The sequence below is a fragment of the Aliidongia sp. genome, from assembly GCF_035943795.1.
Classification (GTDB): Bacteria; Pseudomonadota; Alphaproteobacteria; order ATCC43930; family CGMCC-115725; genus Aliidongia.
The window spans coordinates 1-46,774 of sequence record NZ_DASZBY010000146.1 but is presented as its reverse complement, the minus strand read 5'-3'; the positions used below and the strand labels follow the sequence as shown (position 1 = coordinate 46,774).

Sequence of the window (46,774 nt, the reverse complement as noted above, 5' to 3'; positions counted from 1 at the left end):
TTGATCCCGCTGGCGATCCTGAACCGCGATCTGCAGTACGAGCGCATCGCCATGGTCAACGTGTGCGCGACCTTCGCCGCCGCCGCGACGCGGCTGGGGCTCGCCGTGTCGGGGGCCGGCGCCTGGGCGCTCATCGCCGGCTATTCGACCAGCGGCCTCTACATCCTGATCGGCGCCATGATCGCGCGGCCGTTCTGGCCGAGGCTGCAGTTCCGGTTGGCGACGATCCGGCCGCTGGTGCAATTCGGCATCCGGGCAGCGTCGGCGAACATCTTCGAGCAGATCTTCAAGAACGTCGATTACCTGCTGATCGGCTGGTTCTACGGCGCGTCCGAGCTGGCGGTCTATCGGGTCGCGTTCGACGTCACGATGGAGCCGGCGATGGCGGTCGGCACCCTGGTCAACCGCACCGCCCTGCCGGTGTTCGCGCGCGTCGCCGCGGTCAAACAGCATCTGGCCGACGCGCTCACCTGGTCCCTGCGCCGGTTGGTCGTGCTGGTCGCCCCGCTGATGGTCGGCCTGATACTGGTCGCCGATCCGCTGACCGCCCTGCTTCACGACGAACAGGGCAACAGCTACGCGGCTGCCGCCCTGCCGCTGAAGCTACTGGCCGCTGCAGGGTTGTTGCGGGTGACGTCGCAGCTGTTGTCGCCCGTGCTGATGGGATCGGGGCGCCCCGGTGCGGCGGCGCGCCTGTCGGCGATGACCCTGCTGATGCTGACCCTGGGCATCCTGATCGCCGGCTTCAGTTTTCCCGCACAGACCGGCATCGTCGCCGTTTCGGCGGTCTGGCTGGGCGTCTACCCGATCCTGCTCGCCTGGGGAGCCCGCTACCTGCGGCAGCACTGGGGCGTCCAGGCGGGCGATCTGGCGCAGGCCTTCGTCGTGCCGTTCGTCGGCGTGGGCGCCATGGTCGCGATCGTCGAAGCGGTGCGTCTGTCGGTCGGCGGCAGTGACCCGCGCATCCAGGTCGCCATCGTCGTAGCGGCGATGGCACTCACCTATGCCGGCCTGGCGCTCCATGCACGACGCCGGCCCGAGCGGCCCGCCTGACCGGTCACTCGGCTGCGGCCGCCGGCGTCGGATCCGGTGTCTTCTGCGCGCCGCGGTAGCGATCGAACATGCTCATCTGGTGCACGCAGCTCAAGGTGCAGGTCGGGCTGCAGGACTTCTCGGTATGGAATTCGCGCCGGATGTCGTCGCGGGTGTAGTCGAGCAGCGGGATGCCCGGATAGCCGCGCTGCTGAGAGCACCAATGCACCTTGCCGTCCTCGGCGACATAGAGGTACCGCGCACCGGCGCGGCACTTCCAGTCGTTGGGCTGGCCGTGCATCAGGTTCTTCTGGAACAGCCAATAGTTCAGGCCGTGCACCATGGATGGCGAGATCTTGGTGACCTGGGTATAGGCGCCCATCTGTTCCGGGCTGAGCGGCTTCAGCGTGCCGGTATGATCGTGCAGCACGCCGACCGAATGCTGCAGGCCGTATTTCGCTGCCGTTTCGGCCACGGTGATGACGTCCTGCGTCCGCTCGCCGGTGACGCCCAGCACGGAATTGACGTTCACCTTGAACTTCGCATGCTTCGACAGCAACGCGAGCTTGCCCTCGACCGAGGCCAGGCTCTTCATCGAGATGGCGTCCGGCTCCAGATTGTCGATGCTGATCTGCATGCCCTGCAGGCCGGCGGCATTGAGCCGGTCGATCCATTTGCGGCTGAGTTTGAAGCCGTTGGTGATCATGGTCACGATCATGCCATGGCCGCGGGCGGCGCGGATGACCTGGTCGAGATCGGGATGCAGCAGCGGCTCGCCGCCGGTGAACGTGATCGATGCCGTGTTGAGCACCGCCAGATGATCGACCCGGGCAAGCAGATCCGACACCGGCACCGGCGGCGAGAAATCATCGTACTCGTTGCAATAGCCGCACGACAGGTTGCAGCGGCGCGTGACCACGACCTGGGCCAGTAGCGGATTGTACCGGGACCCGAGAGCCCGGCTGAGGAATCGCACGCCGGAGCCGAGGTTCTTGACGCGGTCGAATAGGGATTGATCGCTCATCGATGTCATATGGTGACCTAAAGGCGGGACCGCAGCCCCCAACGAGTAGCACCGGGCGCGTCTGCGGGAAAGTTCGGTACGCTCAATCCAGGCGCCTGCGGGCTGCACGCCAGGGCGGCGGCCACCAGCGCAAGCCCGCGACGTCCAGCAGCCATTCGCCGGCCATCGGATACCGGGGCTCGGAATTTTCGGCGGGCGGCTGCGCATAGAGCGTCTCCTGCGCCGGCCAGCGATGAAATCGCGTCCAGGTCCACGCGCCATGACGCCGGTAGACGCCCATGAGCGTGCGGGCCGTTTTCTGGTCGGGCACGACCGTGCGGCGGCGCGTCCAACAGGGTTGCGCCCCGACCCGCCGGGCGAACGGCCAGCTCGTACCATCGACGTAGTTCGAGAACCAGACGGTATAGCCAAGTTCGGCCTGCAGCGCCGTCACGGCCCGGTAGACCTGGACGTGCTCGGCATGGCCGTACTCGCCCCAGGGATTATGCGTATAGACGTCGCTGTACCCGGCGAGCGCCGGCCGCAATGCCTCGACCAGAGCCGTGTAGTTGTTTTCGTATCGGGCACGCGCCGCGGCGTCGGCAATCTCGATACCCGCGGGCGTCGAGTGGGCACGAGCCCGGTCAACGAAAAACCCGGCACCGCTTTCCGGCAGCTTGAGATCGACCAGCCCCCTCAACGGCAATGCGGCGACCGCGCGCCGCCGGGCGGCAGAACTCTTCGGCCGCTCGAACTGGTCGCCGAAACAGAAGATGATTCGATCTGCTGACGAAACGACCCCGCTGAGCCAAAGGATTTCATCGTCCGGATGGGCGACCACCACGGCATGGCTCATGGCGTATCCCCCCGGTCCGCCAGCACGGCATCGTAAAGGTCCTCGAGTGTTCCGGTCTGGCGCCGGATATCGAACTGGCGCTCGACCAACGCCCGTGCCGCCGCGCCCATGCGCCGCCGCAGCGCAGGATCGTCGAGCAGATCGTTCAGACGACTGGCCAGGGCCGCCGGGTCGCGCTCGGACACCAGGAAGCCGGTCTCGCCGTCGATGATGCCTTCCGGGATGCCGCCGATGCGAGAACCGACCGCCGGCACGCCGCTGGCCGCGGCCTCCAGCAGCACCATGCCCAAACCCTCGACCCGCCCGGTCGACGTGCGGACGCTGGGCAGCACCAGAACGGCGGCCTGGCGCATCCAGGTCACCACTTGTCGGTGCGGCAACGCGCCCAGGAATTTCACCCGCCCTTCCAGTCCCAGCGATTTCGCCAGATCCTGCAGCGAGCGGTGCAGCGGGCCATCGCCGACAATGACCAGTTGGACGTTCCCGTGCCGCGCCGCCAGGGCGCCGACCGCGCGGATCAGGTATTGGGTGCCCTTGACCTCGACCAGGCGTGCCACATGCAGGATCGTCGGCGTTTCCTCGGCAGGATCGCGCGGCCGGATCGCCTGGCAATCCACGCCGATATAGTGCACCCGCGTCCGCGCCTCCGGAAAGCCCATGGCCAGCACCCGCTCGCGAATGAACGACGAGGCGCACAGGAACAGGTCGCCCTGGCGCGCCAGCCGGCGGCGGAACAGCGGGTAATTCGCCCAGGCGGGCGAACAGAGCAGGGCAGCGGTCGACAGGGTGGCGTCGAAGCCGTGGAAGGTCGTGACCAGGGGGATGTTCAGTCGCGCCGCCAAGGGCAGGGCATAGACCCCCTCCACGCCGAAATGCGCATGGATCAGCGCCGGACGCCGGCCGGCGAGCAGGCGCTGATAGGGCCTTGGGCTGCGCGTCGCGATCTGCCAGCCTATGCGCGGCAAGGGCCAGCGGGGATCGAGATCCTGCACGGCCAGCGAACCCGCACCCGCTGGAGCGTCGCCGAAGCGCAACCGTCCCAGATAGAGCGGCTTGTACCGCAGCAACTGCTGTGCCTGCTGGGTGATGAACGGTTCCGATATCCTGAACAGGTTATGGCGGAATACAGCGATCTCGCGCACGTGTACCTTCTGACTGCTGCCCGCACCCGGCGTCCCGTTTTGCTGCACCGTAGAAGCCGGCCCTATCCAGGGCAAGCCGCCACTTGCGCCCGGCGCGGGCCGGACGTACATAGCGCGCTCACCAGCGACATTGCCGGTCTGATCCCGACGGGTGCATCGGTGGCGGGAGCGGACATGGGACGGATCACTCACGGCGCCACATTTGGTCTGATGGCGTGCGGCCTGCTGGCGCTATCGCCAACGCAGGCCGCAGCGCCGGGCGACTGCAATGCCGCCGATCCGAATCAGGTTCGGCTGCAGGTCGGCGTCAGCGGGATGCATTCGACGGACGGCGCGGTCTCGATCACGATCTACCCGGACGATACGGCACATTTCCTGGACGGGGCCTACAAGCTGGCCCGACAGGAGGTTCCCGTGACCTTGCCGGTCACCCGCGCCTGCTTCACCGTCGCGGCACCGGGCCATTACGCCGTCGCCCTGTTCCACGACGAGAACGGCAACCACCATTTCGATACCACGATGCTGGGCCTGCCGGCCGAGGGCTACGGCTTCTCGAACAACCCGACCCTGTATCTGGGCCCGCCCAGCCTGAGCCAGGTGCGCTTCGCCGCCCATGCCGGCGACAATCCGGTCGATGTCCTGGTGAAATACTAGGGCATCAGACCGCTTTGCGCACCGGTGCCGGCAGAATGATGTCGAGCGCGCGACCCACTTCCGCGAACAGGCCTAGTGCATGGTCGATCTGGTCGAACGTATGCGCCGCACTCACGCTTGAGCGCAGCAGCGCCAGCCCCTTCGGCGTGGCAGGTGGCAGGCTCACGTTGGTGTAGAGTCCTGCCTGCAGGAGCTGCGTCCAGAAGGCGAAGGCGGTTTCGGGATCGGGCATGACCGCCGAGACGACCGGGCTGGGTTCGGGCCCCACGGTGAAGCCCAGGGCCGAAAGCCCGTCATAGAAGCGCCGGGCATTCTCGATCAGCCGATGGCGCAGGCCGGGGCGCGTGCGCAGTTGATGCAGCGCTTCGCTCGCCGCCGCGATCACGCCGGGCGGCAGGGATGCCGTGAACATGTAGGGCCGGCTGACGACGCGCAGGATATCGAAGCCGTCCATGTCGCTGACGCAAAAGCCCCCGACGCCGCCCAGGCTCTTGGAAAAGGTCCCGACGATGAAATCGACGTCCGCCTCGACATCGTCCGCTTCGGCGAGGCCGCGCCCGGTCTCGCCCAGGACGCCCAGGGAATGCGCCTCGTCGACGATCAGATAGGCGCCCCATTCGCGCTTGACTTGAGCGAATTCCCGCAGCGGTGCGGCATCGCCCAGCATGGAATAGATGCCTTCGACGACGATGATCTTGTCGCCGGGCGTATCGGCCAGGCGACGCAGGCGATTGGCCAGATCGTCCGGATCGTTGTGGCGGAAGCGCGTGACCTGCGCCTGTCCCAGCCGCGATCCGTCATAGATGCTGGCGTGGCAATCCGCATCGAGCAGCAGATGGTCGTTCTTGCCCGCCAGCGTCGAGATGATGCCGGCGTTGGCCTGATAGCCGGTCGAAAACACCATCGCATGCTTGCGGCCATAGAAATCGGCCAGCTCGCGCTCGAGCCGGCCATGGCCGTCGTAGCTCCCGTTCGCGATGCGCGATCCCGTGGTCCCGGTACCGAACGTCTCGATCGCCTCGACCGCTTTCGCGATCACGGCCGGATCGTAGGTCAGACCCAGGTAGTTGTTGGTGCCGAGCAGCAGGATGTGGCGATTGCCGATCTGCGCTTCCGTCGGCGACAGCACCCGGTCGAAGGCGACGTTGAACGGATTGGATTTGATGCTTTCGAGCCGGTCATACGCAGCGGCCATCGACGCGAACTTGTCAAAAAGAGGCATCGATCACGCACTACCCTTCAAGTCGCGGACGGTTGATACGAGATCGCCCAGCGTTTCGATTTCGGCGATCCGATCGAGCGGGACGGAGATATCCAGGCGATCCTCGATCTCCATGACGAAGTCCATCACCGCGACGGAATCGAGGCCGAGATCGTTCACGATATTCGTCTGATCGGAGAGTTCGACAGGCTTTTGCAGCGACGAGCGCAAGGTATCGAATATCACCCCTCTAATGTCCTCGACTAGATTCTCCATGACCGTTTCCGTCGGCTCCTCAGCCTGCGCTACGCTTCAGCCCGGAAACTTCCGACCTGTATATGTGACAATTTATAAGGTGACGACAAAGCGTTGTCACAAGCTTTATCATAGCCTTCGGCGAACCGTCGGCGCGGTTCGTTTCACCCGTGTTTCAGATAGGGACTCCCGCCCCTCAATCCAGAGGGCGGGATGGCCAATGTCAGAAAGTTTCTCGAAACGGGCGCTTTCCCGCCTTTTTCCGAGCGTTTCCTGCCCGTGTGAAATTTTACGCTGTCGTGGCCGGGCTATGTGTGGCACCAAAACCGCGCTCCATTTTCAGGTCAGTTCCGCAATCTTCCGAATGAGCAGCCACCGGCCCCGTATGCGCGCTCCCTCCTCTCCGGGCCTTCGGGCATCGGCGACCACGGCGCCTTTCCGCGCCCGATCGCATGGCGGCCGGTCCGACGGGGCAGCCGCTTGATCATCAACCGCTATCTCATCCGGGAAATCGGCAAGCCGCTGGCGGCTATCCTCGGCATCCTGGTGGCGCTGTTCGCCAGCTACAGCGCCGCGGGCTTCCTGTCCGAAGCGGTCAACGGCCTGCTGCCGATCGATACCGTCGCGGAGATGATCGGCCTCAAGGTCTTGATCTCGCTGGAGGTCCTGATCCCCATCTCCCTGTATATCTCCGTAGTGCTGGCCTTCGGCCGGCTGTACGGCGATTCCGAATTCACCGCGATGTTCGCGCTGCGCATCACGCCGGCCAGGGTCATGGGGGCGGTGGTCAGCTTGTCGGGGTGCCTGGCGATCGTCGTCGCCTGCCTGTCGCTGGGCGCGCGCCCCTGGGCCTACGACAAGCTGCATGAGCTGTCGCGCCATGCCGAGTTGACGCTCGACGTCAATGCCATGGAAGCCGGCACCTTCTACGTCGGACAGCACGGGCGGCGGGTGATCTTCGTGACCCATCGCGACGGGCCGGCATCGCCGGCGCAGGATGTGTTCGTGCAGGTCTGGCATGAGGACCATACCGAGATCGTGCATGCCCAGTTGGCCTATCCGCTGTCGCAGACCACGCCCAACGGCGGCCGGGAGATCTACCTGACGGATGCCCATATCTATGAGCTGGGCCATGACGACGATCATCCCGACCGGGCCTTGAGTGCCCAGGGCATCGTCATCAACCCGGACAGCCGCGATCCGGCGCCGCCGGAATATAGTTCCGTGGCCGCGAGCAGCGCCGAGCTCGCCCGGTCCGACTCGGCGCGCGACATCGCCGAGCTGCAATGGCGGCTGTCGACCCCGCTGTCGACCCTCCTGCTCGGCATGCTGGGCATCCCGTTGAGCCGGGCCCGGCCGCGCCAGGGCAAGTACGAGAAATTCGGCACGGCGATCCTGGTCTATTCGGGATATTACCTGCTGTGCACCTCGGCGCGCACCTGGGTGCAGCATGGCGTGGTCGCCGCTTTCCCTGGCATCTGGTGGGCCCCCGCGCTGCTCGCGGCCTTCCTGGCATTTTCCCTGGCCGGACCGGCGCTCGGCATGAAATATCGGCGCAGCCGGGCATGACCGCGACTTTCGCGAGCACGGCCGCGCGACTGCGATCGGTGGGATCGCGGATCCTGCCGCCGCTCGAACGCTACATCGCGACCGCCGCCCTGCGGGCCTTCGCCCTGGTGGCCGCCGCCTTGACCGCCTTGTTCAGCCTGCTCGAATTCGTCGAACAGCTGGCCTCGGTCGGCGAAGGCCATTACCGCCTGACCGACGCACTGACCTATGTGCTGCTGACCGCTCCCGCCCGGCTGCTGCAGGTGACACCGGTTTCAATCCTGCTGGGCTGCCTGCTGGCGCTGGGCGCGCTCGGCCGGAACTCCGAGCTGACGGCGCTGAAGAGTCTCGGCATTTCGGAACGCCGGATCGTCGGATCGATCCTCAAGCTGCTCGTCCCGATCGTCATCGCCTTGTTCCTGCTGGCGGAATTCGTGATTCCCCCCGCCCAGCACCTGGCACAGACCGAACGGACCGCGGCACTCTCCGCCTCGTCTCCCGTGCGCGGCGACAACAGTTTCTGGGCCCAGGGCGCCAACCAGTATCTGAACGTGCAGCGGTTCGCTTCGATCGACGAGGCCGAGGATATCGACATCTACGCCTTCGGCACCGACGGCAGCCTGGAAAATTTCATCCATGCCGACCGCGCCGCGATCCGGCGGGACGGCACCTGGCTGCTGACCGGCGTCATGCGGAAATGGCTCGAGTCGTCGGAATTCCAGACCGAGCGCCTGGACTCCCTGTCCTGGCACTCGTTCATCGCACCCCAGCAGGTCGAGTTGCTGAAGCTGCCGCCCGAGACGATGCCGCCGGTCGCGCTGTTCCGGTACGTCTACGACCTGCAGCAGCGCCATCAGCAGGCGATCCGCTACGAGCAGGAACTGTGGCGGCGGGTCAGCATCCCACTGTCGATGGTCGCCATGATCCTGATCGCGGCGCCCTTCGTCTTCGGCCCGCCGCGCGGGCAGAGCACGGGGCAGCAGATGACGATCGGCGCGATCGTCGGCATCGTATTTTCTCTGACCCAGCAGATCGCGGGCCATCTGGACGTGCTGCTCGACCTCGATCCGGCCGCGACCGCGCTGGCGCCGTCGCTGCTGCTCATGGGCCTGGCGATCTATCTGTTCCGCCGGGTGCACCGGTAGCGCCGGCTATGGGGCAGTGGCTTCCAGGCCCTGGAAGAACAGCGCGTAGCGGGCCCGGCGCTGGTACAGCAGGATCGCCATGATCCCGCTCAGCCCGACGATCTCGTACCAGAAGTAGATCCGCGGCGCCCCCAGCACGGCGCAGAGGAAAATCCCGAATGTCCGATAGTTCGACGACATGACGGACCAGCGACGGACCGAGGGCGCGAAAATCTCGCGATAGTGCTGCCGGATGGCAGCGGCGCGCTCCGGCTGCGCCTGCAGGGCCCGGCCCAGCCGCTCGTGGAATTCCGGCGTGATGCCGGCCGCCACGAACTGCAGCCGCGTATAAGCCCGATAGAGCAGGTCGGACACCCGCAGCCCCGGGGAACCCCCGGCATGCCGCGGCCGCGCGGCCAGCTCCAGGAACGCCGCGGACTTCCGCTCAAGCCCCCAGAAATTATACTCCTGCCGCTGCAGCTCGTAGGCCGCGGCCTGCACGGCATGGCAGATCCCGGCACCGCCGACGAGCAGCCAGACCTCATTGCCATATTGCCCGGCCAGCGCGATCGCCAGGCCGACATAGACGGCGATGAACGTCACATAGTCGCAGATGCCGTCGAGGATCTTGCCGGTCTCGGACTGCGAGTTCGTGAGCCGGGCCAATTGGCCGTCGGCGCCATCCAGTATATGCCACGCGATCATCAGGACGAAGCCCGCGATCGCCCATCGCGGGTCCAGGTAGTGGTTGTAGGCGAGACCGGCCAGCACGCCGAACACCATGCCGGCCACGGAGACGATGTTGGCCGAGATCCCCAGCGCCGCGAACAGCGGCACGAGGCGTGCCGCCAGCGGATGAATGAAATGGAGGTTGGTGACCTCTTCGATCTCGGTCGTGCGCCGGACCGGCTCGGCAGTCCCGGTCACGCGCCGCCCTTAGCGCCGATCACGAATGGACACGTCAGAATGTCCCCGAGTCGAGCAGGCCTTCGGCTTTGCCGAACGCGACCGGATCGTCGACGTCGACCCACAGACGGCCCTGGATGTCGAAGGCGCGCGCCTTGTTCCATCGCGCCAGGACGTTCATGGCACCGGAGATGCTGTCGTCGCCCTGGGCCTGGCTTTCCTCGAGCGCCTCGAACATGACCGGGCCACACAGGAAAACGCCGGTATCGAAGGCGTTGAAGTCGCGGATCACCTTGCCGATATGCTCGATCCGGCCGTCCGCGCACTTCACCCGCGTAACGTCCTCCGGATCGTTCAAGGGGCTGTCGATATTGAAATCGACCGCCAGGGTCACGGTGCCTGGCTCCGAGGGCGCCGCGATCAGGGCGCGGAAGATCTCCGGGTCGACCAGGTGATCGCACATGGTCAGCAGGAACGGCTCGTCGAGCTCCGGCTTCGCCTTCAGCAGCGAGACGCCATTGGCCCGGGTCCATTCGTCGTTGACGACATGGGTGATGCGCACCTGCTCGCGCGCGGAAACCGCGTCGAGCGCACTGCGCAGTTCGTCGCCGCGATAGCCGCTGACGACGACGAACTCGTCGATGCCGCCCTTGCGCGCGCGACCGATCACCCGCTCGATCAGTGGGATGCCCTTGATCGGGATGAGCGGCTTCAGCTCGCCCTTTTCCCGCAGCCGGGCGCCCTGCCCGGCTGCCACGATCAGGCATTTCATCGGACGGCGGTCATCTTCACGGTGTTGGCGCGGATGAAGGCCTCGACCATCTGATAGGCATCGTCGTCGGTGTATTGCGCGGGCGGATGCTTGCAGAAATAGGCGCTCGGCCCTTCCAGCACGCCGCCGACGCCGTTCTGCAGCGCCAGCTTGCAGCAGCGGATCATGTCGATGACGACGCCGGCGGAATTCGGCGAATCCTCGACCGACAGCCGCAGCTCCAGGTCCATCGGGATGTCGCCGAACAGGTGCCCTTCCATCCGGATGAAGCAGATCTTGTTGTCGTTCTGCCACGGCACGTAGTCGCTGGGGCCAACATGGATGTTGTCGTCTTCCATGCGCTTGTGGGCGACCGCCTGCACGGCTTCGGTCTTGGACTTCTTCTTCGAGACCAGCCGCTGCTGGTTCTTCATGTTGAGAAAGTCGGTGTTGCCGCCGGTGTTCAGCTGATAGGTCCGTAGCAGCTTCACGCCGCGCTTGGCGAACAGGTCGGTCAGCACCCGATGGGTGATCGTGGCGCCGAACTGGGACTTGATGTCGTCGCCGATGATCGGCAGGTTGCGGGCCTTGAACCGGTCCGCGAAGCTCTTGTCGCTGGCGATGAACACCGGCATGTTGTTGACGAAGGCGACGCCGGCCTCCAGCGCGCATTCCGCGTAGAAGCGCGCGGCCTGCTCCGAGCCGACCGGCACGTAGTTCAGCAGGATTTCCGCGCCGCTGCGCTTCAGCTCGCCGACCACCTCTTCCTTCGTCGGCTCCGGTGCGTCGGAGCGAATGAACGTCCGGTCGTCGGCGTAATTCGCCATATGCTCGGAGATGCCGTCGAGCACCGCGCCCATGCGCACGATCACGCCGCCGTCGGGAATGTCGCTCTGGAAGATCTTCGTGCAGTTCGGCTTGGCGAAGATGGCCCGGTTGACGTCCGTGCCGACCTTGCGGGCATCGACGTCGAAAGCGGCAACGACCTCGATATCGCAGGGCAGGTAGCCACCGATCTCCCGATGCATCAGCCCCACCACGCCCTCGCGGCAGCGCTCGGGGGTGTAGTAGTGGATGCCCTGGATCAGAGCGCTCGCGCAGTTGCCGACGCCTGCAATCGCGATGCGAATGTTGCCTCTATTCAACATGATGTACCCTGTTTGCAGCTAACTTGTTTGAAAGCGATGATGGCGCATCCGACCCTGGACGCGAAGGCAGCCCCGAGGCTTGATCGCCTCATATAGGGATGGTCCATGGGATGCGAGAGGGAAATCGGCGGGCCGCATCGGCCGGGTGCAGTCATGTGTCCCGGCTTGCCGACGCGGTATCCGTTGCCGCTTTCCCTGATGAAGACCGCGGATCGGGCGCAATCATCCGTGGACGGACCCTTCGGTGCAAGCGGGAAATCGGCGATGCCGCCGCGGGACGACGGGTGGCGCGCGCGCGTCACGCCGCCTCGGGGAGGCTGGAAATGCAGGAGCATACCAGCGCGCTGTACAGTTGATGGCTCCGGTGTTCCCGCACGTATTGCGGATTGATCAGCGCTACCCGTGACTTGGTGCGGACCGAGGCGTACCAGTGCACGACGAGCGTCTCGGCCGACAGGACGGCGTTCAGCCGGGCACCAGGATCGATTCGGAACCATAGTTCGGAGATTCTGGGCGGCAGCGGATAGAAGACCTGCGGATCCTGAATGACCAGATCGTCCGCCTCATACCGATCGACCACCGCCTGGAGCAGGTCCGGCCCCAGGGCATAGGCTTCCGTGTAACGGGCAGGCGGCACCTTCAGCATCGCCTGGAGATATGCCCGGAACAGCGGTGATCCGGCCTCGGCACCCATCACGGCATTGTTGACGCCGCGGAAATAGAATTTCTCGACCCGCCGAAACGCTTTCCAGCCATGCGGCAGCCGCCGCAGCACCTTGCGCATCACGTCGAGGGCCAGGTGGCGGGCCCACACGAGCGGCGAGCGCGACGCCCGTACAGACTGGGGCCAGACGATGAACTCGGATCCGACGAACTGCGGCGTATCGAGCAGCGGTCGGAGCGACGAGGTCGTGACCGTATCCAGATCGAGATAGATGCCGCCCTGCAGATAGAGGATCGCCGCGCGCAACACGTCGGTGCGCATGACAGGACTGGCCAGCGCCTGGAACAGTGCCGCCAACCCGTTTCCGACGCCGAGCGCGCCGCCGGCCTCCGCCAGACAGGCGAGCGAATCGATGCGCGACAGTCGGACGCCGGACGCATCCTGCAACGCACGCAATTCCGCACCGTCGTCCAGGACATCGGTGTGATGCAGGATGATTTCCGGCAATCCGCTGCGTTCGGCAGCCGACAGGATGGCGAAGACATAGGCCCAGGGCAGGCTGGTACCGATCCAGCAGAAATGCACACGGGCGGGGATCGTCATGAGTTTCTTGCCTGTCTCGGGTCTGGCGCTTTGATGGGGCGCACGCTATTTCAGGGACAATTCGAAGTCCATCGGACCCGGTTCGCACGGCATCCTGCCGATCCCGTCGTCTTAAGGGCGAACGTTGCCTTCGCTGTCTTATTCTGGTAGCTGAAGGCATGAAGGGCTATAGCAATTTCCTGATATGACAGAACCGACCCCTTCCCATCATCCTGGGCTGACCAAGCGCCTGGCGGACTTCGATTGCATCGCAGAAGCGCTGGACTATGCCGCTCAGGGTCCGACCGGTCTCAATTTCTACTCCGGCAAAGGCATCCTCATCGAGGCGCTGTCCTACCGTCTCCTGCGCGAACAGGCGATCGATCTGGCGCGTCGGATGCTGGGCGCGGGGCTGGAACCGGGCGACCGGGTCGGCCTGATCGCGGAGAGCGACGGCGACTTCGTGCGCGCGTTCTTCGCCTGCCAGTATGCCGGGCTGGTGCCGGCGCCGATGCCGCTGCCGGCGGCCTTCGGCGGCCGGGACGGCTACATCGCCCATCTGCGGCGCATGATCGAGAGCGCGCAAGTGGCCGCGGCGTTCGCGCCGGCCGTGCTGGAAGCCTGGCTCGGCGAAGCGGTCTCGGGCATCGACCTGAAGATCACGGGTACGCTGGCCGTGCTCGACGACGTGGTGCCCCTGGCGGGCGACCTGCCGGCGCAGGACACCGACGGGCTCAGCTACCTTCAATTCTCATCGGGCAGCACGCGCTTTCCCCTGGGCATTGCGGTCACGCAGCGGGCCTTCATGGCGAACGCGCGCGGCATGGGGCGTGACGGCCTCGCCATCGTCGACGGCGACCGCGGCGTATCATGGTTGCCGTTCTATCATGACATGGGCCTCGTCGGGTTTCTGCTGACGCCGATGACCTGCCAGATGACGGTCGACTTCATCCCGACCCGGGATTTCGCCCGCCGGCCGCTGCTGTGGCTCCACCTGATCAGCCGCAACCGCGGCACGGTCTCGTTCAGCCCGTCGTTCGGCTATGAACTGTGCGTCCGGCGCAGCGAAAGCGGCTCGACCGAGGGCATCGACCTGTCGAGCTGGCGCAGCGCCGGCATCGGCGGCGACATGATTCGCCCCAACGTGCTCGCGCGCTTTGCCGAACGCTTCGGCCCGCGCGGCTTCAGCGCCGGCGCCTTCATGCCGAGCTATGGCATGGCGGAAGCGACCCTGGCACTGAGCTTCACCCCGCCGGGGCGCGGTGCCGGCCACGACATCGTCGACGTCGCGGTCCTGGAGGCCAAGCACCAAGCGGTTCCGGCCCCCGGCTCGGACATGCGGACGCGCACCTTCGTCGTCTGCGGCTACATTCTGCCCAACCACGACATCGAGGTGCGCGACGAGACCGGCGGACTGCTGCCCGAGCGTTGGGTCGGGCGGATCTTCGTGCGCGGCCCCAGCCTGATGGTGGGATATTTCGGTGCGCCGGAGGAAACCGCGCGCGCCAAGACGCCCGACGGCTGGCTCGATACCGGCGATCTCGGCTACCTCGTCGACGGCCAGATCGTCATCACGGGGCGTGCGAAGGACCTGATCATCGTCAACGGCCGCAACCTGTGGCCACAGGATCTGGAATGGGCGGCGGAGGCGGAAATCTCCATCCTGCGCAGTGGCGACGTCGCCGTGTTCTCGGTCGACGGCGAGGCGGACGAAGAGGTCGTGGTGCTGGTCCAGTGCCGCACGCCCGACCCGATCAGCCGCAACGCGCTCGCGACCGAAATCGCAAACGTGTTTCGTGGCCGCCACGGCCTCGAATCGAAGATCGTCCTGGTGCCGCCGCACAGCCTGCCCCAGACCTCGTCGGGCAAGCTGAGCCGCAGCCGCGCACGCACGATGTACCTGGCCGGCGCCTTCCCGCGCATCGCCGGCGCCGTGTCGGCGAGCGCCGGAGCCGAATGAACGACGGACCCCTCGTCGCCGTCACCGGCGCCACGGGGTTCGTCGGCCTGCATCTGGTAGCGGCCCTGGCGCGGCAGGGCGCGCGGATTCGCATCCTCTCTCGTCGCCAGGCAGAGCCCGAACTCTGGCGCGGCATCGCCCTCGACGTCGTGCCCGGCAGCCTTGAGGACACCCCCGCCCTGGAGCGGCTCACCGCCGGGGCCGATGCCATCGTGCATGTCGCCGGCCTGATCAAGGCCCGCGATCGCGCGGCTTTCCTCCGCGCCAATCGCGACGGGACCCGTGCCATGGCCGAGGCCGCGCGGCGATGCGCGCCCGGCGCCCGTTTCATCGCCGTCTCGTCGCTGGCGGCGCGCGAGCCGCAGCTGTCCGACTATGCCGCCAGCAAGCATGCCGGCGAACAGGCGGCGCGCGCCGTCTATGGCAACGCGCCCGACCGCCTGGTCATCGTGCGCCCGCCCGCGATCTATGGCCCGTGGGACCGCGAAACGCTCGCGATCTTCAAGGCGGCATCCCATGCAATGGTCCCGGTCTTCGGGTCGGGACGCGTGGCCTTCGTCCATGTCGCCGATGCCGCCGACGCCTTGACGCGGTTAGCGCTCGGCGCCGGCGCGGCCGGGCGCTACGCGCTGGCGGATCCGAATCCGGCCGGGTACCGCATGACGGAACTGTTGGGTGCGGCCGCGCGGGCGGTCGGCGGCAGCCCCCGGTTCCTGCGCGTTCCCGACGGCCTTCTGCTCGCCGCCGGCCAGGCTTCGACGGCATGGGGACGCCTGTCGGGCCGGGCGCCGATCTTCACCGCCGGCAAGGCACGCGAGATGCTGCATCCGGACTGGTCGGTGGCGCCGGACGAGGCGCTGCCGTCCACGGTCTACCGATCGACGATCGGCATCGCCGAGGGGTTCGCCGAGACGGTGGCCTGGTACCGGGCGGCCGGCTGGCTATAGCGCCTTGTCGTAGACCCGGTACGTCTTGTACGGAACGCCGCCCAAGCTTTCGTTGATGTGGCGCATCGCCAGGTTGTCTTCGAGGATCCACGACAGCTCGACATGGGTAAAGCCCATGTCGGCGGCCTCCTTGCGGACCGAGTCGATCAGCAGGAACGGCAGCAGCTTGCCGATCACGCCCTGGGCGGCCGACCGCTTGATACCCATCAGGGGCACGCGCGCCGTCTTCAGGCCCGACACCTTCAGACGCCACAGCAGCTTCGCCCAGCCGAACGGCAGCAGCTTGCCGCCCAGATCGCGGATCGCCTCGTTGAGATTGGGCAGGCAGACAAGGAACCCGACCGGTTCTCCGTTCTGCTCGACGATCCGCACGAGCCGCGGGTCGAGCAGCGGCTTCAGGGATTTCGCCAGGTGATCGGTCTCGATCTCGGTCAGCGGCACGAAACCCCAATTGTTGAGCCACGCGTCGTTGAACACCTCGGTGATGATCCGGATTTCATCATTGTAGTGCTTGAAGTCGATACGCCGGACCGTGAGCCCCTTCGGCAGCGGCCGATCGACGAGGCGGCGCGCACCGGCGGGCAGGTCGACCGTGATGTCGTAGAGGTAGGCGTAGAGGTCCTTTTCCTTGACGAGCCCCTGCTCCTCGAGCCGCGTGCCGACATAGGGCCTGTCGTGGCCCATCAGCAGCATCGGCGGCGTGTCGAATCCCTCGACCAGCAGCCCGATCTCCTCGTTGATGTTGAGGTTGATCGGCCCCTGCATCCGCTGCATGCCGCGGGCGCGCAGCCAATCCTCGGCCGTCGTGAGCAGCGCCCGGAAAATCGCCGGATCGTCTTCGGCGGCAATGAGCCCGAACTGACCTGGTGCATCGGGCCGCACGGCCAACGCCTGGTGGTCGACCTGCGCGCTGATGCGCCCCACGTCGCGCCCGTCCTTCCGCGCGATCCAGAACTGCACGTCGGCATGGCCGAAGAACGGGTTCTTGGGCGTCAGCGCGTCCAGCCGCTCCAGATGCAGGGGTGCGATATAGTGAGGATCGTCGCGATGGAATTGCTGGGGCAGTCGAATGAAACGGTCGAGCAGGGCACGGCCTTGCACTGGGACGATGTCGATTATTGTCACGGAGACTGCCCTGAGATGGGAATGGCGAAGGATGGCGGCAGCCGCGATTGAACGTCTATCGGGCTGCCAACGATCGGAAACCGAACAACTTCCTAGCCCAAAACATGGGCGGCGGCAAAGGCGGCATCGCTTGACCGTGGCCCGCGGCGTTCCCTACAAGGGACATGACGGTTCCTTCACGGGATCAAAAGGGAACGCGGGTACGGGGTCGAACCCAGAGCCGCGGCTGCCCCCGCAACTGTAAGCGGCGAGCCATGCATCGATTCCGGCGCGAGAGTGCCGGATAAGCCACTGGGCAACCGGGAAGGCGATGCGCTGGCAGCGACCCGCGAGCCAGGAGACCTGCCGTCATCGTGGTCACGCACGGACACATTGGGCGGGGTGCCTCAGTGGGGAATGGTGCCCGCCCGTAAACCCCGGCGGTCGTCGGACTTTGGTTCGTGGTGACGTCCACGTTGCCACGAGGCCGACAGAACATGTCCCGTCTTCCTGCTTTAGCGGCATTGCCGCTGCTCGCCTTTTCCCCCTTCGCCCGCGCCGACGACACGCCACCCGTCTCGAACCCGACGCCGGAGACCATCGAGGTCACCGGCCTGCGCCGGGACGGGCTCAATCTCGACAAAGCTTCGACGGCCGGCAGCCGCCTGGGCCTGACGCCGCTCGAAACGCCGGCCAGCGTCGACGTCATCTCCGGCGACGAAGTGCGCGAGCGCGGCGACACCCGCGTCATGGACGCGGTCAGCCGCGCCCCCGGCTTCACCTCCGTCGCGACACCGGGCGACGGCAACAGCGCGCTCAGCGCCCGCGGCTTCACCGGCGTCGATTCCGTGAAGCAGCTCTACGACGGCACGCAGCTCAGCATCGGCGCCGGCACCTCGACCTTTCCGTTCGACACCTGGAACGTCGATCGGATCGAGGTGCTGAGCGGCCCCGCCTCCGTGCTCTACGGGTCGGGCGCCATCGGCGGTGCGGTCAACATCGTGCCGCGCAAGCCCGACGGGTCGGCCCTGCAGAACAATGTGCAATTCACCTTCGGCTCCGACAACACGTTCCGCGAGCAGGCCGACAGCACCGGCCCGCTCGGCTCGACCGCCGCCTATCGCCTGGACGTCAGCCACAACAGCTCGGACGGCTATGTCGACCGCGGCCAGTCGAAAAGCACGGCGATCTCGGCCATCGTCCAATGGGACCCGCGGCCGGACCTGCATTTCACGTTTTCCGAGGATTACGGCCAGCAGAACCCGATGGGCTATTTCGGCACGCCGCTGATCGACGGGCAGCTCGACACCCGGCTCGACGGCCGGAACTTCAACGTCGGCGATGCGACGATCAACTGGACCGACAATTGGGCGCGCATCAAGACCGAATGGAACGCGACCACCGGGCTGACCCTGCATAACGAGGCCTATTGGCTGTACAGCAACCGCCATTGGCGCGAGGCGGAGGGCTATACGTTCCAGCCCGACACCGACCTGGTTCAGCGCGACACCTTCATCGAGATCTACCATAACGAGTCGCAGATCGGCGACCGGGCCGACGCGACCTACGACAGCACGATCCTCGGGCGCAACAACCGGGCGGTCGTCGGGTTCGAATTCAGCAGCGTGCGCTTCGAGCATTCCAACGATTCGCCCTATGGCGGCCGCGAGCAGCTCGACCCGTTCGATTTCAGCCCCGGCAGCTTCATCGACCTGGCCGGCACGACGCCCAAGTTCCGGACCCACACCCAGCAATATTCCGGCTTCGCCGAGGATCGGCTGGAGATCCTGGACAACCTGTCCCTGGTCGGCGGGGTGCGGACCGACGCCTACGACCTGCGGCGCGACAGTCTGGTGGCGGGCGGCCGGACCAAGAAGGATTTCCTGTCGACCAGCTATCACGTCGGCGCGGTCTACAACCCGATCCCGCACCTGGCGCTCTACGCCCAATATGCCACCGCGACCGATCCGGTCGGGTCGATCATCACCCTGTCGCCCCATTCACAGCAATTCGACCTGTCGACCGGACGCGAGGTCGAGGTCGGCGCCAAGCAGACCTTCTGGGACGAGCGCGGCGAATGGACCCTCGCGGCCTATCGCATCGTCAAGAACAAGCTGCTGATCACCGACCCCACCGACCCGGACATTACCGAGCAGGTCGGCCAGCAATCCTCGCGCGGCATCGAGGCCTCGTTCGCGCTGGCGCTGGGCGGCGGCTGGCGGGTCGAGGCGAACGGCACGATCCTGGGCGCCCGGTTCGACGATTTCACCGAATCGGACGGCGCGACCACGGTCTCGCGAAAGGGCAAGATACCGCCCAGCGTGCCGGAACAAGCGGCCAACGCCTATGTCACCTGGAACTTCCTGCCCGATTGGCAGGCCCGCGCCGGCGTCCGCTACGTCGGCAAGAGCTACGCCGACAATGCGAACACGCTGACCCTGCCGGCCTACGAAGTGGTCGACACCGGCCTGACCTGGGCGCCGACGCCGCGCTTCGGGGTCGATCTGCGCCTGTTCAACGCGCTCGACCAGACCTATGTCGCCGCCCCGTACAACGGCGGCACCCAATGGATCCTGGGTCGCCCCCGCGCGGTCGAAGTCACGTTGCGCTCGTCGTTCTGAGGTAACGGACGCGGCTGATCCGTCAGCCGCGTCCGCGCCGCATCTGCCACAGGAAGAAGCTGCCGCCCAGCGCCGCGGTCAGGATGCCGACCGGCAGGTCCTCCGGCGCCAGCACCGTGCGCGCGCCGGCATCGACCGCAACCAGGAAGATGGCACCTCCGAGGGTCGCGGCCGGCAGCAGCGCTCGATGATCGGGCCCGACCAGGCGTCGGAAGATATGCGGGATCATCAACCCGACGAAGCCGATCGAGCCGGAAAGCGCCACCATGATCGCCGTGACCAGCGCCGAGACGATGAACAGGCCGAGCCGCAGCCGCTCCACGTCGACGCCGAGTGTGATCGCGGTCTCGTCGCCGGCCAGCAGGGCGTTCATCGCGCGGGCGCGGCCGAACAGATAGGCGAAGCCCGCCGCCAGCACGATCGCCGGCATCCCGAGCAGCGCCCAGCGCGCCCGGCCGAGGCCGCCCAGCATCCAGAACAGCACCGAGGCGGCACCGCGCTGGTCGCCGGCGAAGATCAGCAGGTCGGTCGCGGCCATCAGCACGAACGACACGCCGACGCCGCCCAGGATCAGTCGATCCGGCGCCAGCACGCCCTGCCGTCGCGCGATCCCGGCGACCACGCCCATCGACAGCAGCGCGCCGGCGAAGGCGGCGAGCGACAAGGTGAGCGGACCCAAGGCCGCCCCGGTATGGAGCATGACCAGGACGGCGCCGAACGCCGCCCCCGACGAGATGCCGAACAGGAACGGATCGGCCAGCGGGTTGCGCGTCGCCGCCTGCAGGCTGGTGCCGACCAGGCCCAGCCCTCCGCCGACCAGGGCACCCAACAGGACGCGCGGCAAACGCAGTTCCCAGACGATGGCGGCGGCGCCGGTCGCCGACGCCGGATCAGGCCGGCCGAACAGATGGTCGGCCAGGATCCGCGCCACCGTCGCGGGGGGGATCCAGACCGGTCCGATGCCCGTCGACACCAGGATGACCGCGACCAGCAGGCCGATCAGCGCAAGCGGAAGCCCCCTCACGGGAAACGATCCGGATGGAATGCCCGTGCCAGGCTCTCGACCGCGCCGATGTTGCGCACGCCGGGCGTGGCCGCATCGTAGGGGATCACCACGAACCGGTCGTGCCGGACGGCGTCGATCCCGGTGAGCGCCGGATTGCCCTTCAGGAACGCGATCTTCTGTTCCGGCGTCGTGACGTCATAGTCGACGATCAGGATGAACGCGGGATCGCGCGCCACCACCGCCTCCCACGACACGCGGGTCCAGCTGTTCGGCACGTCGTCCATCACGTTGCGTCCGCCGGCCGCGGCGATCAGCGCGGTCGGCATGGCGTTGCCGCCCGCCGTCTCCGGCGCGTCCTCGCCGGAATCATAGACGAAGACCCGTGCCGGCGCCGCGTCCTTCAGGCGGGCGGCGACCGCGCCGATGCGCTCGGCAAAGCCGGCGGCAAGCGCGTGGGCGCGTTCTTCGACGCCGAAGATCCGGCCGATGGCGATCAGGTCCTGGTACATGTCGTCGAGCCTGGCCGCCGGTCGCGGCCCCAGATGAACGCAGGATTCGCGGATCGCATAGCTCTTGATGCCGTGGTCCGCCAGCGTGTCCGGCGTCACGTCGCCGCCGACCCGCATGCCGTAGCTCCAGCCGGCAAAATAGAAGTCCGTCCGAGCGCCGAGCAGGACCTCGAGCGATGGGTATTTCTGGCTGAGTTCCGGCACGCCCCCGAGCCTGCCCTGCAGGTCCGGCGCGATCTTGTTCCAGCCGCTGACGCCGCTGAACCCGGCCATATGGTCCTGCAGATCCAGTGCCAGCAGGGTGTCGGTGATGTTCACGTCGTTGCTGACCGCACGCACCGGCGCCCGGTCGAACGTCTCGGGCACGCCGCAATTGTCGATCGTGACCGGGAAGCCGCTGGCCGAAGCCTGGACCACCCAGAGACCGGAGAGGAGAAGGATCGAAAACAGGCGCATCGGTTCAGGCCTCGTAGCGGAGCGAGACGCGGCCGTCGGGCCTTGTGTCGACCGTGGCCTCGAGGCCGAAGGTCCGGGCGATCGACGCGGGCGTGAAGATCTCGGCCGGCGTGCCGGCGGCGACGATGCGCCCGGCATCCAGCACATGGATCCGATCGCAATAGGCGGCGGCCTGGTTCAGGTCGTGGAGCGAGGCCAGCACGCTGACGCCCAGCCCGCGCACGAGCCGCAGCAGGTCGCGCTGGTGGCGGATGTCGAGATGGTTGGTCGGCTCGTCGAGGATCAGCAGGCGCGGCTGCTGGACGAGCGCGCGGGCGAAGAGGACGCGCTGCTTTTCCCCGCCGGACAGGAGGTCGAACGACCGGTCGGCGGCATCGGCCAGGTCGACGAGCGCCAGGGCATCCGCCACGATCCGCTGGTCCTGGGCACTCTCGTCGGCCATGCCGGCCAGATGCGGCGTGCGGCCGAGCGCCGCCATCTGGCGCACGGTCAGCCCGAAGCCACTCGGCGTCTCCTGCAGCACCGCGGCGATCCGGCGGGCCGCCGTCCGCGGGGCGATCTTCCAAAGGTCGATGCCGTCCAGCAGGACCGAGCCGGATTGGGGCCGATGGACCCGGTAGGCACAGCGCAGCAGCGAGGATTTACCGCCGCCGTTGGGTCCGACCAGGCCGACGAACGCGCCCGGTGCCACCCGCAGCGAAACGCCGTCGAGAATGCGTCGGCCCGGCACCGTCCAGACAATATCGTGCAGCACGAGGTCGGCCGCGGTGGCGGCAGGGTGGGCCGGCGATTGGATCGGTTCGGTCAAGCGGCGGCTCCGAGAGAGCGGGCTCGGGCCGAGGGGACGCATGGCGGGAGACGCGGCGGACGCCGCACCGGCAAGCGACCGACCAGGACACCCCGCCCGCGGACGTTACATCGATCACGGCAGGTCTCCTGGCTCGCGGGTCGCGGCGACTGCCTGGCCTTCCCGGTGCCTTGCGGCACCAGTGACGCTGTCGACAGCCGCTCACCGCTTACAGTTGCGGGGGCAGCACCGGCCTTGCCGATCGGATCGGCGCACCGGCTTCCCTCTTAGCCCCGGATCTTGCGAACCGGGGAACCGTGACGGCGGAATATGGCGCAGCGGCGCCCGGTGGCGTCAAGCGGAATGGCTGCCGCCGGGCGTGGTCACCTGGTCCGTCAGCCAGGCGATGAAGGCGCGGATTTTAGGTTCCCCAGTCCGGGCAGGGGCATGGACCAGATAGAACCAGTCCGGTCCCTCCAAGGTCACCGGAAACGGCTGGACGAGGGCGCCGCTCGCCAGTTCATCGGCGAAGAACCGGGGCGACAGCAGAGCGACGGCCTCGCCGGCGACGACGGTCTGGGCCGCCATCTCCTGGCTTTCCAGGCGCAGCCCGCCGGACGGCGGCTCGGCCGGCGTACCGGCGAGCGCAAACCAGCGCCGCCAATCCGCCGCGTCCTGCCACAGGCCGGGCAGGCCCAGCAGATCGCGGGGCTGCGCCAGCGGCGCGTGGGCCGACGCGAGCGCCGCACTGAGCAGGGGCGAGCGTAGGACCGGCATCAACGGCTGGGCGACCAGGGTCGGCCAGTCGCCCGATCCGCTGCGGATCGCCAGGTCCGCCTCGCCCTGGTCCAGGTCGGCGAAGCGGGTCGAAGACGCCATGTCCACGTCGTAGCCGGGATGCCTGGCCTGGAAATCGCCGAGCCGGCGCGCGAGGAAACGGCTGGCGAAAGTCGGCGCGGCGCTGATCTTGAGCGCCCGCCCGCCCGCATCCAGCGCGCCAAAGCCCCTGGCCAGGATGTCGAACCCCTGCTGGACCGACGGTGCCAGGGCGGCACCCGCCTCGCTCAGCGCCAGCCGCCCCGGCCGGCGGGTGAACAGGCTGACGCCGAGCCGCGCCTCGAGCTGCCGGATCTGCCAGCTGACCGCGGCCTGGGTCATGCCGAGTTCCTCGGCAGCCCGGGTGAAGTTCAGATGGCGCGAGGCAGCTTCGAACACGCGGATGGCGGCAAGTGGCGGCAGTCTCACGCGACGGCTCCCCATAAGGCAGCCTTGTGCATAGCAGATGGGGAACTCGTTTGTCCCAGGACGACCGCTGCACGAGGCTCAGCGCCTCCGATCCCGTGTCCAGGCGCCGCCATGTCCTTCTTGAAACCACCGTCACGCCGTACCGTCCTGGCCGGCTCCGTCGCGAGCTTCGGCCTGATGGCCCTGTCCGACGCCGCCGCGGCCATTGCCCCGCCCGGGATCAGCCTGATCGAGGCGCCCAGCAATCTAGGCCTGAGCCCGACCGGCCCGGGGCCGGAACCGGGCTGCTGGCAAGCGCCGGCAGCGTTCCGCCAGGCCGGATTTCAGGGGTCGCTGAGGCCGGCCGAAACGATCGTGCTCGATCGACCGGCCTATCGCGCCGAGGCACAGGCGGGCACGCGTCTGCGCAACGGTCTCACCATCCGCACCTATTCGGAGCGACTGGCGGCATCGGTGGCGAACGCGCTGGGCGCCGGCCGATTCCCCGTCGTGCTGGGCGGCGATTGCAGCATCCTGCTGGGATGCCTCCTGGGTGCCCGCCGCGCGGGTCGGCTGGGTCTCGTCCATATCGATGGCCACAGCGACTATGCCAACCCATCCAACTACGACACCACCCAGCGGCTGGGCGCGGCCGCGGGCATGGATCTGGCGCTCGCCACCGGCAAGGGCGAGGCGACTCTGACCCGATGGGACGGGGTGGCGGGCCCGTTGGTAGAGCCGCTCGATGCCGTGCAGTTGGGCGAACGCAACGTCGACGGGACGGGACATCCCTATCCCGACTTCCCGGCGGCCGGCATCGCCCAATGGACCGTCCAGGACATCGCCCGCATCGGCGTCGTACCGAGCGCCGGGGCTGCCCTGCAGCATCTGGCCGGTCGCGGGATCGATCGCTTCTGGATCCATCTCGATCTCGACGTCCTGGCCGAAAGCGTGCTGCCGGCCGTCGACAGCCCGGGCGAACCCGGCCTGGCGCTCGATGCGCTCGAAGAAATGCTGGTGCCGATCCTGGGCGATCCCGGGGCGCTCGGCATCGACGTCACGATCTACGATCCTGCGCGGGATCCGGACTGGCGCCATGCGCCGGCTTTGTCGCGCATGCTGCTTTCCTCGCTTCGGCACGCCGGTCGCGTCATGGAGCCGGAATCGCCTCCGGCCTGAGCGTCGCGCGGGCGCAAGTGCCAACCCATTCGGAGTGACCCTCATGCGCTGGCTGGCGTTCTCGACGATCTCGCTGCTTTGCTGCGCCGGAGCGCCCGCCGACGGGCGCACGCCGGCCCCCGCGGCGTCGGTGGCTGCCCCGACCGCGGCATCCGGGAGCCCGCTGTTCGACCGCCTGCTGGGCAGCTGGGACGTGACGTACGAAATCCACGACAAGGATGGCAAGCTGCGGACCTATCATGGCCAGGTGACCTACAGCTGGATCCTGGACGGCGCGGCGATGCAGGAGATCTGGACGTCGGATTCCCTGGACGGGACACCGAACCCCTATGGCACGGCGATCGGCTTCCATGACGCCAAGCACCAGCGCTGGACCCTGGTCTGGATCTATCCCGCCCAGGGCTCGACCCTCGTCGTCAACGGCGACGATGCAGAGGGCGGCTACACGCTGACCGGGCGTGACGCGGACGGCGCCATCCAACGATGGGCGATCGACGACGTCCAGACCGATACGTTCACCTCGCGCTTCGAGAGTTCCGCCGATGACGGCAGGACATGGCGGCTGCTGGGCGTGAACCACATGCAACGGCATCGCGCATAACGCCGCCACGCGGGATCCGCCTCAGACCTGCAGCACGCCACGCAGGACCACGACGCCCGATCCCGACAATTCCGGATCGGGCGCGAGGCGGACGTGGAGCAGGCTGCGCCGCCCCATCCGGACACCCTGCTCGATCGTCAGTTCGTTGTCGGCGGCCAACCGGCCCTGGGCGCCCAGATAGGCCGTGAGCGGACCCGCGGCGGTGCCGGTCGCCGAATCTTCCCACAGCCCCATTGCGGGATTGAAGAAGCGGGCATAGGCGTCGGCCGGCGCGCTCTGGTCGAAGGCATAGAGATAGCACCCCTCCGCCGCGGCGGACCGCAGGACCGTCACCAATTTCTCCGCCGACGGCTCCGCGCGGTCCACCGCCGCACGATCGAGCGCCCGCACCATCAGGTGGGCCGCACCCGTATCCGCCGCCCGCGGCGCCGGATCGGTCCGCAGGTCGTCCAGGCGCAGACCGAGCGCCTCGGCGAGCGGCTCCAACGTGTCGAGCGGCGTTCCCAGCCGCAAAGCCGCCTGCCGCATCCGGCCGTGAAGACGGCCATCCCGGGCCTGCAAGGTGATCGGCAAGACGTCATCGCCGATTTCCTGATGGAACGTCTTCGCCGTCTCCAGGGCACCGAGGTGGCCGTGGTAGCCGAGCCACAGCCATGCGCCCAAGGCATTGTGGCCGGCACCGAACACTTCGGCGCCGCTGGCGGTGAACGACCGCAGCTTCCAGTCGGCCCGCTCGCTCTTCAACAGGAAGGTGGTCTCCGCCTGATTGAATTCCCGCGCGATGCGGCGCATGGCATCCGTATCGAGCGCGTCCGCATCTTCCACCACGGCCAGCGGGTTGCCGCTCAGCGGCGTCTCGGCGAACACATCGATCAGGCCGGCAACGAATTCGGTCATTCCAGGGGCTTCCTCGTCCATCAATGATGAATTGACATCATCGGATCATTGACAGCACTGAAAATAAGCCCTTACCAATTGGGATTCAAAATCGAATTCCTCACTCAAAAGATGATTTCAATTCATCATGGCCATTCACGATCTACCGCCGCTGACCGCCTTGCGCGCCTTCGAGGCCGCCGCGCGCCGCTCCAGTTTCAAGGCCGCTGCCGCGGAGCTGTTCGTGACGCCGACCGCCATCAGCCACCAGATCCGGCAACTGGAGGAGCATCTGGGCGTGCGCGTGCTTCATCGCACTCCGCGCGCCGTCACCCTGACGCCGGAAGGCAGGGGCCTCTACGACGCCACGGCCGCCGGCTTCGCCGAAATCGGCCAGGCGGTGGTACGCCTTCGCGTCCGCCGCGCGCCGGCGATCCTGACCTTGTCGGCGACCACGGCGTTGCTCAGCCAATGGCTGATCCCGCGGTTGGCCCAGGTGCGCAGCGTCCTGCCGGAGCTCGACCTGCGCCTGCATGCCTCCGATGCCGTGGCGGACCTGTCGCCCGGCGGCATCGATCTGGCCATCCGCTATGGCCAGGGTCCGTTTCCGGGTGTCGATGCGACGCTTCTGATCGGCGACGCTTTCGCACCACTCTGCAGTCCGGGGCTGAATATCCGGGAGATCGCCGATCTGCGGCACGCCGCCTTGATCCATGTCGATGGCCGGACCCGACCGCAACCGCCGCCGGACTGGTCGCGCTGGCGCGCGAGCGCCGGGGTCCCGGACCTGGATGTCGGCCCGGGCCTGCGTCTCACCGACGGCATGCTGGCCATGCAGGCGGCCATCGCAGGCCAGGGCGTGGTGATCGTCAGCCTCGTCTTGGCGGCCGACGCCCTCGCATCGGGACTGCTGGTCCAGCCGTTTCCCCAGGTGCTGCCGGGCGACAGCTATTTCTTCGCCAGCGCCCCCGGGCTCTGCATCCGCCCGGAAGTGGCTGCGTTGCGCGACTGGTTCAAGCGGGAACTGGGCCGTGACCGAAGCTGAGGCCGCCACGCGTGATCCGCATCAACGCTCGGCTTTTCACCCGAAGCCGATGGAACGAGCCGAAAAGGCGACGGGGCCGGCAAATTCGTGTAAGAAACGGCGCGCCGGTGCCGCGGACAATCAGCGAAAGCTGCGAAAATTGCCAAATGGCAAAACCTTGGCATCGATGCGTTCGTTTGTTAGAAGAGGCTTTGCGCCTCGCATTTTTTCAGAAAAGCCGCCTTCAATGAATTGGCCCGAAAGTTCGTTCTATTGATCGGTGTTATTCTGAAAATTTCTTGCAGGACGCCTGGATTTCTGCAGATGCCTCGATTAGCAGCCGCTTTCATGCAGAACGTTTGCTGTAATCGGCAAGGCTGCGGAAAACTCAGGTTCTCATGTCACGGATAGAAAGCGATGCACGGGTTCGGATGTCGCCGGTAGCCATCGTCGGCGCAGCGTGCCGCCTGCCCGGCGCGGTCGACGAGGGCGCCTTCTGGCGCCTGCTCGACGAGGGTCGCTGTTCGGTCGGCACCCTGCCCGAAGGCCGCTGGCGGCCGGAGCGCTATCTTCACCCCCGCGTGGCGGAGCCCGGTTTCAGCTATTCCTTTGCCGGCGGCTACATCGACGATCCGCTGGGGTTCGATCCCATCGTCTTCGGCATCTCGCCGCGCGAAGCCGCCGAGATGGACCCGCAGCAGCGTCTGCTGCTGGAGGTGGTGTGGGGCGCGCTCGAGAACAGCGGCCTGCCGCCCAGCGCGCTCGCCGGCAAGAACGTCGGCGTCTATGTCGGCGCGTCCAGCCTCGACTACGGCAACCTGCACACGACCGATCCGGCGGCGATCGAAAGCCATTTCATGACGGGGAATACCCTGTCGATCCTGTCCAACCGCATCTCCTACATCTTCGACCTGCGCGGCCCCAGCTTCACGATCGATACCGCCTGCTCGTCGTCCCTGGTCGCCTTCGCCGAGGCCCAGACGGCGATTTCGAGCGGAAGGATCGACATGGCGATCGTGGCCGGCGTCAACCTGCTGATGTCGCCGATGTCCTTCATCGGGTTCTCTCGCGCCTCGATGCTGTCGCCGACCGGGCTGTGCCGCCCATTTTCCGCCGACGCCGACGGCTATGTCCGCGCCGAGGGCGCGGTGGCGATGGTGCTGGCCAAACTCGACACCGCGCTAGCGCGCCACTATCCCGTCCGGGCCGTCGCCCTCGCGTCGGGCATCAATTCCGACGGCAAGACCAATGGCATCTCCCTGCCGTCGGCCGAGGGGCAGCGGGAGTTGCTGGACCGGCTCTACGGCCAGGGCGCGATCGACACCCGACGCCTCGCCTTCGTCGAAGCGCACGGCACCGGCACCCGTGTCGGCGACCCGGCGGAAGCGACCGCGATCGGCGAGGCTCTGGGCCGGGGCCGCGACACGCCCCTGCCGATAGGTTCGGTCAAATCGAACATCGGCCATCTCGAGCCGGCGTCGGGCCTTGCCGGGCTGCTGAAGGCGATCCTGGCGCTCGAGCATCGCAAGCTGCCGGCCTCGCTGCATCTGGATGCGATCAACCCGGGGATCGACTTCGCCGCGCTCAATCTGTCAGTGGCGACCGAGGCCGTGACCTTGCCCCAGACCGGGACGTGGCTGGCGGGCATCTCTTCGTTCGGCTTCGGCGGCACCAATGCTCATGTCGTCATCCGCCAGCCGGAGGCAGCAGAGTCTTCTTTCGCGCGCGCGAGTGGTGCTGCAGGCCGATCGCCTGAACTCCTGGTTTTATCCGCCCATTCCCGCCCGGCGCTGAGCGAGACCGCCGCGACCTATGCCGCCATCCTGGCCGCCGGGGGCGACCCGGCCCCCCTCGCCGCGGCTACGGCGTGGCAGCGCGACCTCGCCGGTCATCGCCTGGCTCTGCCACTGGCCGATCCGGCGGAAATGGCCGCGTCACTGCGCAATTTCGCGGAGACCGGCAATCTCGCCGGCGGTGTCGTCGGCCTGGCGCCGTCCGGGACGCCCAAGATCTGCTTCGTCTTTTCCGGCAACGGCTGCCAATGGGCCGGGATGGGCCGGGTCGCTTTCGCGCAGAGCGAGGCGTTCCGCCGACATTTCCGCGCGATCGACGAGATCTTCCGCCGCCTGGGCGACTGGTCGCTGGTCGAGGCCCTGCACGACGAGGGGCTGGCCGAGCGGCTGAAGAAGACGCGGATCGCCCAGCCGTTGCTGTTCGCCGTGCAATCGGCGCTCACGGCCAGCCTCGCGGAATGGGGCCTGAAGCCGGACATGGTGCTGGGCCACAGCGTGGGCGAAGTCGCGGCGGCCGAGGCCGCGGGCGCGCTCAGCCTCGCCGACGCCGTCCACGTCATCTTCCATCGCAGCGAGCAGCAGGAGACGGTGCACGGCCTGGGCGGCATGGCGGCGGCGAACCTGCCCCGGCTGGAAGCGCTCGAACTGATCGCCGGCAGCGGTCTCGACGGCCTGGAAATCGCCGCGATCAACAGCCCGACCTCCGTGACCATTTCCGGTCCGGAAACAGCCATCCGCGAATTCTCGCGCACGGCCCGCAAGCGCCGGATCGCGGTGCGCGTGCTCGACATCGCCTATCCGTTCCATTCGACCCTGCTGGAGCCGCTGCACCTGCCGCTGCTGGCGTCGCTCGGCGGGTTCAGCGCGGGCGCGGGCAGCGTCCCGTTCATTTCGACCGTCACCGGCGACGTGTTGGATGGGCATGCCCTCGACCGCGAATATTGGTGGCGCAACGTGCGCGAACCGGTGCGTTTCCACGAGGCGGTCGAGGCGGCCGGGCGCCAGGGCGCCACCCTGTTCGTCGAGATCGGGCCGCGGCCGATCCTGACCGGCAACATGACCGATACGCTGGGCGAAGCCGGTCTCGACGGTTCGGTCATCGCGAGCCTGGTCGAGAAGGACGACAAGGGCGATCCGCTGGCGATGATCGCGGCGCGGGCGCTGGTGCAGGGTTGCCGGCTCGATATCGAGCGGCTGTTCGGCCCCCGTCCGAACGGCACGGTTTCGTTGCCGGCCTATGCCTGGCAGCGGAAGGTGTTCCAGCAGCCGCAGACCAGCGAAGCGCTCGATCTCTACGGCACCGCGCCGCGCCACCCGCTGATCGGGGCACGGCTGGCGGCGGGCACGCCGGAATGGCGCAACCTGATCGACGCGACCGTGGTGCCGTATCTGGCGGATCACCGCATCGACGACGAGATCGTCGTGCCGGGCACTGCCTTCGCCGAGATGGCATTGGCGGTGGCGCGCGAGATCCATCCGGACGGCCCGATCGGGCTGGAGGATTTCGACCTGCTGCAATGGCTGCCGCTGCAGCCGGACGCCATGCGCGAACTGTCGGTCCGGCTGCACGGCGACACCCAGATCGTCGAAATCTGGAGCCGGCCACGCCTCGGCGCCGACGAATGGACGCTGCATGCCCGCGGACGCATCACGCAGATCGCCTCGCCGGCCCCCGTCCCCGTGCCGAAGCAGCACCTGCCGCACCACATCACGGCCGACCAGGTCTATGCCGGTGCGCGCGCCGCCGGCGTGAATTACGGTCCGGCCTTTCGCCGCGTGACCCATGCCGAGCGCAGCGATACGGTCATCGAGATCGAATTGTCGCCGTTCGAGGAGGCGGCCGGTTCGGCCAGCCGCAAGCAGATCCTGCATCCGGTTTCGCTCGATTCCGCGTTCCACGCGATGTTCGAGAACATCAAGCAGCGCGTGGACGAGCGCTACGCCTATCTGCCGGTCCGGTTCGCCGCCCTTCGGGTCGACCGCGACCATGCCGTCCCGGCACGCGCCCGCCTCGTGGTCGATCGCGAGACCGACCAATCGCTATCGATTTCGGTCGAGCTGTACGGCCAGGACGGCGCGTTCGTCGCCGGGATGACCGGCGGTCTGTTCCGTGCGGTGGTGCTGGACCGCAACATCCGCACCAATCCGTTCTTCCAGCAGAAGCTGGTCCGCCTGGTTCGCCGGGCTGGCGACGATGATCCAAGGGCGATCGCCGCTGCGGCGATCCAAAGCGCATCGCTCGGAACGGCGCCGGATTCCTGGCTGTTCCTGGGCGCCTTCGCCCGCTCGCTCTCCTATCGATGCCTGCGGTCCATGTTCGGCGACGCGCCGATCCAGGCCGACCAGACGATCGACGAGGCGTTCCTGCCGCTGGCCTTCGCGCTGCTCGAAAACCTGCGCGGGGCCGGCCTGGCGTCCGACACGCCCGAGGGATGGGTGCTGGCGGCGGAGACCGAGCTGCCGGCGCCGGGCGAGATCCTGCAGACGTTCGCCGCCGATTATTCCGACGCGACGCCGGAAATCGTGCTCGCCGCGCAGGCCTTGTCGGGACTCGAGCCGGCGCTCCGGTCCGGCCAGCCGATCCAGGTCCGCACCGCGATCCAGGAACAGTTCGAGCAGGGCTCGATCCTGTTTGCCCCGGTGCTGGCATCCGCCCTGGCGGTTTGCGACGCGCTGCAGGGCCGGCTGGCCCCGGAACCCCTGCGGGTGCTGGTGGCCGAGCCGTTCTGTCCCGGCATCCTGCAGAGCCTCGCACCCTTGCTGCGCGAAGCGCGCGTGGCGGTCACGGTGATCGGGGTCGATGCCAAGCGCCTGCATCACACCGCGGCGCGCCATGGCGCAACCGACGGCGTCACGTTCATCGAAATCGACGGCGAAGCCGACGATGCGGCCGAGGCCGTGTTCGATGTGGCACTGGGGTTCGCCTATGGCCCGGTATTCGACGGCGATCCGTCGCTGGGCCGTGCCATCGCGCGGCGCCTGGCGCCGGACGGCGTGCTGTGCGTCCTGCAGCCGCCCGACAATGCGGTGTTCGACCTGCTGCTGGGCACCGCCGAAGGCTGGTTCGCGAACTCGCTCAACCCGCAATTCCCGGTCGGCCGCCTAGCGGCGGCGCAGGAATCAAGCCGGCTGCTGGTCGCCTCCGGGTTCGGTGCCATCGACACCTGCTCGCTGGGCGGTGGCGTGGGCAGCGTGCTCGTGGCACGTCCGGACGTCCGTGAAGCGGCGCGACCCGCCGCCCCGACGCCAATGCTGCTGATCGAAGACGAGTCGCCACTGCTGGCACAGCTCGCGCACACCGCGCGTGTCGAGGGCCGGTCGGTGCGGATGCTCGCCATGGACCAGCCGGGCGATTTCGCACCGGCGTGGCGGGACGCCTGCGCCACGCTCTCGCCGAACGACACCGTCGACCTGGTGTTCCCGGGCTTTACCGCCGCCGATGGCGGGCTCGATCGTTCCATCGCGCATCTGGCCGCGATTCTGAATGAGGTGCAGACCGGAAAATGCCGGTTGTGGATCCTGGTGCGCGGCCTCGACTCCGCGTCGGCCGACGCCATCGATCCGATCGCCGAGGCCGTCTGGTGCTTCGCCCGGGTCGCGATGAACGAATATCCGTCGGTCGAGCTCAAGCTGGTCGACGTGGCGCTGGACATGGACGCGGCGGCGGCGGCGGCGCAGTTGGCCGGCCTGATCGCGGCCCCCGGTGCCGATGCGGAACTGCTGATCAATGGCAGCGGCGTCTCCGCGATCCGGACAATTCCCGGCCTGCCGGATGCCGGTACCGCAGTGCCGGCCGCGCGGTTGAGCCTGCGTGCGCGTGGTCTGCAAGCGAAGTTCGATTGGATCGAAGCCGAGCGGCGGGCCCCCGGACCAACCGAGGTCGAGATCGAGATCGCGGCGGCGGGCCTCAATTTCCGCGACGTCATGCTGGCGACCGGCCTGCTGGACGACGACGTGCTCGACGACGGCCTTGCCGGCGCGGTATTCGGCTTCGAATGCGCCGGTCGGGTCCTGCGGGTCGGGTCGGACGTGACCCACCTGGCAGCCGGCGATGCGGTCATGGGCTTCGGGCGCGAGAGTTTCGCCACCCATAGCACCGCCGATGCGCGGGTCTTCACCGCCGTGCCGGACGGCCTGTCGGTCGAGGCCGCGGCGACGATCCCGGTCGCGTTCCTGACCGCCTGGTATTCGCTGGTGCATCTGGCGCAGATCCAGCCGGGCGAATGGGTGCTGATCCATGGTGCCGCCGGCGGCGTGGGCCTGGCGGCGATCCAGATCGCCAAGCTGCGTGGCGCGCGGGTCGCGGCCACCGTCAGCTCGCCCGACAAGCGCGCGCTGGTCGAATTGTTCGGCGCGGAGAAGGTCTACAACTCGCGCAGCACCGCGTTCCTGGACGCGATCCGCCTGGAGATCGGCGGCGTCGACATCGTGCTGAACTCGCTGGCCGGCGAGGCGATGCAGGCCAGCATCAAGTGCCTGAAGCCGTTCGGCCGCTTCGTCGAGATGGGCAAGCGCGACTACGTGCTGAACACGGCGATGGGCCTGCGCCCGTTCCGCCGCAACCTGACCTATTTCGGCGTCGATCTGGACCAGTTGCTCGCGGCAAACCTGCCGCTGGCCAACCGGCTGATGGGCGACCTGGTCCGGCATTTCGAAAGCGGCGACTTCCTGCCCCTGCCCCATCGCGCCTTCGACTGGTCCGACGTGGGCAAGGCGTTCCAGCTGATGCAGGCGGCCGGCCACGTGGGCAAGCTGATCGTGCGCCCCGCGGCGCAGCCGGTCGCGACCAGCGTGACCGCGGCACCGTTCAGGCCGGGCGCCGGTGTGCATCTGGTGGTCGGCGGTGCCGGCGGGTTCGGCTTCGAGGCCGCGGCTTGGCTGGCCGAACGCGGTGCCGAGACCATCGTCGTCGCCTCGCGGCGCGGCCGGGTCGAGCCTCATCTGCAGGCCCGTGCGGCGGCGATCCGGGCCACCGGGACCGCGCTGCTGGTCGAAGCGCTGGATGTGACCGATCCCCAGGCCGTCGGCGCGCTCGTCGCCAAGCTGACGCGCGCCTATGGACGCCTGGCCGGCGTCATCCATACGGCGATGGTGCTGGACGACGGGCTGATCGCCGGGCTGGAGCCCGCCCGGACCCGCGCGGTGCTGGCACCGAAGGTCGACGGCGCCACCAATCTCGATCGGGCGACCCGCGGCACGGCACTCGATTATTTCGTCGCCTTCTCGTCCGCGACCACCATGGTCGGCAATCCGGGCCAGGGCGCCTATGTCGCCGCGAACGGCTATCTGCAGGGCCTGATGCGCCGACGCCGCGCGGAAGGCTTGCCGGGCCTCGCCGTCGGCTGGGGTGCCATCGCCGACGTCGGCGTCCTGTCGCGCGACGTGGACGTGGCGGCGAAGCTGGAGCGGATCAGCGGCATCGTCGCCATGCAGTCGCGGGAGGCGCTCGCCCATCTCGACGCGCTGCTGGCGCGGGGACCCGCCTGCCCGTCCACGGTCTATTGCGCCACCTTCCGTCCCGGCGCGGCGCTGCAGAGCCTGAAGCTGCTGCGCACACCGGCGTTCGCCCAGCTGTTCGCGAGTGCCGAGGCCGGCGACCTCGAAGCCGACATCGATCTGGCGACCCAGATCGCCGGCAAGACCGAGGGCGAGGCCCGCACGATCGTGGCCCGCCTGGTCGCGTCGGAAGTGGCGCGCATCTTCCGCCTGTCGGCCGAAGAGATCGAGGTCGGTCGGCCGCTCGACGAATTGGGAATGGATTCGATGATGAGCCTGGATCTGCGCATGGGCCTGGAAAAGCGATTCGGCGTCGAGTTGCCGATCGTGGCACTCAGCGCGGGCGTCAGCGTCAACGACCTGGCATCCCGCATGATCGCCGGACTGCGCTCCGACACCGGCGGTAAATCCGCAGGCGACGTCGAGCAGCAGTTGATCCAGCAGCATGGCGCCGGCGACGTCGACGTCGACGACCTGGTGGCGTTCACCGATGCGCTCAAGGTCCGCAAGACCGAAGCGAGCCTGCTGTGAGCGAAGAAAGCGTGCGTGGCCGGCTGACCCGCGGCGTCAAGGCGGCCCTGCTCGATACGATGCGCCGGGCGCCGGTCGGCGAGAAGCCGAGCCAGGCCACGCCGGCGAGCCGGGCCGGCCGGCACGACATGTCGTTCGCCAGCCTGCCCGCCTATCAGCAGCTGAGTACCCAACGCGGCCTGGCCGATGCCCTGGGCCTGAGCTTCCCGTTCTATCGGACCCACGATGCCCGTGCCGGCGCGCTGAGCATCATCAACGGCAACGACGTCGTCAATTTCGCCTCGTACGATTACCTGGGCCTGAACGGCCATCCGGAAATCACCCGGGCCGTGGCGGCGGCCACCGAGCAATGGGGCACCAGCGTGTCGGCCAGCCGGATCACGGCCGGGGAGCGCGGCTTCCACCACGACCTGGAACGGGCGCTTGCCGACGTTTATGAGGCCGAGGCGTCGCTGGTCTTCGTCAGTGGCCATGCCACCGCGGTCTCGACCATCGCGGCCCTGCTGGGTCCCAAGGACCTGATCCTGCATGATTCGCTGATCCATAATTGCGTCGTGGTTGGCGCGCAGCTGTGCGGCGCCACGCGCCGGTCGTTCGCGCACAACGACATGGATGCGCTGGCCGACATCCTGGCCGCGACGCGCGACCGGTTCGAGCGCGTGCTGATCGTGTCCGAGGGCCTCTATTCCATGGATGGCGATGGGCCGGACCTGGGCCGGCTGGTCGATATCAAGGAACGGTTCGACTGCTGGCTGATGGTCGACGATGCCCATGCCCTGGGCATCCTCGGCAAGACCGGCCGGGGCATCTTCGAAATGGCCGGCGTCGATCCGAAGCGGGTCGATATCTGGCTGGGCACCCTGTCCAAGACCCTGGTCAGCTGCGGTGGCTATGTCGCGGGCAGCCGGGTGCTGATCGACTACCTGAAGCTGACCGCGCCCGGCATGGTCTACAGCGTCGGCATCCCGGCGCCGGCTGCCATCGCGGCCCTGACCGCCATCCAATTGATGCAGCGCGAGCCGGAACGGGTCGAACGGCTGCAGGCAAACGGCCAGCGGTTCCTGCAAAAGGCGCGCGACGCCGGGCTGGATGTCGGCACCAGCTGGGGCTATGCGGTCATCCCGGTCATCCTGGGCGATTCGCTGCGGACCATCATGCTGGCCGATCGCCTGCTGAAGCGCGGCTACAACGCCTTCCCGATCGTCCCGCCCGGCGTGCCGGAGCAATCGGCGCGTCTACGGTTCTTCATCTCGTCGGAACATACGCCCGCCCAGATCGACGCGGTCGTGGCGGCGACCCGCGAGGAATTGACCGGACTCGAACAGTCCGGCCCCTCGCTCGGCACCATGGCGAAGCTGATGATGGCGAAATTCAAATCCTAACCGATCCGTCCGGTTGGTTCAGGAGAGTCCCGATGACGAGCAAAGCCGCGTTCCAGAACATCGTCATCACCGGGGCCTCCAGCGGCATCGGCGCCGCCTTGGCGAAATTCTATGCGCGGCCCGGCGTGACGCTCGGGCTGACCGGCCGGGACCCCGTCCGGCTGGGCGTCGTGGCAGCCGAGGTCGAGGCCGCCGGTGGGACGGTCGTGCAAGGATTGCTCGATCTTCGCGACCGATCGGCCCTGACCGGCTTCCTGACCGGGTTCGACGCGCGTCATCCGGTCGATCTGCTGATCGCCAATGCAGGCGTGCTCGATGGTCGGCATGCGGACGGTGTGGTCGAAGATGCCGAGATCGCGCGGCGCGTGATCGAGATCAACCTGCTGGGCGCCGTCGACACGCTGCATGCGCTATTGCCGGCGATGCGGGCGCGGCGTCGCGGCCATATCGTGCTGGTCAGTTCGCTGGCCGCCCTGTCGCCCCTGCCGGACGCCCCGGCCTATAGCGCCAGCAAGGCCGGGCTGCTGTCCTATGGCCGGGCGTTGCGCGGCGCGGTCGCCGGTGAAAAAATCCGCGTCTCCGTCGTCTGCCCCGGCTATGTCACCTCCGCGATGACGGAAACCCACATCGGCAACCACCCGCACAAGATCGGGGCCGATGAGGCAGCCCGCCTGATCGGGGCCGGCATCGCCCGCAACAAGCCGGTGATCGGCTTTCCGACGCAGCTCTATCTGCTGTCGCTGATCTCGCCGTTCTTCCCGGAATTCGTCGTGCGGCTCGCGACCAAGGACATCCGCTTCCACGTCGCCCCACGCGACTGAATAGCCCTGGTCTAAGCCGCACCGCCTCGCCGGCCAGGTAAAAAATGGCAATGCGCTATTTTTGCGAAGGATGGGATTTTCGCGCCTGAATCCCGTTATCGCCACGGGGGTTCTCATGTCGACATCAGGCAAATCGCTCGACCGTCGGAATTTTCTTCGAGGATCGTTGGGGGCGGTACCCGCGGCGCTGGCTGCCGGGATGGCGGTTGGCGGAACCGGTGCGGCTGCCGAGCCACCGGCCTATCAACCCAAATTCTTCACGGCCGAGGAGTGGGCGTTTCTTCGTGCAGCGGTCGATCGTCTGATCCCGCCCGATGCGGAAGGCCCTGGCGCGGTCGAGGCCGGCGTGCCCGAATTCATCGATCGCCAGATGGACACCCCCTACGCCCAGGGCGCGCTCTGGTACATGCAGGGTCCCTTCTACGAGGCGCCGCCCGAACTCGGCTACCAGATGAAGTTTACGCCGCGCGACATCTATCGCCTCGGCATCGCCGCCGCGGATCGTTGGGTGCACGACAACAAGAGCGGCAAGCGTTTTGCCGAACTCGACGCCGCCACCCAGGATGATCTGCTGAGCCGGATGGAAGGCAAGAAGATCGAGTTCCCGGACGTCCCGGCAAACCTGTTCTTCGGCATGCTGCTGGAGAACACGAAGGAAGGCTATTTCAGCGACCCGATCCATGGCGGCAACAAAGATATGGGTGGGTGGAAGATGATCGGCTTTCCGGGTGCGCGCGCCGATTTCATGGATTGGGTCGATCAATACGGCAAACCCTATCCGATCGGGCCGGTCGGCATTTCCGGCGCGAGGGGATAGCCGTGGCCGCCGCTTCGCCGAAGCCAGTCGACGCGGTCATCGTGGGTTTCGGTTGGGCGGGCTCGATCCTTGCCATGGAGCTGACCGAAGCCGGGCTGAACGTCGTCGCCCTCGAGCGAGGCCAGAATCGCGACACGTACCCGGACTTCGCCTATCCCAAGGTGATCGACGAGTTGACCTATGCCGTGCGCGGCAAGCTGTTTCAGAATCTCTCGCGCGAGACCGTCACGATCCGCCATGCGCCCGGCGACCGGGCCGTGCCCTACCGACAGTTCGGCGCCTTCAATCCGGGCGACGGGGTGGGTGGCGCGGGCGCGCATTGGTCCGGGGTGCATTTCCGCATCACGCCCGATGAGTTGCGCCTTCGGTCGCATTACGAGGAGCGCTACGGCAAGGGGTTCATCCCCGAGGGCATGACCGTCCAGGACCATGGGGTGACCTATGACGAGCTCGAACCGTTCTTCGACAAGGCGGAAAAGGTCTTCGGCACCTCGGGCAAGGCGAACAACATCAATGGCAAGATCGTCGGCGGCGGCAATCATTTCGAGGGCCCCCGATCGGGCGAATATCCCCTGCCGCCGCTGAAGAACGTCTATTCGGCCGAACTCTTCGCCAAGGCTTCCACCAACCTCGGCTACCATCCCTATCCGCTGCCTGCAGCCAATGCGTCGGGGCCTTACACGAACCCTTACGGCGCGCAGATGGGGCCGTGCAACTTCTGCGGCTATTGCGGCGGTTTCGGCTGCTACATGTATTCCAAGGCCTCGCCGAACGTGAACATCCTGCCGGCGTTGCGCCTGAAGCCGAATTTCGAGCTTCGGGCCAATTCCCATGTGCTGAAGGTCAATCTCGACGGCTCGGGCAAGCGGGCGACCGGCGTTACCTACGTCGACGCGCAGGGCCGCGAGATCGAACAGCAGGCCGACCTGGTCATCCTCTCGGCATTCCAGTTCCACAACGTCCGGCTGATGCTGCTGTCGGGGATCGGCAAACCGTACGATGTCGCCAGCGGCGAGGGTACGGTCGGTAAGAATTTCGCCTACCAGAACATGGGGACCGTGAAGGCGTTCTTCGGCCCCGACGTGCATACCAATCCATTCATCGGCACCGGCGGCGGCGGCCAGGCGATCGACGATTTCAATGCCGATAATTTCGACCACGGTCCGTTGGGCTTCGTCGGCGGGTCGCCCTGCTGGGTCAATCAATCCGGCGTAAAGCCGATCGCCGGTCTGGCACTGCCCGAGGGCACGCCGAAGTGGGGTACCACCTGGAAGAAGGCGGCGAAGGACTATTACGCCCACACGCTGTCCGCCGATTCCCACGGCAGCAACATGTCCTATCGCGATTGTTTCCTCGATCTCGATCCGACCTATCGCGACATCCATGGCCAGCCGCTGCTGCGCATGACGTTCGACTGGAAGGAGAACGACATCAAGATGACCCGTTACGTGGTCGGCAAGTTGACCGAGATCCTCAAGTCGATGAGCCCGAAGCAGGTGTCGGTCAGCGTCAAGAAGTTCGGCGATCATTTCGACGTGCGGAATTACCAGACGACGCATCTCGTCGGCGGGGCGATCATGGGCGCCGATCCGAAGACCAGTGCCGTGAATAAATTTCTGCAAAGTTGGGACGTGCCGAACGTCTTCGTCATCGGCTCCTCCGCCTTTCCGCAGGGTACCGGCTACAATCCGACCGGGATGATGGCAGCGCTCGCGTATTTCTCGGCCCATGCGATCCGGACGGACTATCTGAAAAACCCCGGCCCTCTGGTGCCGATTTGAGTCGCGCACCATCGCCAAAGAAGGCCCGAACCGCGCTGCTCGCCGCCGGGCTGCTCTCGGCGTCGCCGGCATTGGCGCAGACGTCGCCCGCAGACGATATCCAGCGCGGCGCCTATCTTGCGCGCGCCGGCGACTGCGTCGCCTGCCACACCACACCGGGTGGCAAGGACATGGCAGGTGGGCTGCCGTTCGCCCTGCCGTTCGGAACGATCTACTCGACCAACATCACCCCCGATGCCAAGACTGGGATCGGCACCTATCGGTTCGAGGATTTCGATCGGGCAATGCGCAAGGGTGTAGCGGCCGATGGCCGGCATCTGTATCCGGCCATGCCCTATCCGTCGTTCGCCAAGCTGACCGAGGCGGATATGCGGGCGCTCTATGCCTATTTCCTGAAGGGCGTGGCGCCCGTCGATCAGCCGAACCGAAAGAACGGGGTGATCTGGCCGCTCAGCATGCGCTGGCCGCTGGCAATCTGGGATGCGGGCTTCGCCGGCAAGCCGTTCGAGGCGGACAGGACCAAGGACGCCGACTGGAATCGCGGCGCCTATCTGGTCGAAGGGCTGGGACATTGCGGCGCTTGCCATACGCCACGCGGCATCGGCGATCAGGAAAAGGCGCTCGACGACCGGGGCGCCCTGTTCCTGGCGGGCGGCCCGGTGGTCGACGGCTGGATTGCGCCCAGCCTGCGCGGCGAGGCCGGAACCGGGCTCGCCGGATGGAACCAGCAGGAGATCGCTCGGCTGCTCAAGACCGGTCGGACCGATCATGCCGCCGTCTTCGGCTCGATGACTGATGTGGTCAGGCACAGCACGCAATATCTGAGCGATGGAGATCTGCAGGCCATCGCGAAATATCTGAAGTCACTTCCGCCGACCGAGGATGCTCCCTTGGCCCGACCGGTCGTCGCCGACAGGACGGCTGCGGCGCTGCGCGCCGGCGACCTCGGCCGTCCGGGTGCGGCAGCGTACGTGGATAGCTGTGCTGCCTGCCATCGAACCGATGGGATGGGCTATGTCGGTGTCTTCCCTCGCCTTGCCGGCAATCCGGCGGTGCTGCAGAAAGATCCCACCGCCCTGATTTCGGTGGTGTTGAAGGGCTCGACACTGCCGGCGACTGCGGCGGCACCTTCGTCCTTCACCATGCCGCCGTTCGGCGATCGCCTGAGCGATCAGGATGCCGCCGACATCGTCAATCTGATCCGGAACAGCTGGGGCAACCAGGCGCCGCCGATCACGGACCGGGACGTGAAATCCGTGAGAGGGCATATGGGATAAGGCCGCGCCCCAAGAGGATAGGCCGCTGGCATCCATCGATCCGGGCCTTCAAAGCGCGCCTGATCGGCGAAAGCCCGTCTTGAAATAAATTGCTTGCCGTCGCGTCGGCGCGAATCGGGCGAGCCGCCATACGCCACGGACATATCTGGTACAGCTCCAAGCGGCCTGATCCCGGCGCGACGTCGCGTGGATGATGGCGGATAGCGCAGAACCATACGGTCGATGTTCCATGATGCGCACGACATGCCTACACTCCCCGTCGATCGGTTTTGGCTACCAGAGTGCTTGCGCATCATGATGGAACGAGTGGACGTTGCGATCGTCGGCGGGGGCGTCATCGGCAGTGCCATCGCCTTCAACCTGCTGTCGATGGATCCCGGACTGTCCGTCCTGGTCGTCGAGCGCGACCCGACCTATCGGATGGCGTCCTCGGCCCTGTCGGCAAGCTCGATACGCCAGCAATTCTCGACGCCGCTCAACATCGCGATGTCCGTCTATGGCATGGCTTTCATGAAGGATATCGCGGCCCACCTGTCGGTCGACGGCGAAGCGCCGGAACTCGACATCGTCGAGCGCGGCTATCTCTACCTGGCGACGGAGACCGGATTGCCCATCCTCGAGGCAAACCACCAGACCCAACGCCAACAAGGTGTCGATGTCGCATTTCTGACCCCGACGGCGCTCGGTCAGCGGTTCCCCTGGCTCGCCACGGGCGACCTCGCCGCCGGATCGCTGGGCCTGTCCGGCGAAGGCTGGTTCGACGGCTACAGCCTGCTCCAGGCGTTCCGGCGCAAGGCGCGATCCCTGGGTGCGGTCTATCGAACCGGCGAAGCCGTCGCGTTCGAGGCCGATCACGGCCGGGTGACCGCGATCGTCCTGGACGACGGAACGCGCATCGCCTGCGGCAAACTCGTGAATGCCGCTGGCCCCCAGGCGGGCGAGGTCGCCAAAAGGCTCGGCATCGCATTGCCGGTCGTGCCGGAAAAGCATTGCGTCTTCGTGTTCGATTGCAAGGAATCGCTGGCGGACTGCCCGCTCGTCATCGATCCGAGCGGGCTCTATTTTCGTCCGGAGGGCAACCGGTATATCGCCGGGCCGCCGCCGCGCGACCCGAGCGAGGCCGGCCATGCGAACCTCGACGTCGAGTACGACCTGTTCGACGACGTGGTCTGGCCGACGCTCGCCGCCCGGGTGCCGGCGTTCGAGGCGATCAAGATGGCGAGCGCCTGGGCCGGATACTACGAAATGAACACGTTCGATCAGAACGCGATTCTGGGCACCGCGCCCGGGATCGAGAATTGCTATTTCGCCAACGGCTTCAGCGGCCACGGGATGCAGCAGTCCCCCGCCGTCGGTCGAGGCATCGCCGAGCTGATCCTGTATGGCGAGTATCGCGCGCTGGACCTGCGGCTGTTCGATTTCGGTCGGCTGCTGACGCGGAGCCCGGTGCGGGAGCTCAACATCATCTGACCGACGTCAGCCGGCTGCCCAGGCAAACGCCTGCTCGACCAGGCGGCTCTGGTCCCGATCGTGGTCGCCGTGGAAGCTGCCGGCCGGCGAGGGCGATTCCGGCCGTGCGATGACGGCCGTGCGGGCATACTGCGCCCCTGCCTGCTCCAGCAAAGCCTCCAGGCGGCGATCGAGATAGCTCCAAGCGCCCATGTTCGAGGGTTCTTCCTGGACCCAGGCGAACCGGGCCGCACGCCACTCGACGAAGATCGCCAGCAAGGCACTGGTCGGCAGGGGATAGAGCTGTTCCAGCCGGACGATGGCGAGATCCTCGGCACCGACGCGGTCCCGCTCGCGCTCCAGCTCGTAGGCGATCTTGCCGCTGCACAGCAGCACCGCCCGGGCCGACGCGCCCAGCGACGACGCGATCACCGGCTGGAATGCGCTGCCGGGACCGAACGCCGCCATGGCAGAAACGGCGGCCGGCAACCGCAGCAGCGTCTTCGGGCTCATGACGATCAGCGGCTTCTGCCGCGTGGCACGGGCCTGCCGGCGCAGCAGGTGGAAATAATTCGCCGGTGTGGAGGGATGGGCGATCTGGATATTGTCCCGGGCCGCGAGTTGCAGGAACCGCTCGATGCGCGCGGAAGAATGCTCCGGCCCCTGGCCCTCCAGCCCATGAGGAAGCAGCAGGACCAACCCGGAGCTCTGCCGCCATTTCTCCTCGCCGCTCGCCACGAACTGGTCGATGACGATCTGGGCGCCGTTGGCGAAATCGCCGAACTGCGCCTCCCAGATCGTCAGCGCGTCGGGTCGTTCGAGGCTGTAGCCATATTCGAAACCCAGCACCGCATATTCGGACAGCGGGCTGTTGATCGCCGTGAAGCGTGCCTGCACGGCCTCGACATGGCCGAGGCTGACGTGCCGCCGGCCGGTCTCGTTGTCGGTCAGCGCGAAATGGCGATGGGAAAAGGCGCCGCGCACCACGTCCTGGCCGCTGAGCCGGATCGCGGCCCCCTCGGTCAGCAGACTGCCGAACGCGAGCGCTTCGGCCACCGCCCAGGGCACACCGGTCTCCGCGGCTTGCCCGCGCTGGCGAACGATCCGTTCGATTTTCTTGTCGAAATTCATGTCGTCCGGCGGGGAGGCAAGGACGGACAACAGGTCGTGCAGCCGCGCCTCCGCAATGCCGGTCGACGGCTGGGCGCCTTCCGCGGATGGGGCATCCAACAGGCCGCTGTGGTTCGGCCGATAGGCAGCGGCGGCCGCGAACGCCTGGTGCAGCGTTGCCTGCGATCGGACGACCGACGCCGCGACCCCATCGGCAGAGACGACGCCTTCCGCCGTCAACCGCGCGGCGAATTGCGCGGTCACGGTCGGGTGTTCGTCGATGACCCGGTACAGCAACGGCTGGGTGAAGCGCGGCTCGTCGATCTCGTTATGGCCGTTGCGCCGATAGCAGACGAGGTCGATCACCGCGTCGCGCCCGTGGGCCTGGCGAAAGGCGACGGCGAGATCGGCTGCGCGCAGCGTCGCATCCGGATCGTCGCCATTGGCATGCAGGATGAGGCTGTCGACGGCCTTCCACGGGCCGGTGCAATGCAGGCTGGTCCGGGCCTCGGCCCGCTCGGTCGTAAAGCCGATCTGGTTGTTCACGACGATATGGACGGTGCCCGCCGTGGTGAAGCCGGCAACGCCGCCCAGCTGCAATGTCTCCGCGACGATGCCTTGGCCGACCACGCTCGCGTCGGTGTGAATGAGCACGCAGAGAATGCGGCGAGGATCCTCCGCCAGGTCCTGACGCGCCCGCACCCGGCCGAGGACGACCGGCTTCACCGCCTCGAGATGGGACGGGTTCGGTGCCAGGGTCACGCGGAGCGGCCGTCCGTCGAACAGCAGGTCAGCCTCGTGCCCCAAGTGGTAGGGCACGTCGGCGGCGACGGGATCGCCCGCGAACGGAAAGCTCCCCTTGAACTCGGCGAGGAGTTGGACCAGCGGCTTGCCCAGCACGTTGGCGGCGATGTTGAGCCGGCCGCGGTGCATCGTGCCGATCACGACCTCCGTCACGCCGGCCTGCGCAGCATTGCGCAACAGCCGGTCCAGCAGCGGCACGAGCGCTTCGGCGCCCTCCGCCCCGAAGCGCTTCTTGGTCGGGAACTTCAGCGCCATGAAGCGCTCGAACTCTTCGGCTGCCGTCAGCAGGTCGAGCGCGCGGCGACGCGCCGCGATGTCGGGCGCCGGGGATCGGCTTTCGAATGCGTCCTGGATCCAGTCCCGCACGGTCGGATCGTCGATATGCGCGGCTTCGACCGCGAGCGTGCCGCAATAGGTCGACCGGAACCGCTCGATCGCCGCCGCTTCACCTGCCGGCGTCTGCACTGCCTGCGTGACGGCAGCGACGATCCGGGCGAGGCGCGCGGGGTCGAGCTCCGACAGTCCCGACGGGACGGCCAAACCCAGCGGGTCGAGATCCGCCTGCCGATGGCCGCGGTCGCGATAGGCGGCGATCGCTGCCATCAACGCCGCGCCGGAACGCGATGGCGCGCCGGCATCGACGTCGCGCAGCAGGTCGAAGACGACGCGCCATCCGGGCTCGATCGAACCGGGATCGGTGTCGTACCGGTCTTCGAGCATGGCGAGATAGTCGGCGCTGACGGCGGCCAGCGGTGAGGATGCGTTCAGCATCGGTGCCCCGGTTGGTTTCACCTGCAGCTTAGCCCGCTCCGCTTGGGGACGGGGTGCGTCGCCCGCCTCTATCAGATATGATCGATCGGCATGGGAGATGAGGCATGGAACTGCTCGAACTGCGCTATTTCGTGATGGTGGCGGATGCGGGCAGCTTTTCGCGGGCAGCGGTCAAGCTGGGGATGACCCAGCCTGCGCTCAGCCGGCAGGTCCAGAAGCTGGAGCAGGAGCTGCGGACCAGCCTGTTCTATCGCCACGGCCGCGGCGTGACCCTGACGGAGGCCGGGCGGACCTTGGCCGATGCCGTCCGCCCGCTGCTGCAGCGACTGGTCGATGTGAAGGAAGCGCTTCTCGCGCAGGGCGACCGACCGACCGGCGTCGTGACGTTCGGCGTGCCGCCTTCGATCGGCAACACGCTTGCTGCCCCGCTCGCCCAGCGCTTCCGCGAAGCCTGTCCTGAAGCGACGCTGCGCGTGCACGAGGCATTCAGCAGCACGCTGCTGGAATGGATCGAGAGCGGCCGGCTCGACCTCGCCGTGCTCTATGACGCGCGGCGGGACCGGAATCTGGTCGTGTCGCCCCTGCTGCTGGAGGATTTCTTCCTGATCCAGCCGGCCGGAGGTTCCGGCGACCCGACCGCGCTCGACATGGCCGACATCGCCGCCCTGCCCCTGGTCCTGCCCGGACCGGAGAACGGTTTCCGGCGCGTCATCGATGCGGCGGCGCGACGAGCGAAGATCGACCTGACCATCGCAATGGAGCTCGATTCGATTGCGGCGCTGAAGCAGCTCGTCGAGGCCGGGGCCGGATCGACCATCCTGCCGTTCGGTGCGGTCCATCAGGAGGTGCTGGCAGGGCGTCTGCGCGCGCGTCCCATCGCATCGGCGCAAATGCGGGCGATGCTGGTGACCGCGACGCCGTCGCACCGCCCGATCTCCAGGGCGACCCACGTCCTGCTGCGCCTCGTGCAGGCCGAGGTCGAGCGATGCATCGAGACCGGCGTGCTCAAGGGCCGCATCCATGGCCTCACGCGCCATCCCGATGGAGCGGGCAAGGATGGCGGCCTTTGATCATGCCCGATCGGCATAGCTGTTACTGACCCCCGGGTCCGTCAGCCGGTGCTGGATCGGCCGTATGCTCGCGCTGTCGAGGGTGATGAGGAGAGGACGAAATGATTGCTCGGACCTGGCGTGGCACGGCGACGATCGCGAAAGCCGACGCCTATTTCCACCATTTCACGACCGCCGTAGCACCGCACCTGAAGGAGATCCCTGGGCATCGGGGCGCCTATCTGCTGCGGCGCGAAGCCGACGGAGAGGTGGAATTTCTCGCCGTCACGCTGTGGGACTCGATCGAAACCATCAAGCAGTTCGCCGGGCCGGATCCGACCGTCGCCCTCGTCGAGCCGGAAGGCCGTGCCGCCCTATCCGCCTTCGACGAGGTGTCGCTAGCTCGTCAAGCTGTCCGGTTTTGGTAGCTCGTGATCTGTCCGCTTCGTTCTTGTTTTCCCCGGGGGCATGCCCCCGGGGAAAATGGCCGTCGTGGAAGCGTGTCACGCGGCCTGGTGGATGGTTTGGACGAT

36 protein-coding genes and 2 riboswitches are annotated in these 46,774 nt (G+C 67.2%); of the genes, 20 read left to right on the top strand and 16 right to left on the bottom strand.

Going from position 1 to position 46,774, the window contains the following annotated elements:
- On the top strand, positions 1 to 1,053 hold a 1,053-nt coding region (locus VGV37_RS28235; RefSeq protein WP_326883160.1), incomplete at its 5' end, for an oligosaccharide flippase family protein.
- Between the two features lie 4 nt (positions 1,054 to 1,057).
- Here the strand turns inward: VGV37_RS28235 and VGV37_RS28230 are convergent.
- The 3 genes from VGV37_RS28230 to VGV37_RS28220 form a co-directional block, all read right to left on the bottom strand.
- Entirely contained in the window at positions 1,058 to 2,056 is a 999-nt protein-coding gene (locus VGV37_RS28230; RefSeq protein ID WP_326883158.1) for a radical SAM protein, read from the bottom strand.
- An 82-nt stretch (positions 2,057 to 2,138) separates the two neighbouring features.
- Complete coding sequence (locus tag VGV37_RS28225) at positions 2,139 to 2,879, bottom strand: hypothetical protein (protein WP_326883157.1); 741 nt, start codon at positions 2,877 to 2,879, stop codon at positions 2,139 to 2,141.
- An 8-nt stretch (positions 2,880 to 2,887) separates the two neighbouring features.
- Positions 2,888 to 4,033: a glycosyltransferase gene (locus tag VGV37_RS28220; protein WP_326883156.1), complete on the bottom strand. Its 1,146-nt coding sequence runs from the start codon at positions 4,031 to 4,033 to the stop codon at positions 2,888 to 2,890.
- A gap of 174 nt (positions 4,034 to 4,207) precedes the next feature.
- Between VGV37_RS28220 and VGV37_RS28215 the strand changes: the two genes are divergently transcribed.
- On the top strand, positions 4,208 to 4,687 hold the full coding sequence (locus VGV37_RS28215) for a DUF2141 domain-containing protein (protein ID WP_326883155.1): 480 nt from the start codon (positions 4,208 to 4,210) through the stop codon (positions 4,685 to 4,687).
- 4 nt (positions 4,688 to 4,691) lie between these two features.
- On the opposite strand, the gene spt is transcribed toward VGV37_RS28215, so the two are convergent.
- A complete protein-coding gene (gene spt / locus VGV37_RS28210; protein ID WP_326883154.1) occupies positions 4,692 to 5,909 on the bottom strand; it encodes a serine palmitoyltransferase in 1,218 nt (405 codons plus the stop codon).
- Between the two features lie 3 nt (positions 5,910 to 5,912).
- Positions 5,913 to 6,119, bottom strand: a complete 207-nt coding sequence (locus VGV37_RS28205) for an acyl carrier protein (RefSeq protein WP_326883153.1) — start codon at positions 6,117 to 6,119, stop codon at positions 5,913 to 5,915.
- 504 nt (positions 6,120 to 6,623) lie between these two features.
- Here VGV37_RS28205 and lptF point away from each other — a divergent pair.
- On the top strand, positions 6,624 to 7,712 hold the full coding sequence (gene lptF / locus VGV37_RS28200) for an LPS export ABC transporter permease LptF (RefSeq protein ID WP_326883151.1): 1,089 nt from the start codon (positions 6,624 to 6,626) through the stop codon (positions 7,710 to 7,712).
- Positions 7,709 to 8,836 carry an LPS export ABC transporter permease LptG gene (lptG, locus tag VGV37_RS28195; RefSeq protein ID WP_326883150.1) on the top strand — a complete coding sequence of 376 codons (1,128 nt, stop codon included), beginning with the start codon at positions 7,709 to 7,711 and terminating at the stop codon, positions 8,834 to 8,836. The genes lptF and lptG overlap by 4 nt, the downstream gene beginning before the upstream one ends.
- A 6-nt stretch (positions 8,837 to 8,842) precedes the next feature.
- Here the strand turns inward: lptG and VGV37_RS28190 are convergent, their stop codons facing one another.
- The 4 genes from VGV37_RS28190 to VGV37_RS28175 all read right to left on the bottom strand — a co-directional run bounded on the left by VGV37_RS28190 (position 8,843) and on the right by VGV37_RS28175 (position 12,887).
- A complete protein-coding gene (locus tag VGV37_RS28190) occupies positions 8,843 to 9,742 on the bottom strand; it encodes a CDP-alcohol phosphatidyltransferase family protein (RefSeq protein ID WP_326883149.1) in 900 nt (299 codons plus the stop codon).
- A gap of 34 nt (positions 9,743 to 9,776) precedes the next feature.
- Entirely contained in the window at positions 9,777 to 10,493 is a 717-nt protein-coding gene (locus tag VGV37_RS28185; RefSeq protein WP_326883147.1) for an NTP transferase domain-containing protein, read from the bottom strand.
- Positions 10,490 to 11,620 (bottom strand): inositol-3-phosphate synthase, encoded by a 1,131-nt coding sequence (locus VGV37_RS28180; RefSeq protein ID WP_326883145.1) that lies wholly within the window; start codon positions 11,618 to 11,620, stop codon positions 10,490 to 10,492. The genes VGV37_RS28185 and VGV37_RS28180 overlap by 4 nt, the downstream gene beginning before the upstream one ends.
- A 298-nt stretch (positions 11,621 to 11,918) precedes the next feature.
- Positions 11,919 to 12,887, bottom strand: a complete 969-nt coding sequence (locus VGV37_RS28175; protein WP_326883144.1) for a glycosyltransferase — start codon at positions 12,885 to 12,887, stop codon at positions 11,919 to 11,921.
- A gap of 184 nt (positions 12,888 to 13,071) precedes the next feature.
- On the opposite strand from VGV37_RS28175, the gene VGV37_RS28170 reads away from it, so the two are divergent.
- Positions 13,072 to 14,826, top strand: coding sequence for a fatty acyl-AMP ligase (locus tag VGV37_RS28170; protein WP_326883143.1), 1,755 nt, complete (start codon positions 13,072 to 13,074; stop codon positions 14,824 to 14,826).
- Positions 14,823 to 15,773, top strand: a complete 951-nt coding sequence (locus tag VGV37_RS28165) for an NAD-dependent epimerase/dehydratase family protein (RefSeq protein WP_326883142.1) — start codon at positions 14,823 to 14,825, stop codon at positions 15,771 to 15,773. Before VGV37_RS28170 ends, VGV37_RS28165 begins: the two co-directional genes overlap by 4 nt.
- Here VGV37_RS28165 and VGV37_RS28160 read toward each other — a convergent pair.
- Positions 15,768 to 16,898: a dATP pyrophosphohydrolase gene (locus VGV37_RS28160; RefSeq protein ID WP_326883141.1), complete on the bottom strand. Its 1,131-nt coding sequence runs from the start codon at positions 16,896 to 16,898 to the stop codon at positions 15,768 to 15,770. The two genes, VGV37_RS28165 and VGV37_RS28160, sit on opposite strands and share 6 nt — an antisense overlap.
- A gap of 151 nt (positions 16,899 to 17,049) precedes the next feature.
- Positions 17,050 to 17,262: riboswitch (cobalamin riboswitch) on the top strand.
- Between the two features lie 112 nt (positions 17,263 to 17,374).
- On the opposite strand from VGV37_RS28160, the gene VGV37_RS28155 reads away from it, so the two are divergent.
- Positions 17,375 to 19,498, top strand: coding sequence for a TonB-dependent receptor (locus VGV37_RS28155; protein WP_326883140.1), 2,124 nt, complete (start codon positions 17,375 to 17,377; stop codon positions 19,496 to 19,498).
- 22 nt (positions 19,499 to 19,520) lie between these two features.
- Here VGV37_RS28155 and VGV37_RS28150 read toward each other — a convergent pair whose 3' ends face one another.
- The 4 genes from VGV37_RS28150 to VGV37_RS28135 all read right to left on the bottom strand — a co-directional run bounded on the left by VGV37_RS28150 (position 19,521) and on the right by VGV37_RS28135 (position 23,501).
- The gene (locus VGV37_RS28150; protein ID WP_326883139.1) at positions 19,521 to 20,522 is read right to left on the bottom strand and encodes an iron ABC transporter permease; all 1,002 of its coding nucleotides are present in this window, start codon (positions 20,520 to 20,522) and stop codon (positions 19,521 to 19,523) included.
- Positions 20,519 to 21,469, bottom strand: a complete 951-nt coding sequence (locus tag VGV37_RS28145; RefSeq protein WP_326883138.1) for an ABC transporter substrate-binding protein — start codon at positions 21,467 to 21,469, stop codon at positions 20,519 to 20,521. The genes VGV37_RS28150 and VGV37_RS28145 overlap by 4 nt, the downstream gene beginning before the upstream one ends.
- A 4-nt stretch (positions 21,470 to 21,473) precedes the next feature.
- Positions 21,474 to 22,277, bottom strand: a complete 804-nt coding sequence (locus VGV37_RS28140; RefSeq protein WP_326883137.1) for an ABC transporter ATP-binding protein — start codon at positions 22,275 to 22,277, stop codon at positions 21,474 to 21,476.
- Between the two features lie 101 nt (positions 22,278 to 22,378).
- Positions 22,379 to 22,591, bottom strand: a riboswitch (cobalamin riboswitch).
- A gap of 19 nt (positions 22,592 to 22,610) precedes the next feature.
- Positions 22,611 to 23,501 (bottom strand): LysR substrate-binding domain-containing protein, encoded by an 891-nt coding sequence (locus tag VGV37_RS28135; RefSeq protein ID WP_326883136.1) that lies wholly within the window; start codon positions 23,499 to 23,501, stop codon positions 22,611 to 22,613.
- Positions 23,502 to 23,612: 111 nt separating this feature from the next.
- Here VGV37_RS28135 and VGV37_RS28130 point away from each other — a divergent pair, with 111 nt between their 5' ends.
- Together VGV37_RS28130 and VGV37_RS28125 are read left to right on the top strand one after the other, a co-directional pair.
- Positions 23,613 to 24,659, top strand: coding sequence for an arginase family protein (locus tag VGV37_RS28130; RefSeq protein WP_326883135.1), 1,047 nt, complete (start codon positions 23,613 to 23,615; stop codon positions 24,657 to 24,659).
- 43 nt (positions 24,660 to 24,702) lie between these two features.
- Entirely contained in the window at positions 24,703 to 25,260 is a 558-nt protein-coding gene (locus tag VGV37_RS28125) for a hypothetical protein (protein ID WP_326883134.1), read from the top strand.
- 21 nt (positions 25,261 to 25,281) lie between these two features.
- Here the strand turns inward: VGV37_RS28125 and VGV37_RS28120 are convergent, their stop codons facing one another.
- Positions 25,282 to 26,157, bottom strand: a complete 876-nt coding sequence (locus VGV37_RS28120; RefSeq protein WP_326883133.1) for a PhzF family phenazine biosynthesis protein — start codon at positions 26,155 to 26,157, stop codon at positions 25,282 to 25,284.
- Positions 26,158 to 26,284: 127 nt separating this feature from the next.
- Between VGV37_RS28120 and VGV37_RS28115 the strand changes: the two genes are divergently transcribed.
- From VGV37_RS28115 to VGV37_RS28075, 9 genes are all read left to right on the top strand, one after another.
- On the top strand, positions 26,285 to 27,181 hold the full coding sequence (locus VGV37_RS28115) for a LysR substrate-binding domain-containing protein (RefSeq protein WP_326883132.1): 897 nt from the start codon (positions 26,285 to 26,287) through the stop codon (positions 27,179 to 27,181).
- Positions 27,168 to 27,437: a hypothetical protein gene (locus VGV37_RS28110; RefSeq protein ID WP_326883131.1), complete on the top strand. Its 270-nt coding sequence runs from the start codon at positions 27,168 to 27,170 to the stop codon at positions 27,435 to 27,437. Before VGV37_RS28115 ends, VGV37_RS28110 begins: the two co-directional genes overlap by 14 nt.
- A 154-nt stretch (positions 27,438 to 27,591) precedes the next feature.
- Positions 27,592 to 34,980 (top strand): SDR family NAD(P)-dependent oxidoreductase, encoded by a 7,389-nt coding sequence (locus VGV37_RS28105; protein ID WP_326883130.1) that lies wholly within the window; start codon positions 27,592 to 27,594, stop codon positions 34,978 to 34,980.
- The gene (locus VGV37_RS28100) at positions 34,977 to 36,362 is read left to right on the top strand and encodes an aminotransferase class I/II-fold pyridoxal phosphate-dependent enzyme (RefSeq protein ID WP_326883129.1); all 1,386 of its coding nucleotides are present in this window, start codon (positions 34,977 to 34,979) and stop codon (positions 36,360 to 36,362) included. Before VGV37_RS28105 ends, VGV37_RS28100 begins: the two co-directional genes overlap by 4 nt.
- A 32-nt stretch (positions 36,363 to 36,394) precedes the next feature.
- Complete coding sequence (locus VGV37_RS28095; RefSeq protein ID WP_326883128.1) at positions 36,395 to 37,183, top strand: SDR family NAD(P)-dependent oxidoreductase; 789 nt, start codon at positions 36,395 to 36,397, stop codon at positions 37,181 to 37,183.
- A gap of 70 nt (positions 37,184 to 37,253) precedes the next feature.
- Complete coding sequence (locus VGV37_RS28090) at positions 37,254 to 38,000, top strand: gluconate 2-dehydrogenase subunit 3 family protein (protein ID WP_349256470.1); 747 nt, start codon at positions 37,254 to 37,256, stop codon at positions 37,998 to 38,000.
- 2 nt (positions 38,001 to 38,002) lie between these two features.
- A complete protein-coding gene (locus VGV37_RS28085; RefSeq protein WP_326883127.1) occupies positions 38,003 to 39,781 on the top strand; it encodes a GMC family oxidoreductase in 1,779 nt (592 codons plus the stop codon).
- Positions 39,778 to 41,058 carry a cytochrome c gene (locus VGV37_RS28080; protein WP_326883126.1) on the top strand — a complete coding sequence of 427 codons (1,281 nt, stop codon included), beginning with the start codon at positions 39,778 to 39,780 and terminating at the stop codon, positions 41,056 to 41,058. Before VGV37_RS28085 ends, VGV37_RS28080 begins: the two co-directional genes overlap by 4 nt.
- 294 nt (positions 41,059 to 41,352) lie before the next feature.
- Entirely contained in the window at positions 41,353 to 42,528 is a 1,176-nt protein-coding gene (locus VGV37_RS28075) for an FAD-binding oxidoreductase (protein WP_326883125.1), read from the top strand.
- A gap of 6 nt (positions 42,529 to 42,534) precedes the next feature.
- Here the strand turns inward: VGV37_RS28075 and VGV37_RS28070 are convergent, their stop codons facing one another.
- Complete coding sequence (locus VGV37_RS28070; RefSeq protein WP_326883124.1) at positions 42,535 to 45,192, bottom strand: 2-oxoglutarate dehydrogenase E1 component; 2,658 nt, start codon at positions 45,190 to 45,192, stop codon at positions 42,535 to 42,537.
- Between the two features lie 104 nt (positions 45,193 to 45,296).
- Here VGV37_RS28070 and VGV37_RS28065 point away from each other — a divergent pair, with 104 nt between their 5' ends.
- Positions 45,297 to 46,262, top strand: coding sequence for a LysR family transcriptional regulator (locus tag VGV37_RS28065; RefSeq protein ID WP_326883123.1), 966 nt, complete (start codon positions 45,297 to 45,299; stop codon positions 46,260 to 46,262).
- Between the two features lie 101 nt (positions 46,263 to 46,363).
- Complete coding sequence (locus VGV37_RS28060) at positions 46,364 to 46,669, top strand: hypothetical protein (RefSeq protein ID WP_326883121.1); 306 nt, start codon at positions 46,364 to 46,366, stop codon at positions 46,667 to 46,669.
- The last annotated feature ends 105 nt before the right edge of the window (positions 46,670 to 46,774 follow it).

Excerpts from the sequence above, each read along its gene's own strand:
- VGV37_RS28095 (WP_326883128.1), top strand. The coding sequence starts at position 36,395 with ATGACGAGCAAAGCCGCGTTCCAGAACATCGTCATCACCGGGGCCTCC.
- lptG (WP_326883150.1), top strand. The coding sequence starts at position 7,709 with ATGACCGCGACTTTCGCGAGCACGGCCGCGCGACTGCGATCGGTGGGA.
- VGV37_RS28120 (WP_326883133.1), bottom strand. The coding sequence starts at position 26,157 with ATGACCGAATTCGTTGCCGGCCTGATCGATGTGTTCGCCGAGACGCCG.
- VGV37_RS28115 (WP_326883132.1), top strand. The coding sequence starts at position 26,285 with ATGGCCATTCACGATCTACCGCCGCTGACCGCCTTGCGCGCCTTCGAG.
- VGV37_RS28075 (WP_326883125.1), top strand. The coding sequence starts at position 41,353 with ATGATGGAACGAGTGGACGTTGCGATCGTCGGCGGGGGCGTCATCGGC.
- VGV37_RS28070 (WP_326883124.1), bottom strand. The coding sequence starts at position 45,192 with ATGCTGAACGCATCCTCACCGCTGGCCGCCGTCAGCGCCGACTATCTC.
- VGV37_RS28155 (WP_326883140.1), top strand. The coding sequence starts at position 17,375 with ATGTCCCGTCTTCCTGCTTTAGCGGCATTGCCGCTGCTCGCCTTTTCC.
- VGV37_RS28230 (WP_326883158.1), bottom strand. The coding sequence starts at position 2,056 with ATGAGCGATCAATCCCTATTCGACCGCGTCAAGAACCTCGGCTCCGGC.
- VGV37_RS28125 (WP_326883134.1), top strand. The coding sequence starts at position 24,703 with ATGCGCTGGCTGGCGTTCTCGACGATCTCGCTGCTTTGCTGCGCCGGA.
- VGV37_RS28130 (WP_326883135.1), top strand. The coding sequence starts at position 23,613 with ATGTCCTTCTTGAAACCACCGTCACGCCGTACCGTCCTGGCCGGCTCC.
- VGV37_RS28175 (WP_326883144.1), bottom strand. The coding sequence starts at position 12,887 with ATGACGATCCCCGCCCGTGTGCATTTCTGCTGGATCGGTACCAGCCTG.
- VGV37_RS28165 (WP_326883142.1), top strand. The coding sequence starts at position 14,823 with ATGAACGACGGACCCCTCGTCGCCGTCACCGGCGCCACGGGGTTCGTC.
- VGV37_RS28180 (WP_326883145.1), bottom strand. The coding sequence starts at position 11,620 with ATGTTGAATAGAGGCAACATTCGCATCGCGATTGCAGGCGTCGGCAAC.
- VGV37_RS28145 (WP_326883138.1), bottom strand. The coding sequence starts at position 21,469 with ATGCGCCTGTTTTCGATCCTTCTCCTCTCCGGTCTCTGGGTGGTCCAG.
- VGV37_RS28090 (WP_349256470.1), top strand. The coding sequence starts at position 37,254 with ATGGGATTTTCGCGCCTGAATCCCGTTATCGCCACGGGGGTTCTCATG.
- VGV37_RS28170 (WP_326883143.1), top strand. The coding sequence starts at position 13,072 with ATGACAGAACCGACCCCTTCCCATCATCCTGGGCTGACCAAGCGCCTG.
- VGV37_RS28060 (WP_326883121.1), top strand. The coding sequence starts at position 46,364 with ATGATTGCTCGGACCTGGCGTGGCACGGCGACGATCGCGAAAGCCGAC.
- VGV37_RS28105 (WP_326883130.1), top strand. The coding sequence starts at position 27,592 with ATGTCGCCGGTAGCCATCGTCGGCGCAGCGTGCCGCCTGCCCGGCGCG.
- VGV37_RS28215 (WP_326883155.1), top strand. The coding sequence starts at position 4,208 with ATGGGACGGATCACTCACGGCGCCACATTTGGTCTGATGGCGTGCGGC.
- VGV37_RS28065 (WP_326883123.1), top strand. The coding sequence starts at position 45,297 with ATGGAACTGCTCGAACTGCGCTATTTCGTGATGGTGGCGGATGCGGGC.
- VGV37_RS28185 (WP_326883147.1), bottom strand. The coding sequence starts at position 10,493 with ATGAAATGCCTGATCGTGGCAGCCGGGCAGGGCGCCCGGCTGCGGGAA.
- spt (WP_326883154.1), bottom strand. The coding sequence starts at position 5,909 with ATGCCTCTTTTTGACAAGTTCGCGTCGATGGCCGCTGCGTATGACCGG.